Origin of the sequence: Bacillus sp. 3255 (genome assembly GCF_031456485.1) — a bacterium.
Lineage (GTDB): Bacteria > Bacillota > Bacilli > Paenibacillales > NBRC-103111 > Paenibacillus_E.
Window position 1 is genome coordinate 56,561 of sequence record NZ_JAVDUS010000025.1, and the last position, 57,671, is coordinate 114,231.

A 57,671-nucleotide genomic window follows, 5' to 3' on the forward strand; every position below is an offset into this window, starting at 1 on the left:
CGTAACGTTATCATCTATTTCACTGAAGAAGCCAAGCACGTTCTATATCAGAAGTTCGCCAAAGCACTGAAGCCGGGCGGATTGCTGTTCGTGGGCTCGACAGAGCAAATTTTCTCTCCGGGTCAATACGACCTGGAGCCGGCGGATACTTTCTTTTATCGGAAGAAAGGGGTATAAGTTCTTCCATATTTTCCAATACTAAGATGTAGCATAACTCAGTGACGATGATGCAAATACGGCTGATGCAAACACTTAGGGGGCTCTTATGGACAAACGCAAAGTGATTACCGCTTATCGCAGGGGAATGATCTCCATTCAGGAATGTGCGCAAATTTTGGGCGTGGATTCGTCGCAAATCATGGGTTTGATGAACGATCCGCAGATGGCCGAACTGCCGAGAGTTGTCCAAAAGCAGCATATGCACGGGTAATCTTCGCTCCTGATTACATGAGGACACGCTTTTGCTAAAGGGAATCTCCCTTGCATGCAAAGCGTGTTTTTGCGTTTAAATCTGTTGCCAAACCGGAGTACCTATACTATAATGACTAAAAGATAATCGCGCGTCAAAGCGCTAAAGCGTTTGGGAAGACAATCGAAGATGAAACGGGGTAACGGATTGTGAGATATTTAACGGCAGGCGAAACACACGGACCGCAGCTCACTGCGATAATTGAAGGGTTTCCAAGTAATGTGACATTGAACTTTGACGAATTGAATTTTCAATTACATAGACGTCAGAAGGGGTATGGCCGCGGCCGCCGCATGCAAATCGAGAAAGATACGGCTACGATCGCCGGCGGCGTACGCCACGGCAAAACGACGGGAGCGCCTATCGCATTGGTCGTTGTTAACAACGACTGGAAGCATTGGACATCGGTTATGGGCATCGAGCCTGTAGAAGAGGATAACGAAGGCAAGCGCCGCGTGAATCGTCCCCGTCCGGGACATGCGGATTTGAACGGCGGACTCAAGTATAATCAGAAAGATTTGCGTAACATTCTGGAGCGTTCCAGCGCGCGTGAAACGACGATGCGCGTGGCTACCGGAGCGGTGGCACGTCAATTGCTGGCGGAGTTCGGCATCAAGGTGGCGGGACAAGTTATCCGGATCGGCGATGTGGAAGCACAGCGCCAGGATCTGCCTATCGACGAGTTGATTCGGCTTACGGAAGATTCGCCGGTGCGCGTCGTGGACAAAGACGCCGAAGCGAGAATGATCGCGGCGATCGATGCGGCCAAAGAAGACGGAGATACGCTGGGCGGTATCGTCGAGGTTATTATTGAAGGCGTACCTGTCGGACTCGGCAGCCATGTGCAATGGGACCGCAAGCTGGACGGCAAAATTGCCCAAGCGGTGCTTTCGATCCAAGCGTTCAAAGGCGTTGAATTCGGTATCGGCTTTGAGGCTGCCGAGCGCAGAGGGTCCAATGTACACGATGAGATTTTGTATACGGAAGAGGAAGGCTTCAGACGGAGAACGAACCGTGCCGGCGGCTTCGAAGGCGGGATGACCACAGGCGAGCAAATTGTCGTGCGCGGCGTGATGAAACCGATCTCGACGCTGTACAAGCCGCTGCAGAGCGTAGATATCGACACGAAGGAAGTGTTCACCGCGCAGGTTGAACGTTCCGACACTTGTGCGGTTCCGGCTGCGGGAGTCATCATGGAGAACGTGATCGCCTGGGAAGTTGCGAATGCGTTCCTGGATAAATTCGGCGGCGATTCCTTGGAGGAAATTCGCGCGAACTTGAACAACTACTTGAAACAAGTGGAGAGCTACTAAAATGAGAGAACTGACGGTAGAGCTAGGGGAACGGTCTTATCCTATATATATCGGGCAAGGTGTCCTGAACCAAATCGCGGCGCTGTTCGACCGCGCCAAGCTCAGCCGCAAGTCGCCGCTGCTCGTCGTCACCGACGACGAGGTGGCTCCGCTGCACCTGGAGCGCGTCATGACGCTGCTTCGCGAAGGCGGCTTCGCCGCGACAGCCTGCGTCGTACCCGCAGGCGAACCATCCAAATCCCTCGCGCAGCTCGAGGGAATCGTCTCCGACGCCCTCCGGGCAGGCCTTGATCGCAGCTCTGCGATCGTGGCCCTTGGCGGCGGCGTCGTCGGCGATCTCGCCGGCTTCGCGGCGGCGAGCTTCATGCGCGGGATCCGCTTCGTGCAGATCCCGACGACGATCCTTGCCCACGACAGCTCGGTCGGAGGCAAGGTGGCGGTCAATCACCCGATGGCGAAGAACATCATCGGGGCATTCCATCAGCCCGAGCTCGTGCTCTTCGACATCGATACGCTGATGACACTGCCGCCGCGGCAAGTGAAGGCGGGGCTGTCCGAAGTGATCAAGCACGGCTTGATTTGGGATGCCGCATTCACGCAGTGGTGCGACGATAATGCCGATAAGCTGTTGGCCTTAGATCCCGAAGCGCTCGGCTATGCGCTGTACGTCGGCTGTAAAGTGAAGTCCATCGTCGTATCCCAGGATGAGCGCGAGAACGATTTGCGCGCCATCTTGAACCTTGGCCACACGATTGGCCATGCGCTGGAGGCTGTCGCCGGTTACGGCGAGCTGCTGCACGGCGAAGCCATATCGATCGGCATGGTGGGAGCGGCTAAGCTGGCCCAGCAATTCGGTTATTCGGAAGACATTTATCACGTTACCAAAGGGCTGTTCCTGAAATTCGGATTGCCTGTCGCGATACCGGCACATCTGGATACGGACAGCATTATGAGTGCGATGATGCACGATAAGAAATTCAAAGAAGGCACAATGGTCTACATCGTACCTGTGGAAATCGGCAAAGTTGAGATTCGCAAGGATGTAACGGTGGAGCAGGTCAGACAAATTGTCGAGCTTCTTAAAGGAGAGAGCTAACCGATGTTCTTGAGGGGAATTCGCGGTGCGACGACGGTTCAACAGAATGAAGCGGAAGAAATTTTGGAAGCGACAGGCGAGCTTCTGCATGCGATTGTAGAGGCGAACGATTTCCGTCCGGAAGACATCTGTTCCGTATTCATCACAGTGACGCAGGACATTACGGCCACATTTCCGGCGAGAGCCATTCGCACCATGGCAGGATGGGAGCTCGTTCCGCTGATGTGCTCGCTGGAAGTTCCGGTGGAGAATTCGCTGCCGAAGTGCATTCGTCTGATGGTTCAGGTGAATACAACGAAGAGCCAAGCGGAGATCAACCATATTTATTTGAAGGAAGCCAAAGCGCTTCGTCCTGATATTGTTAAATTGACAAATGAAGCGGCTAAGTAGTATAGTGGAGACAGATGAGTTTAGGTAAGTAGAGCAGAGTTTAGTTAAGTAGAGATGAGACCAGTTGAGATGAGGAAAGATGAGTAAGGATGTATGCGTGTATACACGACTCTTAATGAGCCGTTGTTTCATCATACCTGCCGCAGAATCTTTTTTCAGCTTACTCTTTAAATTCTACATAAAACTAAAAGCCAGCCTCTACTTCGGTAGAGGTTTTTTGTTATTTCAATAGAGTTTGGAGCGCCTCGGTGAAGGAGGAAGCCCAAGCTGAGAGGGGATGTAACCATGTATACACCTGAAATTCAAGAAGTGATTCGACTATCCAAACAATATAATCTCATTCCTGTCGTGCGTCATCTGTTAGCAGATACAGAAACGCCGATCCGCGTCTTTCAGCATTTGTACCAAGAAAAGCGTGCGTTCCTGTTAGAAAGTGTGGAGGGCGGCGTCAAATGGGCCCGATACTCCTTCATCGGAAGCGATCCCTTCTTGATGATCAAGGCCAAACATGGGAAGACGGTCGTAGAGACAGCGACGGAGAATAAAGTGACAGACGAGAAACCGATCGATGTGCTCAAGGCTTACTTAAGATCCTACTCCAGTCCTCAGCTTGCGGACTTGCCGCGCTTTACCGGCGGCGCTGTCGGATTCTTCGGCTACGATCTTCTGCAATACTATGAGAAATTGCCTGCTCATCGTATCGACGATTTGCAAATGAATGACATTCAATTCATGTTTTGCGATCAGGTTGTCGTATTCGACCACTTCAAACAGCAGATTAAAGTAATCGCCAATGTGCATGTCCCGCCGTTCGCTACCGATAGCGATATCGTGAGCGCGTACCATGCCACTTGCGCCAAGATCGATGCGACAATCGAGAAGATCAAACGTCCGCTAGGCACGGAAACGATGACACATAATCCGATCGTATCGGAGCCTGAGCTTGGCGATATTCGCTCCAATATCACGAAGGAAAAGTACATCGCCAACGTGAACAAGGCCAAGGAGTATATTCGTGCCGGCGATATTTTCCAGGTTGTGCTGTCGCAGCGATTCGAAATGGAAACAACGGTTTCTCCGCTTCAAGTGTACCGTGTGCTGCGCACGATGAATCCTTCTCCGTATATGTATGTGCTCAAAATGGATGACGAAGTCGTCGTGGGCACCTCCCCCGAGCTGCTGGTCCGGGTCGAAGAGGAGAAGGTGGAGACGCGGCCGATCGCCGGAACGAGACCTCGCGGCAAAACGCCCGAGGAGGATTTGGCGCTGGAGAAAGAATTGCTGGCGGACGAGAAAGAACGCGCCGAGCACTTGATGCTGGTCGACCTGGGCCGCAACGACATCGGACGCGTATCGGAGTTCGGTACTGTGAAGTGCGATACGTTCATGGATATTGAGCGCTACTCGCACGTGATGCATATCGTTTCGAATGTATCCGGTAAAATTGCGAAAGACAAAGATTTTTTCGATGCATTTCTTTCCTGTATGCCGGCAGGGACGGTGTCTGGAGCACCTAAACTGCGCGCAATGGAGATTATTGCCGAACTGGAGCCGGAGGCTCGCGGCACGTACGCAGGAGCGATTGGTTACTTAGGCTTCTCCGGCAACTTGGACACATGTATCACGATTCGTACGATCGTCTTCAAACACGGCAAAGCCTATGTGCAAGCCGGTGCAGGGATCGTATGGGATTCCGTTCCGGAGAACGAGTACCAGGAAACGGTGAATAAAGCGACGGCGCTGCTCAAATCGATCCGGATGGCGGAAGCGATGTTCAGCCCCGAGCCTAGACCGGTCAGCGATATTAACAAAGATTATTTTGTTAACTCTTAAGGGAAAGATGTAGAGGAGGAATCGAGTCATGAGTGGACAGATCCATATCCAGCAAGCGCTTGGCAAGGTGATCGGCGGAAGTCATCTATCCCGTGAAGAGGCGCGCAATGTAATGTCGGAGATTATGGAAGGGGAGGCGTCCCCGGCTCAAATCGGCAGCTTGCTCACGGCGCTGCGCATCAAAGGCGAGACGTTGGAAGAGCTTACGGGCTTCGCGGAGACGATGCGCACGAAAGCTATGCAGGTGAACGTCCTGCAGAACAATCTTCTCGATACGTGCGGTACCGGCGGAGACGGTGCGGAAACGTTCAACATCTCGACGACGGCTGCCATCGTAGCTTCGGCCGGAGGCATTCGCGTAGCGAAGCATGGGAACCGGGCGATGTCGAGTAAAAGCGGCAGCGCAGACGTGCTGGAGGCGCTTGGCGTGAAGATTACGCTGACCGGCGAGCAAGCCGCCAAGTGCTTGGATAAGACCGGAATTTGCTTCATGTTCGCGCAAGCGTATCATCAATCGATGAAGCATGTAGCTGCACCGCGGCGGGAGCTTGGCTTCCGCACCGTGTTCAACCTGCTGGGGCCGCTGACGAATCCTGCCGGCGCAGACCGCCAGGTGTTGGGTGTATTTGACCGGACCAAAACGGAGCTTATTGCAGGAGCGCTCCAGGAGCTCGGTCTGAAACGCGCCTTGGTCGTTGCGAGCGAGGATGGTCTGGATGAATTCAGCATCTCCGCGCCGACCAAAGTCACGGAGCTTAAAGACGATTGCATCCAGACGTATTCCATTACGCCGGACGATCTTGGCCTGCGGGCGCACAGTATCAAAGATGTCGGCGGCGGCGATGCGATGCTCAATGCCGAAATCATTCGTCATATATTCGCCGGAGAGAAAGGTCCTCACCGCGATATCGTCCTTGCGAATGCGGCTGCATGCTTCTATGTGACAGGACATGTAGGAAGTCTTCAGCAAGGGGTTAAATTTGCGGCAGATGTGATCGACTCGGGCCGTGCTGAGCAGAAATTGAACGATCTAATCCAATACACAGGAGAACTTTGCCATGTTTCTTGATAAAATTGTAGCGACCAAACGTGCGGAAGTGGAGGCGATGAGCGACTTCTCGATCCAGGAAGCGGAGAGAGCGATCTCTGCGCTTCCGCCATGCTTGGGCTTCGAGCAGGCGTTAACCGTGCGCAGCAACCGTTCGATGGGGCTGATCGCCGAAGTGAAGAAAGCATCCCCTTCCAAAGGGTTGATCCGGGAGGATTTCCATCCGGTCGGGCTGGCTCAGGCTTACGAGCGGGCAGGCGCAGACTGCATCTCGGTGCTGACGGATGTGCAATATTTTCAGGGAAGCAACGAATATTTGAAGGCTGTGCGGCAAGCGGTGAACGTGCCTCTATTGCGCAAAGATTTCACGATTGATCCGAAGCAAATCTACGAAGCCCGCTTGATCGGTGCTGACGCGATTCTGCTCATCGCTGCAATTCTAACGACGGATCAAATGAAACAATATTTGGCACTAGCGAAGGATTTGGGCTTGGATGCGCTTGTCGAGGTGCATGACCGTGAAGAGCTGGACCGCTCTCTGGAGCTTGGCACGCAGCTGATCGGCATCAATAACCGGAACTTGAAGACGTTCGTTACGGATCTCGCAACGACGGAAGAACTTATTCAGCATGTTCCGGCCGGCATTACGGTCGTTAGTGAGAGCGGTATTTCTTCAGTTGCGGATATGGACTATCTGCAGCGAATCGGCTCGAAAGCCGTATTGATCGGCGAGCACTTCATGCGTCAGCCGGTTGTCGAGCAGGCCGTCTACGACCTGATGGGACCGCGCGGGAAAACAACGAATTCTATGGCTTAGAAAGAGGCGAAACCAATGGTTACTGGGGTTGCTCCGACAGTAAAAATCTGTGGACTTCAAAGCGTTGAAGTGTTAAAATCAGTCATACATTTGCCGATCGACCATATCGGATTCGTGTTTGCGCCAAGCAAGCGTCAAGTAACTGCGGGCAAGGCCGGGGAGCTGATCCGTTACTTGAAAGGCGAAGCGGAACAAGGCAGGGCGGTGCCGCTTACGGTCGGCGTGTTCGTGAACCCGACCAAGGAGGAGCTTGCGGACATTATGAAGGCTGCTCCCCTCGACGTCGTCCAGCTGCACAGCAAGGAAACGCCTGAATTTTGCCGATGGGTGCGGGAGCAATTCCAGGTTCAGGTATTCAAATCCGTATCCATCTCCAAATCGGAGAACAGAATCCCTACTTTGGAAGAAGTGGCGGACCAGCTGGACCCTTATGCAGGGGCGGTTGACGCCGTGCTGCTGGATACGTTCGATCCCGTATATGGCGGGGGATCCGGCACGACTTTCGCCTGGGACTGCATTCCCGTATATCAGGAGTGGGCTCGTGGAGCAGGCGTCAAGCTGCTGGTTGCCGGCGGGCTTCAGCCTGACAATGTCGACCAATTAGTCGAAGCCTATCGTCCCGACGGCGTGGATGTATCCAGCGGCGTGGAGACGAACGGTGTGAAAGATATTGCGAAAATTACTGCATTTGTGGAAAGGGTGACCGGAAAGTGACGCAAGTTCCTGATCAGCACGGCAGATTCGGCAAGTTCGGCGGCCGTTACGTACCAGAAACACTGATGAATGCATTGACAGAGCTGGAAGAAGCTTATAACCGATATAAAGATGATCCCGAGTTTATTGCGGAGGTTCGGTACTTGCAGAAGCAATACTCCGGCAGACCGACGCCGCTCTATTATGCGGAGAGACTCTCCGAGAAGCTTGGCGGAGCCAAAATTTATTTGAAGCGCGAAGATTTGAACCATACCGGCGCCCACAAGATTAACAATACGATCGGGCAAGCGGTGCTGGCGAAGAGGATGGGCAAGAAGAAAATTATCGCCGAAACGGGCGCCGGTCAGCATGGTGTGGCCTCCGCAACGGTAGCGGCATTAATGGGCTTCGAGTGCAAAGTGTTCATGGGTGAAGAGGACACGAAGAGACAGCAATTGAACGTCTTCCGGATGAAATTGCTCGGCTCCGAAGTCATTCCCGTCACTTCCGGCACACGCACGCTGAAGGACGCCTGCAACGAAACGCTTCGCTACTGGGTCAGTAACGTACAGGATACGTACTATATTCTAGGCTCCGTGACGGGTCCGCATCCATATCCGATGATGGTGCGCGACTTTCAGCGCGTTATCGGCGACGAGTCGCGCGAACAAATTCTCGAAACGGAAGGCAGACTGCCGGATGCCGTTGTAGCCTGCGTAGGCGGAGGCAGCAACGCGATGGGCATTTTCTATCCGTTCGTCGGTGACGAGACCGTGAAATTGATCGGTGTGGAAGCGGCGGGCCGGGGCGTTCATACGGATGAACATGCGGCAACGATGACCAAAGGTTCTCCAGGTGTATTCCAAGGCTCGATGAGTTACCTGCTGCAGGATGAATACGGACAAGTGCTGCCGGCGCATTCCATCTCGGCTGGCTTGGATTATCCGGGCATCGGTCCTGAGCATTCTTACTTGAAGGACATCGAGCGCGCTTCGTATTATCCGATTACGGACCAAGAAGCTCTTGATGCGCTGCAGCTGCTGAGCCGTACGGAAGGCATCATTCCGGCTCTGGAGAGTGCGCATGCGATCGCCCAGACGATTAAGCTGGCACCGACGATGGCCAAAGACCAAATCATCGTTGTCAGTCTATCCGGACGCGGCGACAAAGACGTGGAATCGATTATGAGCTATCTAGGCGAAGGAGGGGTGTAGGCGATGAATCGGATTGACCAGCGATTTGCCGAACTGAAAGAGCGCGGAGAAACGGCGATGATACCGTTTCTGACTATCGGGGATCCGTCGCTTCAGGCTTCCCTGGAGCTGATCCTGGAGATGGAGCGGTCCGGAGCCGATTTGATCGAGCTCGGCGTTCCTTATTCGGATCCGCTTGCTGACGGACCTGTCATTCAGCGCTCCTCCGAGCGTGCGCTGCAGAGCAGAATCACCATTTTCGATGTGATCGATGTTGCACGGCAAGCAAGAAGCAGAGGTTCCAAGCTGCCATTTATTCTTTTTACGTACTATAACCCCGTACTGCAAATCGGTCTTGAGCGCATCTTCAGAACGATGCAGGAGAACGAGATCAGCGGTATCATCATACCGGACCTGCCGCTTGAGGAGGACAGCGAAACAAGAGCGATCGCCGAATCCTTCGGGATTCATCTCATCCCGCTCGTGGCTCCGACTTCCAATGAACGGGTCCAGCGCATTGCCTCCGAAGCACGCGGATTCGTTTACTGCGTATCTTCGCTGGGCGTGACCGGAGAGCGTTCGGAGTTTTTCGGCGGCATCGAGAATTTCTTATCCACCGTTCGCGAAGCGGCCCATGTGCCGATTGTCGTCGGCTTCGGCATTTCGAACCGGGAGCAAGTGCAGCGCTTTGAGAAGCTTTGCGACGGCGTCGTCGTCGGAAGTGCGATCGTTCGCTCGATCGAAAGCGCACTGCATCATTTCGAAGAAGATGCCGCTCACCCCGCGGGTCTTCAACAAATCGGAAGCTTCGTCGGCCAGTTAAAGGGCAAATAAGACCGTCCCTCTAGACACTATGTCTAGGGGGATTTTATTTTAAATTACCTATTTACTGTTAAGCGTTAAAGCAGTACACTATTAGGTGTTGATTGCCTATTAACCGTACTTTTTGCAACGTTCATAATTTTGTGGGACAATATTCGGACAACTAATTGATGAGGTGGCTACCAATGAAACCGAAACAAACGATTGTACACTTACCAGTCTATCAACCGGGTAAACCTATTGAAGAAGTCAAACGCGAGCTTGGTTTGACCGAAGTGATCAAGCTGGCTTCCAATGAGAATCCATTCGGTTCTTCGCCGAAAGCGCGAGAAGCGATTGAGAAGGAAATAGCCAATATCAGTCTATATCCGGACGGCGGCGCGGTCCAATTGACGGAAGCGGTCGCCGAGTATCTTGGCGTGGCGACGAATCAACTTATTTTCGGCGCAGGCTCCGATGAGGTTATTCTCATGCTGGCGCGCGCGTTCCTCGTTCAAGGCGACGAAACGGTTATGGCTTCCCATACGTTCCCGCAATACAAGCACAATTGTGAGATCGAAGGCGCCGTTTCCATCGAGGTTCCGCTCAAAGACGGCACGCACGATTTGGATGCTATGCTGGCTGCGATTAACGAGCGCACGAAGATCGTCTGGATCTGCAATCCGAACAATCCGACCGGCACGATGAATACCGATCGCGAGATCAAAGATTTCTTGGCCAAAGTGCCTTCGCATGTGCTCGTCGTTCTCGACGAAGCTTACTGCGAATACAATACGACCGGCGAATTCCCGGACAGCATCGAATTGATCGGCCAATACAAGAACGTTATTGCCCTGCGCACATTCTCCAAAATCTATGGTCTGGCTTCCCTGCGGATCGGGTATGGGATCGGTCACCCGGATGTGATCAGATCCATTAATCAAGTGCGCGAGCCTTTCAATACGACGCGTTTTGCACAAGCTGCGGCACTTGCGGCGATCAAGGATCAAGCGTTCATTGCGAGCTGCCGTGAAGCGAATACAGCGGGCTTGGCTTACTTGACGCAGCAGTTCAACGAGATGGGGCTGGAAGCATTCCCGGCACACGGCAACTTCATCATGGTGAATGTCGGCCGTCCTGCAGCGGACGTATTCAACGGCTTGCTCCGCAGAGGCATTATCGTCCGTGGCGGGCATATGCTCGGCTTCCCGACGTCCATTCGCGTTACAATCGGCTCAAGCGAACAAAATGAGAAATTCATTGCAGCTTTGCAGCAAGTGCTGGCTGAAGTTGCCGTTCAGGCCTAATTCAAATTGAAGGTTGATTATATGACGAAAATTGCGATATTCGGCGTAGGGCTCATTGGCGGGTCCTTAGCCTTATGCTACAAAGGAAAACCCGAATTTACGGTTGTGGGCCATTCCCCGAACCCGAATTCGGTGGAGAAGCTGCTGAAGAGAAACGTAGTGGACATCGCTACTACGAGCATGGCGGAGGCTGTGGACGGCGCGGATTTCATATTTTTGTGCGTCCCGGTCGGCATGCTGGAACAGTACGTTCAGGAACTGATGAAGCTGCCTCTCAAGGCGGGGTGCATCATTACGGATGTCGGCAGCACCAAAGCGACCATAACCGAGAGCGCGCAATCCATGGTGAAAGAAGGCGTCTACTTCATCGGCGGCCATCCGATGGCCGGCTCCGAGCGGCATGGCGTCGAGGCGGCTTCATCGCATCTATTTGAGAATGCGTTCTATGTGCTCACACCGGCGGAAGGAACGCCGCAAGCGGAGGTTGACCGTTTGAGCGAGCTGCTCAAACCGACCAAAGCGCAGATCGTCCAAGTGGGCGCTCGCGAGCATGACGATATCGTCGGTGCGATCTCCCATCTGCCGCACATTATCGCGGTTGCACTCGTGAACCAGGTGCGTGGTTATAACGAATCGAATCCGTTGTATCAGAATTTGGCCGCAGGCGGCTTCAGAGATATCACACGAATCGCTTCCAGCGAGCCGACGATCTGGCGGGATATTCTCGTGAACAACCGCGACGTTCTGCTCAAGCTGCTGCAAGATTGGAATGTGGAGATTTCCCGTTTCATCGGACTGCTGGAAGAGAGTGACGGCGATGGCATTGTCGAGCAATTCCGCGCAGCCGGTCAATTCCGGGGCCAACTGCCTGAACGGCGTAAAGGGATGATCACATCCTTATTCGATATTTATGTCGATGTACCCGATCATCCCGGTATTATCGCACAAATCACGACATTACTAGGAAATGAAAGAATCAATTTGAGCAATATTCAAATCATAGAGAGCCGCGAAGACGTTCCCGGCGTTCTCCGACTTTCCTTCCGCAACCAGGAAGACGCAGACCGCGCAGCAGAGCTGCTCAACGGCCCGTATGCCGTCCACGTCTAACATCCGAACAGCAGTGGATTATAAGCTGGTTTCTTTCTCTTCAAGAGGAGGAAATCAGCTTTCTTGCATTCTATTGAAACTAATTCTCAAATAAATAGGTTCATGCTATAATGACATCGTTCATATAAATATTACAAATATCGATGTGCGGGGCGAACGAAATGAAGAAGTGGATGATGTGGAAATGTTTGTTAATTTTGGTCATTATGTATGTGAATTTTTTGCCTTCGTTTGTCAGCGCGAACAATGTCATTTATTCCAAAGAAGTCGCTGTGCTCGTGTACCATCACATTGATGATCAAGTGCAGGGCTCCGTGACGATCTCAACCAAGCTGTTCGAGCGTCAATTGGCTGCGATGCAGCGCCAGGGGTACAATTTCATCACGATGGAGCAGTTCAAGAAATTCATGAAAGAAGGAGCCAAGGTCCCCGACAATGCCGTTCTCATCACATTCGATGACGGTTATGAGAGTTTCTACACGAACGCTTATCCGATCCTTCGCAAGATGCGCGTGCCGGCCGTTAATTTCGTCATCACCAAAGATCTGGACAATCCGACCGCGACGCTGCTGCCATCCTTATCCAGAGAGCAAATTCGGACCATGCGGAAAGAGTTTGCCAATATTGATTTCCAATTGCATTCGGATGCCTTGCATATCATGAAGGACGGGAAGCCGATGCTGAACAACAAATTTGCAATCAACGGAACGATGGAAACGGATGACGATCTCAAGCGAAGAGTAATCGCCGATACGAAGACGTGCATGACCAAGCTCAAAGAGGTGAACGCGGCGAAGTCGATCGATGCCTATGCGTATCCATTTGGCAGTTATGACGAACATACGATTTCTTATTTGAACGAAGCCGGTGTCCACTATGCGTTTACAACCAAGGCAGGGCTTGCGACCGTGCAGACGGATCCGATGCAAATTCCGCGAATCAACGCCGGCAGTCCGTATATCCGTCCTCATTCCATCAACAATTTGATTAACCAGGAGAAGCACCGCCAATCCGAGTAACATCCAATTAGCCGCCAAAAAAACACGTAAACGTTTTCAAAAAAGCGTTGACAAAATGTAACCGTATACATATAATAAAAGTACAGTATGGTTTCTCTCCACTCCTATCCGATAATCGCACCATAAGTGCAACCGCCAATGATTGGCGGTTTTTTTTTTTGCCTACATACCATATTTTTGTGAAACTATTATATAATGGATAGGGTGAGCCTTATACATCGGCAGACAAGCTGCAATTATGAATTTTTTTCAACATTTTGTCGAATCTAGCAGGAATATTGCGAAGCAGCGAGAAGATTTTAAGAGGCTCGTATTCTATACATGAACAATTTCACAATTTTTTTACGAATGAACGCAACTTTTCACTCTAACCGCAGTACAACATGTATGAGCAGTTGGAGTGGTAGCCGGGAACCGTTAGGAGGGCCGCCACGTAATGACCGATTCCCAATTGATCCGAGAAATCAAGGATGGAAATGTTCAGCTATATGACGAGCTTATGCGTCGTTACGAGCGTAAAATCCTTGCATTCATTTTTCATATGCTCAAAAGTACACAAATGGAAGCAATCGCTGAAGATTTGTGTAATGAAACATTTTATAAAGCCTATCGCAGTTTGCACTCCTTCCGCGAAATCGAAGCTTCCTTCTCGACTTGGTTGTATACGATTGCCCGGAATACGGTTTTGAGTGAGCTGCGCAAAAATAAAAGTGTTCAAGTTTCGTTGGAACAAAGCGGGATGACGCCGCATGCGTCCTTCGACGCCATGCCGGAGCAAGCCATGCTGCGCAATGAGAAAGTGTCGATGGTTCGGGATGCGATTAATTCTTTGCCGGAGAAGCAGAGATCTGCCCTGATTTTACGGGAGTACGATCAGATGGATTATCAGGAAATCGCAAACATACTAGGCCAAACTGTAAGCTCGGTGAAGTCCTTGTTGTTCCGGGCGAGAGCTTCTGTGAAGTTACAGTTGGATCCTTACTTCAGTGAACCGATATTCGAAGAATCGAAGGGATGAAACAGCGATGAAGTGTAGTGAGATCCAGGAATTATTTGGGGTGTATTGGGATCTGCCGAATGATGACCTGAGACGTACCGCGGTAGATGAGCATATAGCGACTTGTGCCGAATGTGCGGAAGAATTTCAAATATGGGAAGAGAGCACGATTTTAATTCGGACTTCCGCCATAGAGGGCGAGCTTCCCGATTATGAACCTATGGTTTCCAGCAAAGTCATGAACCGTATTTATGAAGACGAGTCTTGGCGTATTCCGGTGACCGAGCGCATGTACACGATCTCTTACAAGCTTCGCCGTAACTTGACAGCGGTTTTTGCTCTATTCTTGGCCTTGTTTGCATTTAGCTTTCTATTTGCTGTTGTATATGATGGAACGCCGGAATCGACGATTGCCGCTGCGGATAATTCCTTGTTTGACCTGCAGGCACCGCAAGCGATGAAATCTACCGGAACCGAATCGATGAATGGCCATAAGATGGTGGATGCAGTAGCCAGTCTGAATCCAAGCTTCATGGAACCGCTGCGGTTTCATGTCGGCCCGATACATTCGTATCCCCACTATTTATTAGTAATCTCGATTCTAGGTTTGATTACGACAATTATTATTATGAATTGGTTATCACGAACGAAAGCTTAGTGCTCCGGAAGGGGCATTTTTCATTATCATAGGACGAAAATTCGGAGGATATCGAGATGACAACGATCGGATTCATCAGGCATGGCAGCACGGAGTGGAACAAGCTTGGCAAGCTGCAGGGACAATTGGACACTGATTTGACCGACGAGGGCAGAGATCAAGCCAGACGGTTAGGTGTCAGGCTCGCCGGCGAGACGTGGGACGGGATCATCAGCAGCGACTTGAAGCGGGCTAAGGAAACGGCGCACATCATCTCGGAGCAGTCGGGAATTCCGTTCATCCGTGAAGATGCACGGCTGCGAGAGCGCAGATACGGACAAGTCGAAGGTACGACCGTCGCGGAGCGGGAAGAACGCTGGGGGGCGGATTGGAAGCAGCAGGCGCTGGGTCAAGAGACGGACGATGAACTATGGCAGCGGTGGATGGCGCTGGAAGCCGAATTGCTGCAAGAGTTTCCGGACCGCAAACTGCTCCTAGTCTCCCACGGCGGCTTTATCGTCCAAATCCTCAGAGTGCTGAAGATGGATAGCGAACAGTTTTTGCAAAATACGTCGTTAACGATTCTGCTGCGTCAAGAAAATGGTTGGGAATTGAAGCTGTACAATTGTTTGGCACATTTGGAAACGATACATGAATAGCTTCAAACAGGAAGCGTGACTCGATCATAGAGTCATGCTTTTTTTGTGAGCTGCGGAATATTTTCGGAAAAAAATCCCATAATGGTTACTAGAAATCAAGGAGCTGAAAGCTTCGCCAAATGGGGGATGCACATGGAAATGAACCTAGCGGACATGCTCAGCTATGCCGATATTCATGAGTTGAGCCGAATTGCTCATACCTACGAGTGCGAGTGCAATGGACATTCAAAAAACGAGCTGATTCAATCGATTTTGAGTACAGCGCTGCGCAGAGAGATTTTCGAGAAGCATATCGAAAGCTTGAACATCGAGGACATCCGATTCTTGAATTCTCTGCTCTTCGATTCTCGAAATAGCTTCAGCATCGAAGAATTGATCGCTAGAGTTCAGCAATCAAGATTTCATAAAGAAGAGTCGGCTGAATGGAATCCCCGGGACATGGTTGTCAAATTCAAGAAGTTGGGGTGGTTGTTCAACGGTCATTCCCAGCAGACGAAGTATTTGTTTCATGTGCCGCACGATTTGAAGCGAAAGTTTAGCGATGTGCTGACCGGGCAATTCAAACAGCGTCTGCATGTGACCGGCGAGCCGGGCGTTTACCGGGACGAGCAGATGCTGCTCATCGATGACATTTCCCATTTCCTGACGTACTTGTCGCAGGCCCAGGAAATTCCGCTTACCGCCGACGGAGCCATGTACAAAAGACAGCTGCAACAAATTCTTGACCGGCTTTCGGTCCAGGAAGAAATGGTGACCAAAGGAGCTTGGCGATTTGGGTATGGGCGAATGTTCAAGGAATACCCGAACCGTTTCTCTTTTCTATATGATTACTGCTATTACCGGCAGCTGATCATTGAACATGGCCAATCGCTTCGAATAACGGAAGAAGGCAAAGCCCGTCTGCAGGAAGGCAAAAAGGAAAGCTTGGCTGATGTCTACAAATTTTGGTTGAGGTTATATAAGAATCCGATACCTAACATCCAGAGTATGGTTGGGTGGGTTGAACGGTTAAGCGGGCAATGGGTGACAGCAGCCTCTCTGAGCGATGTGCTGTGCAAGCTGGTGAAGCCCTTTTACTATGACAGCTCGGAGTCTATCGTCGAGCAGCGAATTTTGCAAATGATGATGCATCTAGGGTTAATTCGGATCGGGGAAGATCAAGTGAACGGTGCCGTCGTGCAGGTTACGAAGCTTGGCGCTAAGGTGATTCAAGGCACGTTCGTGGCGGAAGACGACAAAGTCGTTCTGTTCATGGATCAGGCAAGCGCACGGTTCAAAGGTGAAGGACGGCCGCAGTAGGTAAAGACACATTCCTAGTCATCCGGGCTTTTGAAGGAAGCGCTGATGTGCCGTATGAATAAGATAAAGTAGGAGCACACAGGGGTTGGCAGACACCAAGAAACGGACTTTCATGTTTTTGCGAAAAAGAAGCTCCTGACAAACCGCGTACAACATTTGGAGGTAGGTCTCATGGGAAAAATGAATGTATCTAACAACGCGCTGCTGGCACTTTTCGCGGAAATGGTTTGGGACGACGCCATTCGCAAATATAAAGAACAAAATCTCTATAAAGAAATCGACCTCGCGTTAGCCAAAGGGGATCAACCGACGTTCCTTGCTCTTACGACGGAGCTAAAAACGCTGCAATCTTCCGGATAAATCCAAAGTGGTGGCAGCCACACAAGAAAAAAGACATGTGAGGTCATTCATATGTCTTTTTTTGTTGTTTGCGTGATGAAAAAGAACTAATTTGTCATCCGGTACGTCCATTAAACAGACAATACTGCGTGGCAAAAGGAGATTTAACCCATGAGTAAATTATTGAACAGCATAAAAAAACGTAAACTAATGTCCTTGTTACTGCTTACGGTTCTGCTGGCTGCAGGTACGGCAACGGCTTATGCCGGGTTCCTGTACCACAAATGGAACCGGACGCTCGACCAAATGGCGGCACCGCCCGCCGCGGCAGCCGGTAACACAGTCCCGGGCAAGGTTCCGGTCACGCAGACTTCCCATACGGCTCCGCCGAATGAGGATGAGCGCCAGAAGCCGCTTACCTTCCTGCTCACGGCCATTGATGAACGGGAAGGCAGCGAGGGCTCCAGGAATACGGACGTCATGATGCTTTTCCGCGTCGATCCGCAAACACACCAGGGGACGGTCGTGTCGATTCCGAGAGATCTCGAAGTAACGGCGGAGGAATCGGGTCTGTCGACTTCGCGCAAGGCGAACTATTTCTATGCTTATTATTATAATAAGAACAAAGATACGGCACTCTATGAAACGAAGCAATTGTTCAGCCGCGTGTATGACATCGAGATTGACTATATGGCTGTCGTTAATTTCGATGGCTTCCGTAAGCTGGTGGATGAGCTCGGCGGCATGATGATCGACGTCGATATGGACATGCGGTACCAGGATGAGAGCGACGGAACCGATATTCGTCTGAAAAAAGGCTACCAGCAATTGAACGGCAAACAGGTGCTTGACTTCATTCGCTACCGCAAATCGAATCTCGGCACAGCGGAATCGTCCGATACGGAGCGGAATCAGAGAGAGCAGATCGTACTGAATCAAATGATGGATAAGCTGACGGCACTTGGCGGCATTACCGCCTGGGGGAAAGTGCTGGATATTATGGGCAGCTCCATCAAAACGGACATACCGGCAGATGAGCTGCGGGCACTCACCCTGGCTTACCGTGATTACAAACCGGCGACAGTCCAATACTTTCATCTGAACGGGGAATGGGAGAGCCCGTACCTGGTCGTGAAGCAACAGGATTTGGATGAGGCGCTGCAAGCTTTGCGCGGGGAATCGGGCTATCCGATTGACAGCCGGATGCGAACGGATTAAAGTGTACAAGAAGCTATGGCTTTTGTTACATAGTGAACGCTTTTTTGGCAAATGATAGAGGGGGTAGCAAGGTGAAGTTTAATGAAATATCCGAGCGGGATTGGCTGGACTTGAAGCCGTATTTGGATACGTGTCTGCTGCCTGTAACGGGACTGACCGGTTTGGAGGATCCGGCGAAGGTGACGCAGTCGCTTGAGCGGCTGCGGGATGCGCTGGAAACCATTGAAATCCCGTATAAGGGCAGGGTCGTGACCTATCCGGCGCTTCATTACATAACGGCGGTGAACATGAAGGAACAGCTCGAGGCGGTATCGCTTCATTTGAAAAGGATGGGCTTCCGCTTTGTGATCGTACTCTCCATCGATCCGGAGGCTGCCAAGTGGAAAGCCGATCAGACCGATTTGTTGATTGCTGTCGATATGGAACAGTGGAACAGCCAGTCCGAACAAATCAAACAGAGTATCTCGAAGCAAGTGCAGCACTTATGGACGCACAATGATTAACTTTAGCCTTGAAGCGTATTTTTGGAAAAAAAATTGTGCAGGATAAGGGAAGTAATGGCGTACATTGGCTGTCAAAGAGTTGTGACAATTTCGTTAAAATTTGTTCGAAGGCCGAGATTTCGTGGGTTCAAATGGAGTTCTGGATTCTTGACGACCTAGTAGTCGTAGGCTATTATTAGTAATGTCCTAGTTATATGTAGTGTAATGTCGAACGACACGTGATAGAGGGAACTGACGTCCGAGAGGGTTGGACATCGGCCAATGTAGGAGGGTAGACCTGAGAATGAGTGATCATAACAATCACAAAGAAGAACAGCATGGGAAGAAACCCGGGACTAAACGCGAAATGTCTCGTCGACAATTTCTTTCTTACACCCTTGGTGGCGCTGGAGGATTCATGGGGGCCGGTATTCTGGTACCGATGGTACGGTTTGCGGTAGATCCAGTCCTTCAGAAGAAGAAAGCAGCGGATTGGGTGAAAGTTGTCGAAGAAAGCAAAATTACGAATGCTCCACAGTCCTTTACGTTCCAAATCCATCAGGTGGATGGCTGGTACGAAAGCGACGTTGAATTGGTAGCATGGATTTCCAAAGGCAGCGACGGGAAGCTTTTCGCATTGAATCCGACTTGTAAGCATTTAGGCTGTACGGTGAACTGGAACGACAATCCGGCTTACAAAGATCAATACTTCTGTCCTTGCCATGGTGCGCACTATACACAAGACGGCAAGAACCTTGCGGTAGCGCCTGCGCCTTTGGATGAGTACACAACCAAAGTAGAGAACGGTTTCGTTTATGTGGGACAACTGCATGCTAACACAAGAGTATAAGGAGGCGTCACAATCAGATGTTTAAAAACGTATACAACTGGATTGACGAACGTCTTGATATTACGCCTATGTGGAGGGATGTTGCAGATCACGAGGTTCCAGAACACGTAAACCCTGCTCATCACTTCTCCGCTTTCGTGTATTGCTTCGGCGGCTTGACGTTTTTCATCACAGTTATTCAAATTTTGTCAGGTATGTTCTTAACGATGTACTACACGCCTGATATTATCAATGCGTATGCCAGCGTTGATTACTTACAACACAAAGTAGCTTTCGGTGTTATCGTCAGAGGTATGCACCACTGGGGAGCTAGTTTGGTTATCGTTATGATGTTCCTACATACCCTGCGCGTGTTCTTCACTGGTTCTTACAAAGCTCCGCGTGAAATGAACTGGGTAGTCGGAATGCTCATTTTCTTCGTTATGTTAGGTCTTGGTTTCACGGGTTACCTGCTTCCTTGGGATAACAAAGCTTACTTCGCAACGCAAGTAGGTATGAAAATCGCAGCTGCGGTACCACTTATCGGACCTTACATCGAAACATTATTACAGGGTGGAGAAATCGTAGGAGCACAAACGTTGACACGTTTCTTTGCGATTCACGTATTCTTCCTGCCTGGCGTTCTGCTCGCTTTGCTTGCTGGACACTTCTTTATGATTCGCAAACAAGGTATTTCCGGACCGCTATAATTTAGGGAGGGGCGAATAGCGTGGCTCATGGTCATAAGTCTGACGAAAAAGTCGTTTACGTTGGGGATTCCCGCGTAATTAAGAAAACACCTGAACAAAGATTAATTCCTCGCGATTACTCCGCGTATCCGGGAAAATCGGAAGCTTTCATTCCGAACTTCTTGTTGAAAGAGTGGATGGTAGGGGTTGTCGTGCTGGTCGGTATGCTGGTGCTGGTTATGTCCGATCCGGCTCCGCTCGGATATCCGGCGGATCCTAAGAACACGGCGTTCATTCCGATGCCGGACTGGTACTTCCTGTTCATGTATCAATTGTTGAAATATCCGTATACTTCCGGAAGTTACGTCGTACTCGGAGCGGTAGTCGTACCGGGACTGCTGTTCGGCGGGTTGATGCTGGCTCCTTTCCTGGATACAGGGAAAGAGCGCCGTTTCTACAGAAGACCGATTGCTTCCAGCTTGATGATTATGTCTCTGATCGCATGTACATATCTGACGTACACATCTTGGGATCACTACCAATTTGAGCTGAAAGAGAAAAACATCATTCCTGAGCACATTAAGCGTGAGGAAGAAATGCACGCGAATAAAGGCGCTGCTTCCGGCGGCGGTGCATCCAAGGAAACGAAGAAAGCTCCTGCGATCGTTGCAGCAGACGATCCTGGCGCCGAGATTTACAAGAAAGCTACATGCTTGGCTTGTCACGGCGCAGGTCTGAAAGGGATGCCTGCATCCGGCGTACCGGCATTGCTCGGTGTCGGCGATAAGCATTCCCAGGATGAAATCTTGAACATTATCAAGAACGGTAAGGGCAACATGGGGAAACAGTACCAAGCTAACATAGATAAAGGGTTATCCGATGCGGATATCACGAAGCTTGCGGAATGGTTGTCCAAACAAAAAGCCCAATAAGATTGAAAAACCTGATCGCAAGAGGCGGTCAGGTTTTTTTAAATGACTGAAGGAGGAGCTTTCTTGCAGCAAGGCGTGCCGATCTCCTATTTGTGGAGCAAAGATATTCTATTGAGCAAGAAGATGTTATGGCTGCTGTTCATCACGAACTTGTTGGGAACCGTCTATGGCTATGAATGGTACTGGCTTCAAATAGCCGATACCGTTGCAGAGAAGCCGCTGTGGTATGTGTTGTTCGTGCCGGACAGCCCGACCGCCAGTCTATTCTTTACATTATCCGTCGGCTATCTGATCTTGGACCGTGCCAAGGGAAGAGGGAGCCGGTCGGCGAACGGAATCCTTCGCGGCTTCATTGAGGCCTTCGCACTCATCACCTCATTTAAATACGGCATTTGGGCGGTCACGATGATTTGGGCCGGGGCTTGGCTGGACGTGCCTGTCGGATGGGACGGTTGGATGCTGACATGCTCGCATTTGGCCATGGCTGTGGAAGCGCTCTTGTATGTCAGGTGGTACTCGTATCGTCTGACGGCCATCCTGCTGGTAGCAGGCTGGACCCTCTGGAACGACTTCATGGATTACGAACGCGGCGTGTTCCCGCGGCTGCCGGAAGTGCTTGTGGACAACTATTATGCCAATATTGAAGCGTTTACGATTGGCTTAAGCATAATTGGCATACTCATTGCCTTGATCTGTTACGGAATGCGTCGGAAAAGTCAGCGTTAACCTGTTTCGCAGATGGTCTAAATCAGGACAAACCTCCATAAAATGATGATGAGGGAGGGGATGTCCCATGTTTGCCAATGTGAAGGGATTTAAACGGTTAACTGTCACGATGCTGCTGGCAGCCGTTGTAAGTATAAGCGCTGCCTGTACGGCGACTACGAGCACGAATGGGCAAGCTGCCAAACCGGTTGCTCCGGAGCAGATTCAGCGGGTGGAGTTCTTGAACCAGATTGCCGACGAGCTCTATAAGCAGACGATGAACGGACAGGTGCTCGAGGCGCGCAATAAGCTGATGCAAATGTCCGACCAAATTCCGAAAATCCAGTTCGAGGGAATCACTTCGGTAGAAGGCTTGAACGCGCTTACCGAAACGATCACGCAAGCGAAGCGGGTGTATAATGCCGTCAGCTATTCACCGGAAGAAGCACAGATGGCGGTGGCCAAAATCAGACTGGCTACGGACGCGCTCACGCATAAGAATCAGCCGATGTGGCTGCAATATCATAAGGTACTGCAGAACGATAAGGCGGCGCTTACCGAGTCTGTCCAAGCGGGGAATCAGAAGGAGGCAATTGCGGCCTTCGGGAAGCTTTCGCAGCATGTGGCGATCATACGCCCGTCCTTGCTGATCAGCAGGGAGCCTTCAGCCGTGGAAAAACTGGACTCGCTGCTTACTTTTTTGCGCAAAAGCGTGAACAGTCAGCCGATGGCAAGCAAGCAGCTGGTCTCCGGTCTTCAGCAGCTCGAGCAGCAATTGGATGAGCTTTTCATGAAAAATAAGGACGCCATTGCGTTCGTGCCGATAACCGACCCGAGGCAGCCGATCATTTGGTCCGCAGGGATAGGTCTTATCATTGTCAGCGTGCTGACGTTCGCGGGTTGGCGAATGTATCAGTCGGGGAGACATATCGTGCCTGTCAGGTCTTCAAGGGAGCGAGAGTTGGGTGAATAACAAAAAGGTTGAACGGAGAAAGTTCTCTGTTCAACCTTTTTGTTATTCCGCTTTGAAGCCTTCGCCGATAACGTCGTGCACATCTCCGATAATAATGAACGCTCGGGGATCGATCGAACGGATCAGCTCCCGCAGACGCCTTGTTTCATGGCGGTATACGACGCAATACACGACTTCCTTGTTGTTGCCGGAATAGGCCCCCCTGGCCGGGAATAACGTCACGCCGCGATCCAGCTCACGCGTAATGGATTCGGCCAATTCCGCGGTTTGGTCGCTTATGATGGTGAATGCTTTGGCCGCATAAGCGCCCTCGGATATGTAATCGATAAGCCGCGAAGTGACGAACACGGCAACGAGCGAGTAGAGCACCTTCTCTTTGGGCAAATAGAGCAGCGAGGAGCCGATCACGAGAACATCGATGATCAAGATGACTTGTCCGACGCTCCAACCTCTTTTTTTATGCCCGATTCTTGCTAGAATGTCCGAGCCTCCCGTCGTGCCCCCGAAACGGAACACGAGCCCCAGACCCGTACCTAGCGTAATTCCGGCGTAGAGCGTAGCCAGAAAGTAATCCTGCGTCGTATGAAACGGGACGATCCAATTCAGACGGATCAGCAGCTCCATGACCCATAAGAAGAAAGATAGGGAGACGACACCGAAGATGGTATAAATCATCGGGCCTCTACCAAATATACGCCAGCCTAAATAGAACAAAGGAATATTACATGCCAAGGTAGAGATGGACGGAGGCACATTGAGGACATATTTGAGCAGCAGGGAGATGCCCGTCACACCGCCTTCCATCAGCTCATTGGAAATGACGAAATAATGTAAGCCAAACGCATAGATGGCCGTACCGATCATGATGGCGAGCAAATTGGTAAATTGATCGGCCAGCCGTTCTTTAAAAATCATGCCTGTTCCTCCGCTTTCAGGGGACGCATCCGCCAAAAAAATTTGTCAACTTTTCTCGTTTAGTTTAACATAGTAATGATATCTTGGTGAAGATGAAGGAAAGAAGGGTGAATATGTCGGAACGCACGCTTAAAGATATACAGAAAGAAGTCGATACTTATATTTCCCAGTTCAAGGAAGGATATTTCAGTCCGCTGGCGATGCTGGCCAGAATGTCGGAAGAAGTCGGGGAACTGGCCCGCGAGGTGAACCATACCTATGGAGAGAAGCCTAAGAAAAGTACGGAAGCCGACAACTCCATCGAGCTTGAGCTTGGCGATATTCTATTCATCACGATCTGCTTCGCGAACTCTCTAGGGATCGATTTGACGGAAGCGCACGACAAAATCATGCATAAGTTCAACACCCGGGACGCGAATAGATGGACTAAAATTAACACCGAAACTACATAACCTTCATAAACTATACCATCCCTGAATGCGGGAGATCGCTTTCGATAAGGAGGATGGGCAGATGAATGGCGAAGATCAAATACAGAAAGCTTATGAATCGATACTGGTTCAGGATTTCGACAAAGCCATCGAATGGTTTGAAAAAGCGATAGCTGCAGAACCGAACAATGCTGCCTATCACTACAAACTATCGATTACGTTCGCAAGAAGCAACAAGCTGATGCAAGCGATTGAACACGCAACGAGAGCGGCTCAGCTGGAAGAGGATAACGAGGCGTACCGCTATCATGTGCAAGTGCTGCATGCCAGAGAATTGGTCGAGAAAGCGCAGAAGGCGCTGACTACCGAGACGGAACATGCGGAAAGGGCCATTTTCTTATTGAAGGAAGCCATCGTCCTCGATCCGCTTGCGATTGAGGCTTATCTGATACTGGGGGAAGCTTTCGCCTTTCGCCAAGATTACGGGAGAGCTTACCAGACGGTGTTGGAAGCCCTTCGTTTGGAACCGAATCATGAACAGGCTAAGCAGCAGGCTGCTCGCTACCAGCAGAAGATGAAAAAATAGAGACTGAAACATAGACAAAGGAGAAACGCTGCCATGGAACGTAAAATACGAGTAGCTGTAATTGGGGCAAGTGGAAGAATGGGGAGAGAGGTCGTGAAGACCGTGCTCACGGAGTCCGATATGGAGTTAGTGGCAGGCGTAGGCCGCTCCTCAGGCCCAATCGACTTGGGAAGAATGGTGGGAATGGAAGAATGCGGGGTGTCCTTAAGCACGGATTTGGAGCTTGCGCTAACGGCATCCAAACCGGATGTCTTGGTCGACTTTACGGGTCCGCAAACGGCCTTTTCCCACACAAGTCTGGCCATCCGATTGGGGATTCGCCCTGTCATGGGGACGACCGGATTTACGCCTGAAGATATTGCCGAATTGGACAAGCAGTGCCGGGAGCAAGGCATCGGAGGGCTTATCGCGCCGAACTTCTCAATCGGGGCGATTCTAATGATGCGCTTTGCGGCGCAGGCATCCAAATATTTCCCGCATCTGGAAATCATCGAATACCATGGCGACCAGAAGCTGGACGCGCCTTCCGGAACTTCGGTCAAAACGGCGGAATTGATTTCTGAAGTTCGCGAAGAGATCAGACAGGGGAACCCCAAAGAAGAAGAAGTCATTGAAGGTTCGCGCGGCGGGTATTACAATGGGTTTAGAATACATAGCGTCCGTCTGCCAGGTATTTTTGCCCAACAGGAAGTTATAATGGCGGAACAAGGGCAGGCGCTTAAGATCAGACACGATTCTTACGATCGTGCGGCTTATATGCCGGGCGTCGCGATAGCTGTGCGCAAGGTGCTGACATACAGCGGCATGATTTACGGTTTCGAGCATTTTATAGATTAAAGAAGAAGCTTTAGGGGAGTGGAATTCAGGATGTTAAGCATCGCGTTAATTGCCCACGATCGAAAGAAAGATGAAATGGTGAATTTCGTTACGGCCTATGAACACGTTTTTGCAGGTCATAGATTATACGGTACAGGTACAACAGGCCAGAGAATTATGGACAACACGCAGCTTGAAGTCCATCGCTTCATGTCGGGTCCGCTTGGCGGAGACCAGCAGATCGGCGCATTGGTAGCCCAAAATGAAATGGATTTGATTATTTTCTTGCGCGATCCGTTAATGGCTCAGCCGCATGAGCCGGACATCATTGCCTTGCTCCGGCTATGCGACGTTCAAGGAATTCCGTGCGCCACGAACATTGCAACGGCGGAGATTCTGGTCAAAGCGCTCGATCGCGGAGATTTCGCTTGGCGGGAACTCGTACATAAATACAAACCGGGAATTGAATAAGATGAGCGAATCCCTCGATATTTTAATATTTGGCGCACATGCAGACGATGCCGAGATCGGCATGGCCGGAACGATTGCCAAACATACCGCTGCCGGCTTCAAGGTAGGTATTTGTGATTTGACTTATGCGGAGATGTCATCCAACGGAAGCGTCGAGCTGCGGGTTCAGGAGGCTGATCAAGCCGCCCGAATTCTTGGTTTGACCGCTCGCGCGAACTTGGGTTTACCGGATCGCGGACTCTTCGTCACGCCGAGCCATATCGAATTAATTACGCAAGAAATTCGCAAATTCAAACCTAGAATTGTGTTTGCTCCGTATTGGCAGGACCGTCATCCGGACCATATCGCCTGCTCGGCCTTGGTTCAGGAAGCCGTATTCAACGCGAAGCTGCGCAAATATTTGCCGGAAACAGATCCGGTAAATGTGGAGCAAATGTATTTTTATTTCATTAATGACGTCTATGAAGCTGATTTTATCGTGAATGTGACCGATTACTACGAGACCAAAACGGCCGCACTGAGCGCCTACCGCTCCCAGTTTGTTGCGGGACAGGGCACAGTTGCTACGCCGCTTAATCAGGGCTACGTAGAACGCGTAGAGGCTCGCGACAGGCTCATGGGCCAGAAACGGATGCTTCCTTACGCGGAAGGTTTCGTCTCCAAACTGCCACTGGTAGTGGATCGCTTCAACTGATGGGGAAAAGAGGTGCAAGATGAGCGACAAACTGAAAATTGGCATTACGTGCTACCCGACGCTCGGCGGTTCCGGGGTTGTAGCGACGGAGCTTGGTAAGCTGCTCGCCGAGAAAGGCCACGAGGTCCATTTTATTACGCACAGCATGCCGTTTCGTTTAGGCAAATTTCATAAAAACATTTTCTACCACGAAGTGGAAGTCAGTCAGTATTACGTCTTCCGTTACCCGCCTTACGACCTTTCGCTGGCCAGTAAGCTGGCGCAGGTCGCCAAGATGGAGGAGCTTGATTTGCTGCACGTTCATTACGCGATTCCTCATGCGGTGTGCGCACTGCTGGCGAAGCAAATGGTCGGCAGCAAGTTGAAAGTGGTCACCACGCTGCATGGCACGGATATAACGGTACTGGGTCAGGATCAATCCATCTCGGATCTGATTCGCTATGCCATTAATGAGAGCGATGCGGTAACCGCCGTATCGAAGGATTTAATTAAAGAAACTAGGGAATTACTGGATATTGACCGGAACATTGATTTGACCTACAACTTCGTGGACAAACGCGTGTACTACCCGCGGGACGTTACGAAGTTGAGAGGCGAGTTCGCGAGGCCCGAGGAGAAAATCCTTATTCATATCTCGAACTTCAGACCGGTGAAAAGGGTTCAGGACGTTGTGGACATCTTCGCCAAAGTCAGCAGTCGCATCCCATCCCGCCTCCTCTTCGTAGGAGAAGGTCCGGACCTGTCGAAGATGATTGCCAAGGTCAAGGAGCTCGGCTTGAGCGATAAAGTGACGTTTTGCGGGAAGCAGGATGACGTCTCCCAGGTCATTTCACTTGCGGACGTTATGCTGCTGCCGTCGGAAAAAGAGAGCTTCGGTCTTGTCGCCCTGGAAGCGATGGCTTGCGGCGTGCCGACCATCGGTTCGAATGCGGGCGGCATACCGGAATTGATCACACATGGCGAAACCGGTTATTTGGCCAACGTTGGAGATACCGACGCCATGGCGGACCATGTGGTGAATTTGCTCAGCGATCAAGTGCTGTATGAGCAGGTTGTGCAAAATTGCTTGAATCGCGCCCGTTATACGTTCTGTAACGATATAACGACGGTTCAATACGAAGAAATTTATTATCGCGTACTTGGAAGGGAACTTCCGGAATCTCATCGCATTACAGTCTCATCCTGTCAATAAACGGGGTGCAGGCTGGTTAGGAGTAACATGTCGCATGCCGGAAACCGATGGCCGGCGGATCAAGGCGCATCCCGCGTGCTCGCCAAGCTGACAGAGGCCGGCTATGAAGCTTATCTTGTCGGCGGCTGTGTAAGGGATGCCGTACTTGGCCGGTCCATCAAAGATATTGATATTGCCACATCCGCGCGTCCCGAGCAGGTGATCGCTTGTTTCCCGCGGACAGCCCCGACGGGGCTTCAGCACGGAACCGTCACCGTCATACTTCCTCAAGGGACGTATGAAGTGACGACGTTCCGTATGGAGGCCGAGTATGAAGGGTTTCGCCGACCGGCTTCCGTCGCCTATATTTCGGATTTGACGGAAGACTTGAAGCGGCGGGACTTTACGATGAACGCGATGGCGATGGACGCCGAGGGCCGGGTCATCGATCCCTTCGCCGGGCAAGAGGACCTCGCCGCGGGTGTGCTCCGCTGCGTCGGCAAAGCGGAGGAGCGTTTCGGCGAAGATGCGCTGCGCATGCTTCGCTGCGTTCGCTTCGCCTCGGCTTACGAGCTGGAGGTCGAGGCGAGCACGTGGCAGGCGCTGCTTGCGCAAGCTCCGCTGCTGCGCCACATCGCCATGGAGCGCGTGCGCAGCGAGCTCCAGCGCATGGTAGACGGCCCGGCTCCGGCGCGGGCCGTTCGGCTGCTCTTGGCGAGCCGCTTGGCGGCGCACTTCAAAAAGCAGCTTCCGCTGCCTTTTGAGCGCTGGCTCGCCTGGGACGACGCGCTGGACGGCGTCAGCGCGCTGGAGAACCAGCATGACCGCTGGGCCATGCTGCTGATGCTCCTGGAGGTGCCGGCGGACATCGTCCGCTCGGCGCTCCAGGAGCTGACCTTCTCCCGCGCCGATAGCGACGCGGTGTGGGCCGTGCTGGCCATGCGCGAAGCGCTGGCCGGAGCTGCCGCAGACCCGGCTCAGCTGGAGCGGGTCTGGAAGCTTGGCGCGGTGCAGCGCGGCGAAGCCGCTGCACGCGCGCTGCTGCGGCTGCTGCGCGTGCTGCCGCAGGAGGATGGTCGGCGCGGGGAGCTCGCGCTGTTCCTGCAGCAAGCGGCGCCGGAGCTGCTGCGCCGCGGGGACGCATGGCTGAGCGAGATCGCTTGCTTCAGCCTGAAGGAACTCGCCATATCCGGCAAGGATTTGGCGTCGGAGCTTGGCCTGCAGCCGGGCCCATGGATGGGCGTGCTGCTGCAGCAGCTGTTGGAACGAACCGCGCTCGGGGAAATACCGAACGAGCGAGCAATGCTTTTACTGGCCGCGCGTGCTGCGAAGTAGCAGCGCAGCGCGGTTTTTTACGAGGAGTGAGAGATATTGAATGAACGCATTCTAGAGCTGTTTCAGGAGAAGCCGGCTGCCTACTTGTCCGGGGAGGAAATCAGCCGCAGGCTGGGCGTGAGCCGCACGGCGATATGGAAGCATATTGAGGAGCTGCGGTCTGCCGGCTATGAGTTCGAAGCTGCCCCGCGCAAAGGGTACCGGTTGGTCAGCAAGCCGGACAAGTGGCAGGTTGCCGAGCTGCTGAGCGGGCTGAAGACGAAGGTGCTTGGCCAGAAGGTGCACGTGTACGGCGAGGTCGACTCGACCCAGACGATTGCACACAGGCTCGTGGCCTCAGGTGCCCAGGAAGGCACACTTGTGCTTGCCGAGGCGCAGACGGCCGGCAGAGGCCGAATGGGGCGCGCGTGGCACTCACCGCCGGGCAAAGGCATCTGGATGAGTCTGGTGTTGACGCCGCGGATTCCGGTTCATTTCATGCCGCAGCTCACGCTGCTGTGCGCTGTCGCGCTCTGCAGAGCGATCCGGAGAGTGTGTCCGGTGGAGGTCGGAATCAAATGGCCGAACGATCTGCTGATCCATGGCAAGAAGATTAGCGGTATTCTGCTGGAGAGCAGCGGGGAGGATGAGCGGCTGAAGTATGTCATCGCCGGGATCGGCATTTCGGTGAACCTGAAGGTGAGCGATTATCCGGAAGAACTGCGCACAGTGGCCACCTCACTGGCTATTGAATCCGGAGCGGAATTGAAGCGCGAAACGATCGTACAATCGTTTCTGCTGGAGTTCGAAGAGCTGTACGCTCTTTATCTGGATGAAGGCTTTGCGCCGATCCGGTTGCTCTGGGAAGCGTTCAGCGTAACGCTGCAGCGCCACATCCGCACGCATACGTCGGCAGGCCTTATTGAAGGCTTCGCGGAGTCTCTGGACGATTCCGGTGCGCTAACCGTCGTGAAGGAGAACGGAGAGCGCATGCATTTGTATTCCGGTGATATCGAATTGAGGTAAAAGTTGAGGTATCATTTGACAGTTGCGTTTGGTATAATAGTATGGCGAGGCGGTATCCTTAGAGGAACTGCACTTGCTCCGCAATACAAGCAATCAGGTTTGGCGAAAGTTGAATAAAGTGAAACAAGATGTTGGATTCTGCTCTGAGCCTTACGGGACCGAGACAGAAGGATCATTGGATTCTTTCTGCACGCGCTCCTTTTAGCTCATAGCTAAAAGGTTTTTTATTTTATATGAGGAAGCTGGGATTACACATGGAAAAAAGGAAGCCGCTCACAACTGCCAGAATGAGAAAAATGAAGCAGGACGGGGTACCCATTACGATGGTAACGGCTTATGATTACCCATCGGCCCGATTGTCGGAAGAAGCCGGCGTAGACGTCATCCTCGTCGGAGATTCGCTGGGCAATGTCGTGCTCGGGTACGATTCGACGCTGCCTGTAACGCTGGACGATATGGTTTATCATACGCGTGCCGCTGTGCGCGGAGCCTCCAATACGTTCATCGTGGCGGATATGCCGTTTCTGACGTATCACGGAAGCTTGGATGCAACGCTGAAGGGGGTTGCCCGCTTGATGCAGGAAGGCGGGGCCAAAGCGGTCAAGCTCGAAGGCGGAGCGGAAATTGCCGCAACCGTGAAAGCTATTACCGAGGCCGGGGTACCGGTTGTCGGGCATCTCGGACTTACACCGCAATCGGTGCATCAGCTTGGCGGGTTCCGCGTGCAAGGACGAAATTCGGAACAGGCGGAGAAGCTGCTGAGCGATGCCAAAGCGATTGAAGCTGCAGGGGCTTTCGCCATCGTGCTGGAGCTCGTGACGGATGAATTGGCGGAATGGATCACGAAGCAGCTGTCGATCCCGACGATCGGAATCGGCTCCGGTGTTCATTGTGACGGGCAAGTTCTGGTGTATCACGATTTGCTGCAGTATGGTTCTGACAGTGCGCCCAGAAAGTTTGTTAAAAGTTATGCCAATATCGGGGAAACTATTCGAGCAGGTATAAGCGAATATGTCAAAGAAGTGAAGGCTCGGGCGTTCCCAGGGCCGGATAATACGTTTCATATGGACAATGATGTCGTTCAATACTTGTATGGCGATAAGGAGCAGTGATGGGGATGAAAGCGATCCAAACCATGGAAGTGGTTCATACGATTGCCGATTTGCGTTCGCGCATTAAAGAATACCGGCGGAAGCAAGGCGGGTCCGTTGGTTTTGTGCCTACGATGGGTTATTTGCACGAGGGTCACGCGAGCTTGCTGCGCAAAGCGAGGGCGCAGAGCGGGCTGGTTGTGCTCAGCATCTTCGTCAACCCGCTGCAGTTCGGCCCCGGCGAAGATTTCGAACGGTATCCGCGGAATGCGGAGCGGGATCTGCAGGTTGCGGAGGCAGCCGGTGCAGATCTTGTGTTCATGCCTTCCGTCAGCGAAATGTACCCGTCACCGACGCGCACGACAGTCAGCGTGACAGGGCTTACCTCACGGTTATGCGGGGCTTCGCGCCCCGGACATTTTGACGGCGTCGCCACAGTCGTGAGCAAGCTGTTTCATATCGTCCAGCCCGATCAGGCGTTCTTCGGCTTGAAGGACGCCCAGCAGGTAGCCGTCATCGAGCAGATGGTGCAGGATTTGAATCTCGACGTAGAGATCGTTCCGTGCCCGACCCTGCGCGAGCAGGACGGACTTGCCATGAGCTCGCGCAATGTGTATTTGTCGGAAGAAGAACGGAAACAGGCGTTGGTCTTGTCTCAGGCTTTGGAGAAAGCGAAGGCGTTCGTGCAATCCCGGACAGCTTTCGCGGCGGAAGAGCTTGAGCGGCTTGTCAGCGATCATATTCGTACGGCGCCGTTAGCTGACATCGATTATGCGCAGGTGCTTACGTACCCGACTTTGGAACCATTTGATGCCAGTACTTCGAACTCATCCATTATTATTGCATTAGCCGTCAAATTCGGGAAAACGCGTCTGATCGATAATGCTATTATTCAACTGAGGAAGTGAGATCCATGTTTCGTACGATGATGAAAGCCAAACTTCACCGGGCCACGGTGACGGAAGCCAATCTGAACTATATCGGAAGTATTACGATCGATGAGGATTTATTGGACCTTGTCGACATGCTGCCGAACGAGAAGGTTCAAATTGTAAATAACAACAACGGGGCGCGTCTTGAAACTTACATTATTCCGGGTCCGCGGGGCACGGGCGTGATCTGTTTGAACGGCGCCGCGGCGCGGTTGGTCCAAACTGGAGATACCGTCATTATTATGTCCTATGCCATGATGACCGACGAAGAAGCCAAGAAGCATCAGCCTACGGTAGCCATCTTGGGAGCTGACAATAAAGTCGTCCAACTGCTTAAAGCGGAAGAGCATTCGACTGTCGTTTAAGATCGTGACTTCCATGCATGAAATCGGCTCTGTTTACAAAGAATGAGGGTAAGCTTTCGAAGCAAAGGTGGGATGCCAAATGTTTAAGCATTTATTTTCCACAATGAACGAGGTTTTGGAAGAAATCCAAAAGGAATATCCGAATAGTGATGTGGAGAAAAAAGCGGAGCTTGACGAGCAATTGCAGGTGTTGAAAGCGATGAGCGACGAGTTCATCGAAGCATGGCTGCTTTTTGAGGAGAAACTGGGAAAGTTCTATGGGGCCGTACCGATCAGCACTCAAACCCTTCATAAGGAGCTGATGGATCTCGACCTGTCAGGCAAACAGACGGATGAATTTGTTCGGGGGCAAGGCTACTATAAGCTGTACATGTACGATCAAGCGATCAAGGAATTCGAAACGCTGATTCGCAGGCAGCCTGATTTCTTGCTGGCCAGAGTGTATTTGGCGATGGGGCATTTGCGCAAAGGGGAGTTTGGAGAGGCTTATCAGCATTTCAAATTTCTGCTCCCTTTAACCGACAATTCGAAGATGAAAGCTATTTCCTACAATGCGATGGGCTGCATTCAAGTGCAGAATCAGAACATCGAGAAAGCTTTCGAATATTTCCAGAAAGCGTACCATACCGACCCTTCTTGTATGGAGCCGCTCATCAATTTGGATGAATCTTAATCCCATAGCGGCGAACTAGGTATTCCCTTTTCCTATGCAGATTTGGTATGCTAGGAGAAGTGCAGGACGAAGGGATTGAAGATACACGTCATGAAATTTGCAGTATTGGATTTTGAAACGACAGGAAGTCAGCCTGCGGATGAGATCATCCAGGTTGGACTGGTCATTATAGATCAATTTCAAATTATCGACAGGTATACTTCCCTGGTTAATCCGGGGATCGGTATACCTTCTTCCATTACAACACTTACCGGCATTACGGACGAGATGGTGGCGGATGCCCCTACGCTCGACAAAGTCATGTCGGATATGTTTCCGCTGCTGTTCGATTGCGTCCTCGTTGCGCATCATGCGGCTTTCGACCTTTCATTTTTGCAAAAGGGGCTGACCAAAACCGGCTACCCGCCTTTCACGGGCAGGGTGCTTGATACGATCGACATGCTGCGCATGCTGTTTCCGTCGATTGCCAGCCTGCAGCTGAGCATGGTTGCCGGTCTCTTCGGAATCGATCACGAAAGGCCCCATCAAGCGGACAGCGATGCGGAAGTGACGGCCGACATATGGATCATCTGCTTGGAAAGATTGCTAAGCTTGCCGCTGCTGACCGTTCAGCGCTTGCAGCATATTTTTGAGAACAACGCCAGCGACTTGGGCTGGTTTCTGGAGGAAATCTGTTTATATAAAGAATCGATCACAAGCGTAGATACGGATACTCACCGCTATTTCCGCCAGTTTACATTGAATGTTGGGGATTGGGGAGAAGAAGAGGAGATCCGCGGTGCTGCGCATGAGGATGGTCTGGGTGCGTCGTTTGACGAATTCCATCAAGGATTGAAAACAGCGCTGCAGACGAAATTCGAAATCTTCGAAGAACGCGAATCTCAGGAGCAAATGATTCACGAAGTCGAGAGATCGCTCGAGCACGGCCGGCATTTGATGATTGAGGCGGGAACGGGTACGGGCAAGTCGCTCGGCTACTTGATCCCCTCCTTATACTACGGCATTAAATATGAGAAGAAAGTGGTCGTATCCACGCATACGATCAACTTGCAGGAGCAGCTAAGGGACCGCGATATTCCGCTGTTGAAGGAAATTTTCCCGGTACCGTTCAAAGCGGCCGTCCTGAAAGGCAGAAGCCATTATTTGTGCCTGCGCAAATTCGAAACGAAGCTGACGACGCGCGATTATGAGAATGGCAAAGATGATCCGATTACTGCGGCGCAAATGGTCGTTTGGCTGAGCGAAACGGAGCATGGGGACGAGGAGGAGCTGCACTTCGGCAATAAGGGCGCTCAATTCTGGTATTCCGTTGCCAGCGATACGGACTCCTGTTTGAACCGGATGTGTCCCTGGTACAAAAAATGCTTCTATCACCGCGCCCGCAACGATGCCAATACGGCCGATGTCATTATAACGAACCATTCCCTCCTGTTTACGGATATGAAAGCGGAGAACCGCCTTCTGCCGGCTTACAAGCATCTCGTCATCGATGAGGCACATCACTTTGAAGAGGTGGCCAGCAAGCATCTGGGGATCGAGCTGCATTCCTCGGCGTTGTACCATTCGCTCACTTGGCTCTACAAAGATAATCGCAGCGGCCAACTGCCGATGCTCCGGTTTCGTCTGCAGAAGGCGGATGAGCAGCAGGAACGCGCTCTGTTATGGAGTCAGTCGATCGATAGCCTTTTCCCCAAAATCGTGAAAATGAAAGAGGACTGGGAGCTCCTGAGCGAACGGCTGTATGAGCTGCTCTCTTCGCGCAGCGATCCTTCGCAAACCGACAATTCATCGTATGTGCTGCGGATGAAGCCGGAGACGGTTCCTGATTATTGGGATGAGCTGCTGTCACTCGAAGATAATATGTATCTGAACGCCAACGATCTCCTTCGCACGCTGGATAAGCTGCTTAACGACGTGAAGGAGCACCAGGAAGTGTTTGGCGTGCAGGGGCTTGTTACCGATCTTAACGGGACCGTGAAGGAGCTGTACGAACAACGGGATGCCCTCCATTTCTTCATGAAAATGGCCGATGACGGCTATGTGTACTGGATGGAAGCGGGCACGTACGCTAAGGCGAAGTCCTTGCAGCTCATCTCCGTACCGACCGATGTCAGCCATCTTCTGCAGCAGCATTTCTTCGAGACCAAAGAAAGCATCATTATGACGTCCGCGACCCTGTCGGTGAACAAATCGTTCCAATACTCCGCGGATCAATTAGGACTCGCGATTCCGGAGGACGAAGAAAGCGGCAAGCTCAAAACGGTGCAGCTGCCTTCGCCGTTTAACTATCGCGAGCAGGCTTTGGTCGTGATTCCGCGCGATTTTCCGACGATCAAAGGGGCCGGCGATCCTGTGTTCATCGCTTCACTGATCGAGTCGCTGAGCGAAGTGGCGATCGTGACGAAGGGGAGGATGCTGATCCTATTCACATCCAACCGGATGCTGAAGCAGATCTATGCAGGGATGAAGGACTATTTGAAGGCGTATGGCATTACCGTGCTCGGTCAAGGGGTGGATAGCGGCAATCGAAGCAAGCTGACCCGGATGTTCCAAGACAACAAAATGTGCGTCCTGCTGGGCACCAGCTCGTTCTGGGAGGGCGTTGACATTCCTGGGGATGCTCTAAGCTGCTTAGCCATCATTCGCTTGCCGTTTCAGCCTCCGAACCATCCGCTCGTGGAAGCCAAATGCGAAAATATTAAAAAGCGCAATGAGAATCCGTTCATGAAGTTTTCTGTGCCGCAAGCGGTTATTCGGTTCAAGCAGGGCTTTGGCCGGCTGGTCAGACGCGCATCCGATAAAGGCATTGTCATCATCTACGATACGCGTGTTATTGAAACGTATTATGGCAAGCACTTCCTCTACTCGCTGCCAGGCCCCAAAATCGAGCACATGAGAACGGAGCAAATGTTACCAAGGATTGAGCAGTGGATGGGGGAGGCGTAGAGGATGAAATCACAGAAAATATCCGAAGCGGTTGTACGGCGTTTGCCCATTTATTTGCGGTTTCTCAACGAACTGGCGATGAAAAATGTCGCTACGGTCTCTTCGCAGGATTTGGGTCAGAAGCTTGACTTGAATCCTGCGCAAATTCGAAAGGATCTGGCCTATTTCGGTGAATTCGGCAAAAAGGGTATCGGCTACGATATCGCATATTTGATCGAGAAAATCAGGCAAATTCTGAAGCTTGACCGGCATATTCAAGTTGCGCTCGTCGGAGCGGGCAATCTGGGCCGGGCTTTGTGCAATTATAATACTTATTTGCGGAATGATATGAAAATTGTTGCCGTGTTTGACGCGATGCCCAGCAAGGTTGGGGAGACGATCAATAATTTGACCGTACAGCCGATGCAGGAGATGAAGGCGCTGCTGTCTCAGCTGGGCGTGCGGATCGGCATTATTACAGTGCCGGCGGCGGAGGCGCAAAATGTGGCGAACCAGTTCGTGGAGTGCGGCATTGAGGCGATTCTGAACTTTGCGCCGGTCATTATCAAGGTGCCGCCGGAGGTGCGCGTGCATTACGCGGATTTTACGACGGAGCTGCAAAGTTTGGCTTATTATTTGGATTAAGATTAAGGTGTTGAGCGTGGGGGCTCGGCACCTTTTTTATTAATGGATGTAGGTTAACCCCATCCATCCGGAGTGCGAACGGACTCCGCGGCCGTTATTCGGGGCGAAACAGACGTTTCGTGCTAACGGACACCGGTGACGCTATATAACCGGTTTTAGAGAGTCGGCTGCTTTCCGCAGGCCCCACACGTTCCCCGACCAACGAGCCATCAAATGTAACACTTCTGCACGTTCCCAAACGTTCCCGTACGCAACCGACAATACCCGCCAAACAAATTAATGCTCCGCAGAGTCGAGCCAGCTGCCAGCTTCACTGGCGGCCCGGGCCCCTTGAGCCTGTTGCGAGCTAGTCGACTTGCGACTCGAGTTCTAACGGACACAGGAGCCGTTATTCGGTTCAAAACAGCCGTCTCGGGATTCTAACGGACACCAGTGACGCTATTTAACCGGTTTCCGCCTGATTATGCCCTGAAAGCGGCAAATAAGAGCATCTGTGTCCGTTAGAGATGCAGCGGACCGGAAATCCCTATAATAGCGGCTGTGGTGTCCGTTAGAATGGGAGAGTCGGCTGCTTTCAGCGCTCCACACGTTCCCCGACTAACGAGCCACTCAAATATAACAATTCAGCACGTTCCCACGCGCACCCGCACGCAACCGACAATACCCGCCAAACAAATTAATGCTCCGCAGAGTCGAGCCAGCTGCCAGCTTCACTGGCGGCCCGGGCCCCTTGAGCCTGTTGCGAGCTAGTCGACTTGCGACTCGAATTCTAACGGACACAGCGGCCGTTATTCGGTTCAAAACAGCCGTCTCAGGATTCTAACGGACACCGGTGACGCTATTTAACCGGTTTCCGCCTGATTATGCGCTGAAAGCGGCAAATAAGAGCATCTGTGTCCGTTAGAGATGCAGCGGGCCGGAAATCCCAACAATAACGTCCCTGGTGTCCGTTAGAAAACAAAAAAATGCCCCGAACCATGTACATGGCAACAGGGCATCCCATTTTTAAAAAATAAGTCTGAACAACAAGAAGTAAAGCGAATAAGCAAGCACGATGGAGATCGGAATCGTGATTAACCAAGTGATCAGCATCCGGCTGACCGTTCCCCACTGCACTTCATGGAACCGCATGACACTTCCTGTCCCGATGATGGCGGAGGAAATAACATGCGTAGTGGATAGAGGCTTACCGATATGGGTCGAGAATTGGATGACGAGCGATGACGTCAGGTCGGAGGCAAATCCGTTAATCGGTTCGATTTTGACGATTTTGCCGGAGACGGTCTTGATGATTTTCCAACCGCCGATTGACGTTCCAAGGCCCATTGCAAGTGCCGCTGAAATTTTCACCCAGAGCGGTACGTTCAGATCGGTTTGCATATCGGCCGCGACTAGACCGAAAACGATGATACCCATCGCTTTCTGCGCATCGTTACCACCGTGCGAGTAGGAAAGCAAAGCGGCAGATATGATTTGTAAAGTTCTGAACATACGATTAAGCTTCGATCTGGACGTATTCCCCGACAAAATGATGATTTGTTTAATGAGAAACATGATCACGTAACCGAGGGCAAAGGCGATAATTGGTGACAAAATCAAGATGATGATGATTTGTGTGAATCCGTTCCAGTTCACCGCGCCAAAGCCTGCACCGGCGATTACTGCGCCTGCCAATGAGCCAAGCAGCGTATGGGACGATGAAGACGGGATGGCAAGATACCAGGTAAGCAAGTTCCAGATAATAGCCGCCAGCAGCGCGGCAATAACGACTTGTACACCGTTCTCGATCTGCGCAGGGTTCGCGATGCTTCCGCCGACGGTTTTGGCAACTTTGGAAGAAACCATGGCGCCAACGAAATTCAAGATTGCGGCCATGGCGATGGCCACTTTCGGGCTTAAGGCCCGTGTGGAGATCGATGTCGCGATGGCGTTGGCAGTATCGTGGAAGCCGTTGATGAAATCAAACAACAGGGCAAGTGCAACGATTATGATTAAATAAGTTAACATGTTTTCCTCCTAAGCGTTTTCCATCATGGAAAACGATCTTCGTTCACAAGGGACGCCGTACGTAAATGTCCTATGAATAACGAAGTACGACGCTGTCTAGGATGTTGGCTACGTCTTCGCAAGCGTCCGTCGTTTCTTCCAAGCGTTCATAGATTTCTTTTAATTTGAAATCCTCATAAGGATCGTTGCGTTTGCTGAAAATTTGGCGAATGCCTTCGCGCATCAAGCGGTCTCCTTGGTTTTCGAGGGAGTTGATGGCTACGGTATGCTCGGGGATTTGCATATATTTCTTCTTGGCAAGAAGCTTGAATGCATCCAGCATGTGTTGGCAGGATTCGACGATACAGGCGGAGAAATCTCTCATGTAGGCATCGGTATGCGTAACGTTCAAATAATCGAAGCGCGCGATGGTGGCTTCAATGCCGTCTGTCACATCGTCAACTTTGGAGGCTAGAACCATAATGTCTTCGCGGTCAATCGGAGTGATGAAAACTTTGTTCAACCCTTTGAAAATTTCGTGTGTAATAGAGTCCCCTTGATGCTCAAGATCGTGAATCGATTGCACGTAATCGACAGGCGATTTGTCCCCCATCATGGCTGTGCGGAACAGTTGCGCAGTTTGCAGCGCGTTCTCTGCGGCGCGGATCAGCAGTTGCAGAAAATCGACTTCGTTCTTTTTGGTGAATAACGTTGTCATAAAGACCCTCCTAATTTTTCCTATATGTACAAGTTTTTGATCGAATTTATGAGATAATCAGACCAAATTGTAGAAAAAACTCACAAAGTTAAAAATATCATAACAATTGTGCTCAACGCAACGAAAATTCCGTGACAATTTACAATACCTTCATATGAAGGGCTTCCTTGATTTTACAAGCCCGAAGAGGTAAAGTTTATAAAGCGGTTGTTTACTTAGAATGAGCATAGAGAGGGTTTTTTAGTATGAAAAAAACATTAATAGCGAATGGTTATTTTATTACTTTGGAAGAAGGAAAATCATCGATTCAAGGCTATATGGCGATTGAAGGAGATCTTATTACATATATTGGCGAAGAATTGCCTGCGCCGAAGGAAAGCTATGACGAAGTGATCGACGGCACGAACAAATTGTATATGCCGGGTCTTGTGAATACGCACGGTCATGCCGCAATGTCGCTGCTCAGAGGCTATGGGGATGACTTGGCGCTGCAAATTTGGCTGGAAGAGAAAATGTGGCCGATGGAAGCCAAGTTTACCGCGCAGGATGTAAAGTGGGGAACGAAGCTGTCCATCCTGGAGATGATGAAAGGCGGAACGACCACGTTCGTCGATATGTACGACCATATGCATGAAGTGGCGCTCGCTGTGGAAGAGTCAGGCATGCGCGGTGTTCTCGCCCGCGGCGTGATCGGTCTATGTCCGCCGGATGTGCAAACCGCGAAGCTGCAGGAAGCGACCGAATTTGCCAAACGCTGGCACGGCGGAGCTAACGGACGCATTACGACGATGATGTCCCCGCATGCGCCTTACACTTGTCCGCCGGACTATATCGAACGAATCGTACAAGTAGCCCACGATCTGAATTTGCCGGTACATACGCATATGTCCGAGACGGCCCGTGAAGTGCAGGGCAATGTCGATCAATACGGGCTTCGTCCGGTTGCCCATCTGGAGAAGACCGGCGTGTTCAGCAGACCGACGCTTGTTGCGCACGGCGTTCATCTAACGGATGAAGAAATTAGCGTACTGAAGCAGTACGATGTTAGAATCTCTCATAATCCGGGCAGCAATCTGAAGCTAGCCAGCGGCGTAGCCCGTGTGCCTGAACTCTTGAGAGCAGGCGTCAAGGTGTCGTTAGGAACGGATGGAGCGGCATCCAACAACAATCTGGACATGTTCGAAGAGATGCGGCTTGCGGCATTGATTCACAAAGGCGTTTCCGGCGATCCGCTTGCCGTCCCTGCCAGAGAAGCGCTTCTCATGGGAACGAGAATGGGGGCGGAGTCCGTCTGGTTGGATCAAGTCGGCCTGCTGAAGCCGGGAATGAAAGCCGATTTCATCGCGCTGGACATCGACCAGCCGCATTTCCTGCCGAAGACGGATTTCATCTCGCATGTCGTCTACTCGGCTTGCGCCAAAGATGTTGTCGACGTATGCGTAGACGGCAGTTGGATTGTCCGTAAAGGGGAATGCTTGACGATGGACGAAGAGCAGATCAAGCGCGAGTTTACGCAATCCTTCAACCGGCTCATCGGGTAACAGGTGCCGTATGTTCGACGGGGGAGGTGAGCGGCGCTTATGAATGCGAAGCGAACAAGAATCATAACGTTAAGTATATTTATCGTATTGACGCTCTGCGTAGTGCTCAGCCGCTTCTATTTGAATGTTCAGAGTGAACATTGGAAGAGCAAGAGTGCCGCGGTGGAGACGGCTTATGAGAAAAGCTTGTTGACGAAAGCGACGAAGGTCGATTTCTTCTACGGCGATGAACCGTTCCAGATCGTCTATGGAGAAGACAAACTGGGCCAAGGAGTTATCGTATGGGTATCGGACAAAGAAGTGCATACGGAGATGACGACGGAAGGCTTCACGGAGGCTCAAGCCCGGGAGGCGGTGCTGAAGAAAGATCCGGCATTCGAGATCGAGCGCGCCATGCCGGGGAAGCTAGGCCAAGAATACGTCTGGGAAGTGTTTTATAAGAAGGAAGACGACAGCGGCACCCGCTATTTTTACGATTACTACAAATTTAAAGACGGAACCTATCTCGATACGTACAGACTCAGCCTGCAATAGGCTGAGTTTTGTTGTTTCCACTCATTTCATAAGGTCATTGTATATATCTAATGATATACTATTCGTATGGACTTGGATGCAACAAAATATTTCGAGAAAGGGGGACGTTGACTGATGAAGCTGCGTCTCTTACCTGTCGTATTGAGCGTTATTATTTCCGCCGGCGTTTTATTTGGAGGCTGGTTTGCTTATACAAGTTTTGCAATGGAAAATCCATTATCCGATATCATCAGCAAAGTTCCTGGGGTAACTAGCTCGACAATGAAACTGGACAAAGACCAAGTTGATATAGAAATCACGTTGAAGGCAGATGCGAACTTAAGAACGGTTGTTGAACGGATTCATGAAGAAGGAGCATCGATTATCGGCAAACGGACGGTCAATATTCATGTGAAGGACAATCCCTCCGAAGGGTTGAACCAGTGGTGGTCCAAGGCGTTGTTCGAAGTTGCGCAAGCGATGGAGACGAAGCATTACGCCGATATTCCCGCAACACTGCAGAAATATGCGGCGGATATGCCGAACTTGAAAGTTGAGAGCGAGATGGACCAGACTTACGTATATATTCGATTGACGGACGGTGACGCCACGAAATTCATCATGCTTCCTAGAACATCGCAGATAGGAGTGTGGCCGAATGAGTAAAATATATAAAGAAATCGGGATCGGTGCGATCCCGGTATTGCTTATCTTTCTAGCGTTCCTGGGTGTGAATATCATTCCGATTCTCTTCGTCGGTGTCCTTGGCGTATCGCTGTTCTATATGATCAAAGGGCGCGGCGGTATTGGCATCTCCGGCGGCGGAGGCGGCGGTGAACGGAAGAGCAAGAATCGTACTCCCGCGTTTCTGACGTTTGACCAGATCGGGGGACAAGACCGCGCGAAGAAAGAATTGACGGAAGCTCTGGATTTTCTGATCAAGCACGAAGAAATTAAGAAGCTGGGGATTCGTCCGTTGAAAGGGATTCTGTTGACCGGTCCTCCGGGAACAGGGAAAACGTTGATGGCCAAAGCAGCCGCACATTATACGAATTCCGTATATTTGGCGGCATCCGGCAGTGAGTTCGTCGAGATGTACGTCGGTGTCGGCGCGAGCCGCGTCCGCGATCTGTTCAAGGAAGCGAGAACTCGCGCCTTGAAAGAGGGTAAAGACAATGCGATTATTTTCATCGACGAGATTGACGTGATTGGCGGTAAGCGTGACGGCGGCCAACAGCGTGAGTACGATCAAACGCTGAATCAGCTGCTGACGGAGATGGACGGCATTCATACGAATGATGCGCCGCGCATTCTCATTATGGCAGCGACGAACCGCAAAGAAATGCTGGATAGCGCATTGCTGCGTCCGGGACGTTTCGACCGCCATATTGAGGTGGATTTGCCGGATAAGAAGGGCCGGTTATCGATTCTGGATATTCATGTGAAAAATAAACCGTTGTCTAAGGCAGTGTCTCTGGATGCTGTCGCAGAACAAACGTTCGGTTTCTCCGGCGCGCAGCTGGAAGGTGTGTTGAACGAAGCGGCGATTTATGCGATGCGTGAGGATAAGCCGGAGATCGAGCAGCATCACCTGGCATCCGCGATCGATAAAATTATGATGGGCGAACGTACCGATAAAGAAACGGCCCAGGATGAAAAGGAACGCGTTGCGTATCATGAGCTGGGCCATGCGATCGTCGCTGAACTGGTGCGCCCCGGCTCCGTTTCGCAGGTTACAGTGAGCCCGCGCGGCAAAGCGCTGGGCTATGTGCGGCACAACCCGCCGAAAGATCATTACCTTTACACGAAGGATTACATCGAGCAGCAGATCATGATCGCCTTGGGCGGAGCGGCGGCTGAAGAAATGTTTTATGGCGGCCGCAGCACAGGGTCGCGCAACGACTTTGAACAAGCGTTGTCGATGGTTCGCAATATGATGGATTCCGGTCTCACTTCACTGGGGATCATTGACCGTGAGATGGTGACCAAGGATCAGCTGATGAAAGAGAACAACGCCATTCTGGAGGCGCTGATGATCCGCACGAAAGCACTGCTTGAACAGCAGCGTAGCGTGTTCGATCATTCCTTCGCCATTCTGATGAAGGAAGAAGTCATTTCCGGTGATACGTTCCGGGCCTTGTTCGACGCATCGGTTTCGCAAACCGCATAGGAAGAAGCAAGCAGAAGCAGGCGAGAGCCTGCTTCTTTTTTTCATTCTCAGTACACCTATAAATAAGCTTCTAATTGAGAATAATTCTCGTCCAAATTGTGTCGGAATTCATGAGGATTGGGTAATGTTTTGTGACGGTTAATGAAATTTGACAGTAAAAATTGTATGATAGTTTTGAGTTCCAAGATTGTAATGTCCTAAGGATGAGAATGATAAAGAATGAGTTGTAGCAAAGGGGAAATGGGGCATGGTTTTCAAAACGATTGGTGTCGTCGGCGGCGGCACGATGGGACAAGGAATATCAGAAATGTTGGCGGCCCGCGGCCTGGAAGTGCTCCTCGCAGAGAAAACAACCGAGAAGCTGGACCGGGCGATTGAGCAGATTACCGTCAGCCTGGATAAACAAATCGAGCGTTGGGCCTTAACGGAAGCGGAGAAGAAGCTTATTTTGGCGAAAATTAAAAAAGCAGGCTCTCTTGCCGACATGGCTTCATGCGATATGGTGATAGAAACCGTCACGGAAGACTTGAATACCAAGAAGCACGTCTTCTTTCAATTAAATCAGCTGTGCAACGAGAATATTATACTGGCCACGAACACGTCAACACTCAGTGTAACGGAGATTGCTGCCGTTACCACGAATCCTCAGCGTGTGATCGGGCTTCATTTTCTGCATCCGGTTGCGAAGGTCAATCTCGTGGAAATCATCCGCGCTATGAAAACGTCGGACGAAACGTTTGAGCGAACCAAATATTTCGTAGATGAGCTTATCCAAAAGAAAGGGATTAAAGTCAATGAATCGCCTGGTTTCATTACAACGAGGCTGATTTGCACATTGATCAATGAGGCGCTGCATACGTTATCCGAAGGAGTCGCTTCGGCCGAAGATATCGATAATTCGATGCGGATTGGCTACGATTTCAAATACGGTCCGCTCGAGATGTGCGACCGCTTCGGGTTGGATGCGGTTCATGACGCGCTGGAAGGGATGTTCCGCGATTATGGGGACATTAAGTACCGTCCGTCGTTTCTGTTGAAAAAAATGGTGAGAGCCGGTCATCTGGGCGTCAAAACGGGCGAAGGCTTCTTCCGCTACGATAAGGACGGTGACCGGCTGTGAATGTACTTGTCATCAATGCAGGAAGCTCCTCACTTAAATATCAGCTCTTCCACATGGAGGACGAGTCGGTGCTGGCCAAAGGCCGGGTTGAACGAATCGGCATGGAAACCGCAATTCTAACGCATGAGCCGAAGGGGAAGGCCGAGGTTCACGAGGTCAGTGAAATTCTGGAGCATACGACAGCGATCCGCAAAGTGCTGGCGCTGCTCGTTCATCCCGAACACGGCGTGCTGTCCTCGACGGCCGAGATCCACGCCGTCGGCCACCGCGTCGTCCACGGCGGCGAAAGCTTCAAGAGCTCCGTCCTCGTGACGCACGAGGTGAAGCAGGAGATCAAGCGGCTCTTCGACTTGGCGCCGCTGCACAACCCGGCGCATATGCTGGGCATTACGGCGGTGGAGGCGAACATGCCGGATACACCGCAGGCCGTCGTGTTCGACACGGCCTTCCATCAGTCTATGCCGGCGCAAGCCTACCTGTACCCGGTACCGATGGTCCTGTACCGGAAGCACAAGGTGCGCCGCTACGGTTTCCACGGCACGTCGCACAACTACGTGAGCGAGCGCGCCGCGGCGTTCCTGGGCCGCCCGCTGAAGGAGCTGAAGCTCATTACCTGTCATATCGGGAACGGTGCTTCCTGCGCCGCCATTGCTCACGGCCAATCAATCGATACGAGCATGGGGATGACTCCGCTCGAAGGATTGATGATGGGCACGCGCAGCGGCGATCTGGATCCCGCCATCGTGCCTTATGCGATGGGCAAGGAGGATTTGACGCTCGGCGAGGTCTCCTCCATGCTGAACAAGCACAGCGGCTTGCAAGCGATCTCAGGCATCTCCAGCGATATGCGCGAGATTACGGAAGCGATGGCCGCCGGTGATAAGAATGCCAAGCTGGCCTTCGACATGTACGAGTACCGATTGCGCAAGTACATCGGTGCGTACGCGGCTGCTATGAACGGCGTGGATGCCATTGTGTTTACGGCCGGAGTCGGGGAAAATGCCGAAGTGCTGCGCAAGGCGGTCTGCGAACAGCTGACTTACCTTGGCGTCGAATTCGATGAGGAGGCCAACCGCACGGGCAGAGGGCTGGAACGCCGCATTACGACGGCAAGCTCCAAGGTGCAGGTGCTGGTCATACCGACGAACGAAGAGTGGATGATCGCCCGGGATACGTATGAATTGGTGCTGGCCGGTTCACCCGCAGCGCCATCCTCCGCCAACTGAATCTTGGCGGAAAATAGTGTACAATAGAAGAGCCGAGGGAATGGCGGACAGCGCCTTTCTCCCGGTTACAAGGTTCTCACGTAAAAGCTAAGGAGGCTCTATAGCAGGATGAAATGTACGATAGGTCAAGTCAAACACCACGTCGGCGAGTCTGTTACAATCGGCTGTTGGTTAAACAAGAAACGGTCAAGCGGTAAAATTCAATTTTTACAACTTAGAGACGGTTCAGGATATATACAAGGTGTTGTCGTGAAAAGCGAAGTGGGCGAAGAAGTCTGGGAAGCGGCTTCCAAGCTGACCCAAGAAAGCTCGTTATACATAACCGGCAAAGTGAAAGAAGACACTCGCAGCAAGGGCGGTTACGAGCTGGATGTAATCGGCGTGGAGATCATTCAAGTAACGGAAGAATATCCGATCACCCCGAAGGAGCACGGCGTTGACTTCCTGATGGATAACCGCCATCTCTGGATCCGCAGTCCCCGCCAACGCGCGGTGCTCGTCATTCGCGCGCAAATCATTCAAGCCGTGCAGCAGTTCTTCAACGAACGAGGCTTCCACTTGGTGGATCCGCCGATTCTGACACCGTCTTCCTGCGAAGGAACGACGAATCTGTTCCACACCAAATATTTTGACGAAGATGCATTCCTGACGCAGAGCGGTCAGCTCTATATGGAAGCGGCCGCGATGGCACTCGGCAGAGTGTACTCCTTCGGCCCGACGTTCCGTGCGGAGAAATCGAAAACGAGACGCCATCTCATTGAGTTCTGGATGATCGAGCCGGAGATGGCCTTCGTCGACCATGCCGAGAACCTGGAAGTGCAGGAGCAATTCGTCTCGCACATCGTGCAGTCCGTTCTTGCCAACTGCCAGGCTGAGTTGGAGACGCTGGAGCGCGATACGTCCAAGCTGGAGAAAATTAAAGGCAGCTTCCCGCGCATTACTTACGATCAAGCCGTGGACTTCTTGCAAAAGAACGGCCATGAATTCCAATGGGGCGAAGATTTCGGCGCACCGCACGAAACGGCGATTGCTGCCGAATACGAAACACCGGTCTTCATTACGCACTGGCCGACGGAGATCAAAGCCTTTTACATGAAACCGGACCCTGCCCGTCCTGAGGTCGTACTGTGTGCGGATATGATCGCGCCTGAGGGCTATGGGGAAATCATCGGAGGCAGCCAGCGGATTGACGATCCGGAGCTGATGGAGCAGCGTTTCCAAGAGCATGAACTGCCGAAAGAAGCTTACCAATGGTACCTGGATTTGCGCAAATACGGCACGGTGCCGCATTCCGGGTTCGGGCTTGGACTTGAACGTACGGTAGCCTGGATCTGCGGATTGGATCATGTCCGTGAAACGATTCCGTTCCCTCGTCTGCTATACCGTCTATATCCGTAATGTCTGAATCGACCGAAAGTAGAAAGGGGACAGGATGAGTAAACCGTATGTGATGCAGCAGCAAATAGAAGCGGTACTGTTGGCCAGTTTTCAGGAAGGCAGTGTCGCGGTTCCGCTCCTCCTGTTGAAAAATTACCGAGCGCTCCAGCTAAGCGAAATCGAAGTGATGACGCTCATTCATCTCATTGCTTTCTTGGAAAAGGAGAAGAATGACTTTCCGACTACGGATGAAATTCAAGCGCGCATGTCGGCATCACCGGATCTGGTGATCGCTTCCTTGCAGAAGCTGATTCATGAGCAGTTCATCACGATCGATGAAGTGATGGATGAAATGACCGAAATTCGCAGCGAGCGTTATAATCTGACGCCATTATACCGGCAGCTGGCCAAGCGGCTGGCCGAGCAGGAGATAGCGAAGCTATCCACCGTGCGGCAGCCTGTGCAGGCAGATGAGAGCGCCAGAAATATTTTCACCACGTTCGAGAAAGAATTCGCCCGGCCGTTGACACCGATGGAGCTGGAGACGATCTCCGGCTGGCTGGATAAGGACCAATACAAGGAAGAGCTGATTATGACCGCGCTGAAGGAAGCGGTGTTTGCCGGCAAAGTTCACTTCCGGTATATTGACCGCATCCTGCTGGAATGGAGCCGTAACCGTGTCGGTACGGTGGATCAAGCGAAGGAATATTCGCAGCGGTTCAGACAATCCCGGTGAGACTACAAAACCTGAGGCTAGATGCCTCAGGTTTTTTGCTGTCCGGCCGATGAGAAAAGCCGGCTCTCCTATGGAGAACCGGCTTATCAGCGGTTTTATTTATGCAGCACATGAGAGCGATACACATATTCGAAAAGGAATTCGAACGCTTCCAGATGGCGCTTGGCTTCGAATGCATTGGCGCCCCATGCATAGATGCCGTGCTTGCGCAGGACGATCCCTGGGATGCGCGGCACGATCGCGTCCTCGACGAGTGCGGCGATGCGCGGAATTTCCGCATAGTTCGGCAGAATCGGAATCTCGATCTGAGCTTCCTCATCCCAAATATTGAATGCTTTGATCAGTTCGACGCCGTCCACGGGAATGCTTTTGCGCTCCCAGTACAGCTCGGACACGAGATTGTTGAAGATCGTATGTACATGGAAAATCGCGCCGGCGCCAGTCAAACGGTAAATTTCACTGTGAATCAAAGTTTCGGCCGACGGCTTCAAGGAAGTGGCTTCCGTCGCCACGCCTTTCTCGTTCACAAGCAGGAAGTCTTCCGGCGTCTGTACGGATTTGTCCCGTCCGCTGGAGGTGATGGCGAAAGTGAATTGCTCGGGCTCGAAGCCGCCTACGCGAACGGACAAGTTGCCGCTTGTCGCAGGAAACCAGCCGCGTGCCGCCAAATTGGCTTTAATGTCGCGCAGTTCGGCGAATGCGCGTTGTTTCTCTTCCAGTAAAATGCTCATGCTACAGGTTCAGCCTCCAATTGCTTCATAATATCGAAGAAGTTCTCGAATGGATAATACGCATATCCCAGTTTCTCGCACATCTCAATCAGATGGGAGCGGGCGAAAATCGTATCCACGAGCTTGGCGCCTTCGAAATCGGTGATGCTGTCTCCGATAATAATTCGTTCGTATTTGCTCGAATCATAGGAGCGGATAATGCTTGTTTTGCACATGCCGCAGCCGGTGTGGCAATGCTCATCGCAGCTGTGCGGCCATAAGATTTCGATCGCGCTCCCCTCGAAGGAGGACGCGTTGCAGTAAATGTTCTCATGCGGAATCGGAAAAGGCTTCAACAGCGGATAAATGAAGAAATCGATGCCGCCGCTGGTGATCAGCAGCTTGATGCCTTGCTCTTGGCAATACGCCACGAATTCCTTGAAGCCGTCGCGAATCACGGCATTGCTGATGGCATAATCGACGATTTCATCCTTCCGCGAGGTCGGAAGCAGCGCGAACATAGCGCCTACACCTTGAGAGATGGATATCGTCTTATTCAAAATACGTTCCACGATCGCTTCCCAACCGTCCGGGTTGAAATGCTTCATGATCGCTACAATGTTATCGTTTACGGTAATCGTACCGTCGAAATCGCAAAAAATGATGCGTTCCTTGCTCATTCTCGAATCCCCCAAGTATCAATAGCTGATTGTAATTCTGGATGCGTTTGGGCATAATCGCGAAGCTGCTTGCCTTGCAGCGAGGCATCGATCGCTTGGCGGAATGCGCGTCCGCCGGCAATTGTCCCCAGCGGGTGCCCGTGAATCCCGCCGCCTGCATTGACGATGACGTCATGGCCGAAGTCGCGCAGGATGAGCGGTACCAGGCCTGGATGTATGCCGGCAGACGGAACCGGGAAGGATGCCGCCAGCTTCAGCTTGGCGTCCGTAGGAGCGTTATACGCATAATCCGCATGCAGATCGTTCGTTAAGAGCACGTGCTTGATCGCCAGGTTCTCTTCTCTGGGCATGACCACCGAGCCGTACGGAGAAGGGAACAGCACGAGGTCCGCACCGGCCAGCCGCATCAATTTGCCAAGCAGCACGGAAGGCGCGATTCCATAATGCGGGGAAGGGTAGGTAGCTCCCGCCATTGCCGGATGCGCCATGATCGGGATCGTAATCTCCGGATCGGCGCTAAGCTCGTGAAGCACATCGAAGCCGTAAGCCAATACGTTAAACAGCAAGGCGTTGGCGCCTGCACGGATCGCTTTCTTGGCTTGGGAGGCGAGCTTCGAGGTCGGTCCGGTCAAGTTAACGGCGTATAATAGCTTCTGTCCTGTCTCTCTTGACGCTTGTGCCGCCGCTTCCATACAAACCTCAATGCGTTTCTCCAGCGGAGTCAGCGGATTCTCGAACAATATTTCATCGTCCTTAATGAGATCCACCCCGCCGGCGGCCTGCAAATAAAACTGCTCGCGCAGCGCCGGCAGCTCATAGCCGACAACGGATTTGAAGATGCTCATCAGCAGCGGACGGTCATGCACGCCGAGAAGGTCGCGCACGCCTTGCATGCCGAATTTGGGTCCTGCGAAACCGGCCATGAAATCGGAGGAGAATTTCAAGTCGATCAGCCTAATTCTGCCATCCATGGATAGCTTGCCGAAAACGGTAACGAGCAGCGCAGGGATGTCCCGGCTGAAATTGACATCGGGATACGCGATCGTAATATCCGCGTAGCGGTTCGCGGCCGGCTCGCCCGGTGCCGGTTCGTGTACGTCAACGGAGACGACTTTCCCCAGATGCTTCTCCATCTGGGCTTTCTGCGCTTCAGGCAGCTCCGTCCAGGAACCGACGGTCAATCCGACAGCGATGCCCGTCGCTTTCTTATGGAAATCGGCTTTCTCGTCGAAACTCCGGTATGTGGCTAAACAATATGCACTCATGTTGAAACGTTCACCTGCTTTAATAGGATAAGACCTTGCGATCTAAGATGATTTGGTTACGGGGCTAGGCACCGCAATCTGTTCGCCCATCTCTTTGGCCCGCGCCGCGGAGCGGAATACGGCTCCCGATACGGCTTCCGTGAATTGGTAGCGGTCCAGCTCTTCAATGGAAGCCTGCGTCGCGCCGCCAGGCGATGTCACTTTGCGGCGAAGTTCCGCCGGATCTTTCTGCGTCTTCTGAACCATATGAGCGGCTCCGAGCACGGTCTGCAGCGTCAGCTGGCGCGCATCCTCCTCGGTAAGTCCGCCTTCGATTGCGGCCTTCGTCATAGCTTCCATGAAATAGTAGACATAAGCAGGGCCGCTTCCGGATACGCCGGTCACGATCTCCAGCTTCTCTTCCTCGACGACTGAGACAATGCCCACCGCTTCAAACATCTGGGTGGCGAGCTGCTTGAATGTATCATTCACGTTTGCGGAGAAGCTCATTCCTGTTGCGCCGAGTCCGATCGTCGATGAAGTATTCGGCATCGTGCGCACGATGCCCATGTTCGTTTGCAGCAGCGTCTCCATCTTGGCGATGGAAAGCCCGGCGATAACGGAGACGAGCAGCTGCTTCTCGTTCAACAGCGGCTTCAGCTCGGCAAAAGCGGTCACGACGTCCTTGGGCTTCATGCAGAGCACGACAACGTCGGCCTCGCGCAGAAATTTATCCTTCGTCTGAGGGTCGGACGTAGCTTGAATGCCGTATTCCGAGGTCAGGAACGCCAAGCGGTCCTGGTTGGAGCGGTTCATGACATAGACGTTGTGCGGCTGGGCGACCTCCGTCTGGACCAGTCCGCGAATAATGGCTTCCGACATCGAGCCGGCGCCGACAAAAGCGATTTTGGCTTGGGATAGTGAAGTAGACATCGTTCATTCCTCCTCAAAAGTTTGTTGATCTATTGGCGTATTTGTCCGCTTCCGTAGATGCGGTATTTGGTTGATGTCAACGCAGGCAGACCCATCGGTCCGCGAGCGTGCAGCTTTTGAGTGGAGATGCCGATCTCTGCCCCGAATCCGAATTCAAAGCCGTCGGTAAACCGTGTCGACGCGTTGTGATACACGGCTGCCGCATCGACTTCCTGCAGGAATCTCTCCGCGTTGGCCGCATCTTCCGTGACGATACATTCGGAATGCATCGTTCCGTATTCGCGAATATGCGCGAGCGCTTCATCGAGATCGCGAACGACTTTCACGGAGAGGATGTAGTCCCCGTATTCCGTTCCCCAGTCGTCAGCACCGGCTGCATGCATGCTCGGCACCAAAGCTTGGGCACGCTCGTCACCGCGCAGTTCAACCTTCGCGCCTGTGAACGCTTCGGCAATGGCGCCCAGATGCTTCGCCGCCGCCTTCTCATGGATGAGCAACGTCTCCATGGCGTTGCAGACGGATGGACGCTGAGCCTTGGCGTTGAGGCCGATGGAGATGGCCATATCGAGCTGTGCGCTTTCGTCTATAAAAGTATGACATACACCTGCGCCTGTTTCAATGACAGGGACGGAAGCGTTATTGACAACATTTTGAATAAGCGAGTGCCCGCCTCTTGGGATGAGAACGTCAATCAAGCCGTTCAGCTTCAGCATTTCGTCGACGGAGCTGCGGTCCGAAGAAACGATCAGCTGCAGGGCGTCGGCAGGAAGCGCCGAGCGGTTCAATGCGTCATGGAGCACCTCTACGATTTTCTCATTGGAAAAGAGGGCGGCCGATCCGCCGCGCAGAACAACGGCGTTGCCTGTCTTCAGACAAAGACCCGCCGCATCGACCGTGACGTTCGGTCTGGCTTCGTAGATGATGCCGATAACGCCGAGCGGAACGCGTATCTTACGAATACGCAAGCCGTTCGGACGTTGGAAATCTTCAAGCGTATCGCCGACCGGATCGGGAAGCTCGGCGATTTGCCGCAGACCTTCCGCAATCGCTGCGATGCGGGATTCGTTCAGCGCCAGACGGTCCAGCAGGGAGGCGCTGGTGCCTAACTGCTTGCCGCGCTCCAAATCTTTGGCGTTCGCTTCAATAATGTCCTGCTGACGGGTGACAAGGGCGTCGGCCATGAGCAGCAGAGCGGCGTTTTTTTGCTCCGTTGTCAGATTGCCCATCTGCTGGGCGGCTTGTTTCGCTAATTTGGACTTAAGAACGACTTCACTCATGGGAAGCACGACCTCCTGTTTGTATAATGGTTTGGCAATGTTCGAGAAGCTGTCGGGTTGTGATTTCGTATTGCTCGCCGCTGCGGCGTTCCTTGCATTCTACAAGCAGCTCTGAGGCTTTCTTGCCGACCGTGATACGGAGCGGGAAACCGAGCAAGTCGGCATCATTAAATTTAACGCCCGCCCGTTCATCCCGGTCGTCCCAAAGCACCGCATAACCGGCTTCGGTCAATTGCCGGTACAATTCTTCAGAGACCCGCTGCTGCGTTTCATCTTTCATTTGTACCGTCAGCAAATGGATGTCGAACGGGGCGATAGCGGACGGCCACACGATGCCCCGTTCATCGTGATTCTGCTCGATGACGGCGGCAAGCACGCGCGATACGCCGATCCCGTAACAGCCCATAATGATCGGTTCGTTCGAACCGTTCTCGCCAGCAATCGTTGCGCCCAGCGATGTGCTGTATTTGGTGCCGAGCTTGAAGACGTGGCCGACTTCGATGCCTTTGGCGAATGACAGAGGATTTCCACAGTTGGCACAGTGTTCTCCCTCGGAAACATTGCGGATATCGTGAAAGGGAATTCCGGCGAGATCTCGCTCCACGTTCACATGAAGGAGATGATAATCGGTTTCATTAGCCCCGCAAATGGCGTCCTGCATACCAATAATTGACGTATCCGCAATAAGTTTGACACCCGTCAGTCCGATCGGACCGATGAATCCGGCGACAGAGCCTAGATGAACGATTTCGGATTCGGCAAGCATCGTCACTTCCGCAGCTCCCAGCACGCCTTTGAGTTTGATCTCATTGACTTCACAATCTCCGCGAAGGAAGGCGATGACAGGCTCGCCATTCGCCGAGACGGCGACTGCTTTAATCAATCGGTCGGGCGTGGCGCGAAGATATTCGCTTAACTGCTTGATACTTGTCACCTGCGGCGTATGAACCTTCTGCACAGGTTGTGGCGCTTCTCCGGCCGACGGGGCAGGAGGCATCTTGCCGATCGCCTTCTCCAGGTTAGCCGCATAGAAGCAAGCCGGGCAATGGACGATCGTATCCTCGCCGATGTCCGCCAGCGCCATGAACTCATGCGTATCGGTGCCGCCGATCGCGCCGGAATCCGCTTCGACCGCACGGAACGTTAGGCCGCAGCGCGTGAAAATGCGGTGATACGCGTCATACATGCTGCGGTAGCTTTCGTCAAGGCCGCCGGCCGTAGTGTCGAAGGAGTACGCGTCCTTCATCAGGAATTCCCTGCCGCGCAGCAAGCCGAATCGCGGTCTTCGCTCATCGCGGAATTTGGTTTGTATTTGATACAGCGTAACCGGCAGCTTCTTATAGGACTGAATTTCGTCTTTCACAATCGTGGTAATGACTTCCTCATGGGTGGCGCCCAAGGCGAATTCCCGGCCGTGCCGGTCCTCGAGGCGCATGAGTTCAGGGCCATAGACGTCCCAGCGGCCGGAAGCCTTCCACAATTCGGAAGGGTGCAGCGCCGGCATGAGCATTTCTTGCGCGCCTGCCGCATCCATTTCCTCCCGGATAATGGTTTGAATATGTTGAAGGGCTTTGAGCCCGACTGGCAAATAGGAATAGATGCCGCTGGAGAGCTGCCGGATCAAGCCCGCGCGCAGCATCAGCCGGTGGCTTGCAGCTTCGGCGTCACCCGGGATATCCCGTAGAGTCGGAAGCAATAAACGTTGTTGTTTCATAGCAGGGTGCCTCGCTTTCTTTTAGGCGAATTTAAATTAATTCAACGGAACCCATTCATCACGGTGAATGACTTCGATTCTTGCGACTTCCACGCGCTTCTGCACTTCCTCGGTGGACAGCCCGGCGGCTGCCTGGATCTGCCAAGCGGCATAGTTGACGACGCCGCGTCCGAGCAGCGTGCCCTCGTCGCTTAAGACCTCGACGACGTCGCCGGGGTGGAAGTCGCCCGTTGCCCCGATGATGCCGGCAGGGAGCAAGCTCTTGCCGCCGCTGACCAATGCCGTTCTGGCGCCGGGATCTACGAGGATCTGTCCTTGGGGCACGGAGTGGAAGCCGACCCACTGTTTCTTCACCGGCAGGTTGTTCAGCAGGGTGTCGAAGTACGTGCCCTTGCCGCTGCCGTCGACGGCAAGCGGCAGATCGCCGGGCTCCACGACGCGCCCGATGAACACCGGCACGCCTCCGCGCATGGCGATCCGGGCGGCTTCTACCTTCGAGCGCATCCCGCCGGTGCCGACGGCGCTCCCCGAGCCGCCGGCGAAGCTGAACAGCTCATCGCTGATGGCGGCCACGCGATCGATGCGCTGGGCGTTCGCGTTCTTGCGGGGATCGTCCGTGTACAGGCCGTCCATATCCGTAATAATGATCAATTTGCCGGCTTTCACCAAATTGCCGACGAGGGCGGACAACGTATCGTTGTCGCCGAATTTCAATTCATCCACCGAGACGGTGTCATTCTCGTTAATGATCGGAACCACGCCGCGCTGCAGCAGTTCGTCGATCGTCATCAGCGCGTTCTGGACGCGCTTGCGGTTGGAGAAATCGTACCGGGTCAGCAGGATTTGCGCCACGCTCACGCCATGGGACGCGAAGGCTTCATGGTACGCCTGCATGAGCAGCGCTTGGCCGACAGCGGCCGCCGCCTGCTTCTCGTGGAGTACCTTAGGCCGCGTGCGGTAGCCAAGCGAGGTGAAGCCGGCGGCTACCGCGCCGGAAGTGACGAGCAGCACCTGGTTGCCTTCCTTCTGCAATTGCGCCAGTTCCGATGCGAAAAACCGGATTTTATCTGGATTCAGGCCGCCTGTATCTGAAGTGAGAGAGGAGCTGCCGATTTTTACGACGATGCGCTGTGTCATTAAGATCCCATCCTTATTTTGGTATAAATAAAAAAGACTCCCGTCCTCATGACAATAAGGACGAAAGTCTGCAGCTTCCGCGGTACCACCTTAGATTGGCGCATGTACAGACTGCGCCCAACTCTTCGATTCCCTGATAACAGCAGGGGACTGTTCAACTCATCGTTGACGGTTCAGGGGCGGGTTCGGATCGGTTCACGGCAAGCTCTCTCAGTCGGTGGAGCTTACTCTCTGGTTACGTGCGGCACGTTCCTACTATTCCCATCATAACGTTGCTATTATAGAAGTTATGGAAGACTTCCTTTTTTGGTTCTATATAGAATAGCACGGTGTACAAATGTTTGTAAAGATGAAAAGGACTATCCGAACAAATTAAGCTTGCCGATTCGCTGCACCGCTTCTTCCAATCTGGCTTCCGGGGACAGCAGGCCGAGGCGGACGTAACCTTCGCCATGCGTGCCGAAGCCGATGCCCGGGGCGACGACCACTTTGGCTTCTTCGAGCAGCAGGTCGGCCAGGCTCTGGGACGTATGCCCTTTCGGCACGGGCAGCCAGGAGAAGAAGGAGCCTTGCGAAGGGCGGGCCTCCCAGCCGATACCGGCCAGCGCCGTGTACAGCGCATTGCGGCGGCTCTCGTAGACGTCGCGGAGCTCGGTTACGCAATCCTGCGAAGCCGTAAGCGCCGTTGCGGCCGCAGCTTGAATGCCGCCGAACAAGGAGCAGTAGTAATGATCCTGCATCAAGTTGATGAGGCGGATCACTTCCCGGTTGCCCAAGGCAAAACCGACGCGCCAGCCGGCCATGTTATACGTTTTGGACAGCGTATAGAACTCGATGCCGACTTCCTTGGCGCCAGGCGTTTGCAGGAAGGATACCGGCTTCTGTCCGTCAAAGCCGATCGCACCATAAGCGAAGTCGCTCGCGACCACAACACCGTGCTTCTGCGCGAAAGCCACCGTTTCCTCATAGAAAGAAGCGGGAGCCGTTGCACCGGTCGGATTGTTCGGGTAATTGATGAACATCAGCTTCGCCCGGTCCAGATCGGATTGCTTCAACGAGGAATAATCCGGCAGGAAGTTGTTCTGTTCGCGAAGCGGCATGAAGGCCATCTCGGCCCCTGCGAGCGCAACGCCTGACCAGTAGTCGGGATAGCCCGGGTCGGGCACAAGGCATACGTCGCCTGGGTTCAGCAAGCATTGGGCGATTTCGATGAGGCCTGTTTTGCCGCCGAACAGAATCGCCACTTCCGTATCGGGATCGAGCTGCACGCCATGATCCTCTTGATAGCGCTGGGCGATCGCCTGCTTCAGGAACGGGAAACCGCTGAAAGGCGGATATTTGTGATACAACGGGTTCGCCGCTGCTTCTTGCATCGAGGCGACGATATGCGGCGGCGTCGGTCGGTCGGGATTGCCCTGGCCCAGATTGATGACATCGTGGCCATGAGCGATCTGGGCGTTCGCTTTCGCGACGAGCGAGGCGAAGAATTGGGTCGGAAGGCCTTTCATCCGTTCAGCAGGCTGTATGGAAAAAGCGCTTGATTGCGTAGATGAGATAGTCACGGTTTTAATTCACACTCCGAAGGTCGGGATTTTAGACAATAACCTAAATGTATCATGATTAGACATTTTTTCATAGTGATGAAAAAAATCAATTTTACATCCGGGCAGCCTTGTTTTACAGTAA

At 52.3% G+C, this 57,671-nt stretch carries 59 protein-coding genes (1 of these 59 cut by a window edge); 48 read left to right on the forward strand and 11 right to left on the reverse strand.

Going from position 1 to position 57,671, the window contains the following annotated elements:
- The 26 genes from J2X61_RS30765 to J2X61_RS30890 all read left to right on the forward strand — a co-directional run.
- Nucleotides 1-177: the end of a CheR family methyltransferase gene (locus tag J2X61_RS30765; protein ID WP_274468087.1), read on the forward strand. The gene continues 609 nt to the left of window position 1, outside the view; 177 of the gene's 786 nt are visible here — the last part of the coding sequence; its start codon lies beyond the left edge, outside the window; it ends in the stop codon at nt 175-177.
- Nucleotides 178-265: 88 nt separating this feature from the next.
- Nucleotides 266-430 carry a hypothetical protein gene (locus J2X61_RS30770; protein ID WP_274468089.1) on the forward strand — a complete coding sequence of 55 codons (165 nt, stop codon included), beginning with the start codon at nt 266-268 and terminating at the stop codon, nt 428-430.
- Between the two features lie 188 nt (nt 431-618).
- Nucleotides 619-1,782, forward strand: a complete 1,164-nt coding sequence (aroC, locus tag J2X61_RS30775) for a chorismate synthase (RefSeq protein ID WP_310193635.1) — start codon at nt 619-621, stop codon at nt 1,780-1,782.
- A 1-nt stretch (nt 1,783) separates the two neighbouring features.
- Complete coding sequence (aroB, locus tag J2X61_RS30780; protein WP_274468092.1) at nt 1,784-2,878, forward strand: 3-dehydroquinate synthase; 1,095 nt, start codon at nt 1,784-1,786, stop codon at nt 2,876-2,878.
- 3 nt (nt 2,879-2,881) lie between these two features.
- Complete coding sequence (gene aroH, locus J2X61_RS30785; protein WP_274468093.1) at nt 2,882-3,268, forward strand: chorismate mutase; 387 nt, start codon at nt 2,882-2,884, stop codon at nt 3,266-3,268.
- Between the two features lie 285 nt (nt 3,269-3,553).
- The gene (gene trpE, locus J2X61_RS30790; protein ID WP_310193638.1) at nt 3,554-5,101 is read left to right on the forward strand and encodes an anthranilate synthase component I; all 1,548 of its coding nucleotides are present in this window, start codon (nt 3,554-3,556) and stop codon (nt 5,099-5,101) included.
- 28 nt (nt 5,102-5,129) lie between these two features.
- Nucleotides 5,130-6,170: an anthranilate phosphoribosyltransferase gene (trpD, locus tag J2X61_RS30795; protein ID WP_310193641.1), complete on the forward strand. Its 1,041-nt coding sequence runs from the start codon at nt 5,130-5,132 to the stop codon at nt 6,168-6,170.
- Complete coding sequence (gene trpC / locus J2X61_RS30800) at nt 6,160-6,966, forward strand: indole-3-glycerol phosphate synthase TrpC (RefSeq protein WP_274468096.1); 807 nt, start codon at nt 6,160-6,162, stop codon at nt 6,964-6,966. Before trpD ends, trpC begins: the two co-directional genes overlap by 11 nt.
- Before the next feature lie 15 nt (nt 6,967-6,981).
- On the forward strand, nt 6,982-7,680 hold the full coding sequence (locus J2X61_RS30805; RefSeq protein ID WP_310193645.1) for a phosphoribosylanthranilate isomerase: 699 nt from the start codon (nt 6,982-6,984) through the stop codon (nt 7,678-7,680).
- Entirely contained in the window at nt 7,677-8,873 is a 1,197-nt protein-coding gene (gene trpB / locus J2X61_RS30810; protein WP_274468099.1) for a tryptophan synthase subunit beta, read from the forward strand. The genes J2X61_RS30805 and trpB overlap by 4 nt, the downstream gene beginning before the upstream one ends.
- Before the next feature lie 3 nt (nt 8,874-8,876).
- Entirely contained in the window at nt 8,877-9,686 is an 810-nt protein-coding gene (gene trpA, locus J2X61_RS30815; RefSeq protein ID WP_274468101.1) for a tryptophan synthase subunit alpha, read from the forward strand.
- Between the two features lie 173 nt (nt 9,687-9,859).
- Nucleotides 9,860-10,960, forward strand: coding sequence for a histidinol-phosphate transaminase (gene hisC, locus J2X61_RS30820; RefSeq protein ID WP_274468102.1), 1,101 nt, complete (start codon nt 9,860-9,862; stop codon nt 10,958-10,960).
- A gap of 21 nt (nt 10,961-10,981) precedes the next feature.
- Entirely contained in the window at nt 10,982-12,070 is a 1,089-nt protein-coding gene (locus J2X61_RS30825) for a prephenate dehydrogenase (protein WP_274468103.1), read from the forward strand.
- Between the two features lie 206 nt (nt 12,071-12,276).
- Complete coding sequence (locus tag J2X61_RS30830; RefSeq protein WP_310193650.1) at nt 12,277-13,089, forward strand: polysaccharide deacetylase family protein; 813 nt, start codon at nt 12,277-12,279, stop codon at nt 13,087-13,089.
- Between the two features lie 436 nt (nt 13,090-13,525).
- Nucleotides 13,526-14,107, forward strand: a complete 582-nt coding sequence (locus tag J2X61_RS30835) for an RNA polymerase sigma factor (RefSeq protein ID WP_274468105.1) — start codon at nt 13,526-13,528, stop codon at nt 14,105-14,107.
- A 7-nt stretch (nt 14,108-14,114) separates the two neighbouring features.
- Nucleotides 14,115-14,744, forward strand: coding sequence for an anti-sigma factor family protein (locus J2X61_RS30840; RefSeq protein WP_274468106.1), 630 nt, complete (start codon nt 14,115-14,117; stop codon nt 14,742-14,744).
- A gap of 56 nt (nt 14,745-14,800) precedes the next feature.
- Nucleotides 14,801-15,382, forward strand: coding sequence for a histidine phosphatase family protein (locus J2X61_RS30845; protein ID WP_310193653.1), 582 nt, complete (start codon nt 14,801-14,803; stop codon nt 15,380-15,382).
- A gap of 138 nt (nt 15,383-15,520) precedes the next feature.
- Complete coding sequence (locus J2X61_RS30850) at nt 15,521-16,681, forward strand: hypothetical protein (RefSeq protein ID WP_310193733.1); 1,161 nt, start codon at nt 15,521-15,523, stop codon at nt 16,679-16,681.
- Nucleotides 16,682-16,852: 171 nt separating this feature from the next.
- Nucleotides 16,853-17,041 carry an IDEAL domain-containing protein gene (locus J2X61_RS30855; RefSeq protein WP_274468108.1) on the forward strand — a complete coding sequence of 63 codons (189 nt, stop codon included), beginning with the start codon at nt 16,853-16,855 and terminating at the stop codon, nt 17,039-17,041.
- A gap of 150 nt (nt 17,042-17,191) precedes the next feature.
- Nucleotides 17,192-18,238 carry an LCP family protein gene (locus J2X61_RS30860; protein ID WP_310193657.1) on the forward strand — a complete coding sequence of 349 codons (1,047 nt, stop codon included), beginning with the start codon at nt 17,192-17,194 and terminating at the stop codon, nt 18,236-18,238.
- 71 nt (nt 18,239-18,309) lie between these two features.
- Nucleotides 18,310-18,741 (forward strand): DUF2487 family protein, encoded by a 432-nt coding sequence (locus J2X61_RS30865; RefSeq protein ID WP_310193659.1) that lies wholly within the window; start codon nt 18,310-18,312, stop codon nt 18,739-18,741.
- Nucleotides 18,742-19,024: 283 nt separating this feature from the next.
- Complete coding sequence (locus tag J2X61_RS30870) at nt 19,025-19,570, forward strand: QcrA and Rieske domain-containing protein (protein ID WP_274468111.1); 546 nt, start codon at nt 19,025-19,027, stop codon at nt 19,568-19,570.
- A 17-nt stretch (nt 19,571-19,587) separates the two neighbouring features.
- A complete protein-coding gene (gene qcrB / locus J2X61_RS30875) occupies nt 19,588-20,259 on the forward strand; it encodes a menaquinol-cytochrome c reductase cytochrome b subunit (protein WP_274468112.1) in 672 nt (223 codons plus the stop codon).
- Between the two features lie 20 nt (nt 20,260-20,279).
- Complete coding sequence (locus tag J2X61_RS30880) at nt 20,280-21,170, forward strand: menaquinol-cytochrome c reductase cytochrome b/c subunit (protein WP_274468113.1); 891 nt, start codon at nt 20,280-20,282, stop codon at nt 21,168-21,170.
- 63 nt (nt 21,171-21,233) lie between these two features.
- Complete coding sequence (locus J2X61_RS30885) at nt 21,234-21,896, forward strand: DUF1405 domain-containing protein (protein WP_310193663.1); 663 nt, start codon at nt 21,234-21,236, stop codon at nt 21,894-21,896.
- Nucleotides 21,897-21,963: 67 nt separating this feature from the next.
- Nucleotides 21,964-22,848, forward strand: coding sequence for a sporulation protein YpjB (locus J2X61_RS30890; protein ID WP_310193665.1), 885 nt, complete (start codon nt 21,964-21,966; stop codon nt 22,846-22,848).
- Between the two features lie 42 nt (nt 22,849-22,890).
- On the opposite strand, the gene J2X61_RS30895 is transcribed toward J2X61_RS30890, so the two are convergent.
- The gene (locus tag J2X61_RS30895) at nt 22,891-23,763 is read right to left on the reverse strand and encodes a YitT family protein (protein WP_274468117.1); all 873 of its coding nucleotides are present in this window, start codon (nt 23,761-23,763) and stop codon (nt 22,891-22,893) included.
- Nucleotides 23,764-23,876: 113 nt separating this feature from the next.
- On the opposite strand from J2X61_RS30895, the gene J2X61_RS30900 reads away from it, so the two are divergent.
- From J2X61_RS30900 to J2X61_RS30965, 14 genes are all read left to right on the forward strand, one after another.
- Nucleotides 23,877-24,215: a nucleotide pyrophosphohydrolase gene (locus tag J2X61_RS30900; protein ID WP_274468118.1), complete on the forward strand. Its 339-nt coding sequence runs from the start codon at nt 23,877-23,879 to the stop codon at nt 24,213-24,215.
- A gap of 61 nt (nt 24,216-24,276) precedes the next feature.
- Entirely contained in the window at nt 24,277-24,780 is a 504-nt protein-coding gene (locus J2X61_RS30905) for a tetratricopeptide repeat protein (RefSeq protein ID WP_274468119.1), read from the forward strand.
- 33 nt (nt 24,781-24,813) lie between these two features.
- On the forward strand, nt 24,814-25,617 hold the full coding sequence (gene dapB, locus J2X61_RS30910) for a 4-hydroxy-tetrahydrodipicolinate reductase (RefSeq protein WP_310193671.1): 804 nt from the start codon (nt 24,814-24,816) through the stop codon (nt 25,615-25,617).
- A gap of 30 nt (nt 25,618-25,647) precedes the next feature.
- Nucleotides 25,648-26,067, forward strand: a complete 420-nt coding sequence (locus J2X61_RS30915) for a methylglyoxal synthase (protein ID WP_274468121.1) — start codon at nt 25,648-25,650, stop codon at nt 26,065-26,067.
- A 1-nt stretch (nt 26,068) separates the two neighbouring features.
- A complete protein-coding gene (bshB1, locus tag J2X61_RS30920) occupies nt 26,069-26,761 on the forward strand; it encodes a bacillithiol biosynthesis deacetylase BshB1 (RefSeq protein ID WP_274468122.1) in 693 nt (230 codons plus the stop codon).
- Nucleotides 26,762-26,780: 19 nt separating this feature from the next.
- Nucleotides 26,781-27,953, forward strand: a complete 1,173-nt coding sequence (bshA, locus tag J2X61_RS30925; RefSeq protein WP_274468123.1) for an N-acetyl-alpha-D-glucosaminyl L-malate synthase BshA — start codon at nt 26,781-26,783, stop codon at nt 27,951-27,953.
- A 75-nt stretch (nt 27,954-28,028) separates the two neighbouring features.
- The gene (locus tag J2X61_RS30930) at nt 28,029-29,267 is read left to right on the forward strand and encodes a CCA tRNA nucleotidyltransferase (RefSeq protein WP_310193676.1); all 1,239 of its coding nucleotides are present in this window, start codon (nt 28,029-28,031) and stop codon (nt 29,265-29,267) included.
- A 36-nt stretch (nt 29,268-29,303) separates the two neighbouring features.
- The gene (locus J2X61_RS30935) at nt 29,304-30,272 is read left to right on the forward strand and encodes a biotin--[acetyl-CoA-carboxylase] ligase (RefSeq protein WP_310193678.1); all 969 of its coding nucleotides are present in this window, start codon (nt 29,304-29,306) and stop codon (nt 30,270-30,272) included.
- 254 nt (nt 30,273-30,526) lie between these two features.
- Entirely contained in the window at nt 30,527-31,384 is an 858-nt protein-coding gene (gene panB, locus J2X61_RS30940) for a 3-methyl-2-oxobutanoate hydroxymethyltransferase (RefSeq protein WP_274468126.1), read from the forward strand.
- 23 nt (nt 31,385-31,407) lie between these two features.
- Nucleotides 31,408-32,271, forward strand: a complete 864-nt coding sequence (gene panC / locus J2X61_RS30945; protein ID WP_310193736.1) for a pantoate--beta-alanine ligase — start codon at nt 31,408-31,410, stop codon at nt 32,269-32,271.
- Between the two features lie 5 nt (nt 32,272-32,276).
- Nucleotides 32,277-32,660: an aspartate 1-decarboxylase gene (panD, locus tag J2X61_RS30950; RefSeq protein ID WP_274468127.1), complete on the forward strand. Its 384-nt coding sequence runs from the start codon at nt 32,277-32,279 to the stop codon at nt 32,658-32,660.
- Nucleotides 32,661-32,739: 79 nt separating this feature from the next.
- Nucleotides 32,740-33,333, forward strand: a complete 594-nt coding sequence (locus J2X61_RS30955; RefSeq protein WP_274468128.1) for a tetratricopeptide repeat protein — start codon at nt 32,740-32,742, stop codon at nt 33,331-33,333.
- A gap of 90 nt (nt 33,334-33,423) precedes the next feature.
- A complete protein-coding gene (gene dinG / locus J2X61_RS30960; RefSeq protein ID WP_310193681.1) occupies nt 33,424-36,279 on the forward strand; it encodes an ATP-dependent DNA helicase DinG in 2,856 nt (951 codons plus the stop codon).
- 3 nt (nt 36,280-36,282) lie between these two features.
- Nucleotides 36,283-36,903: a redox-sensing transcriptional repressor Rex gene (locus J2X61_RS30965; RefSeq protein WP_274468131.1), complete on the forward strand. Its 621-nt coding sequence runs from the start codon at nt 36,283-36,285 to the stop codon at nt 36,901-36,903.
- A gap of 1,005 nt (nt 36,904-37,908) precedes the next feature.
- Here the strand turns inward: J2X61_RS30965 and J2X61_RS30970 are convergent.
- Nucleotides 37,909-38,910, reverse strand: a complete 1,002-nt coding sequence (locus J2X61_RS30970; protein ID WP_274468132.1) for an inorganic phosphate transporter — start codon at nt 38,908-38,910, stop codon at nt 37,909-37,911.
- Nucleotides 38,911-38,980: 70 nt separating this feature from the next.
- On the reverse strand, nt 38,981-39,607 hold the full coding sequence (locus J2X61_RS30975) for a DUF47 domain-containing protein (RefSeq protein WP_274468133.1): 627 nt from the start codon (nt 39,605-39,607) through the stop codon (nt 38,981-38,983).
- A 245-nt stretch (nt 39,608-39,852) separates the two neighbouring features.
- Between J2X61_RS30975 and J2X61_RS30980 the strand changes: the two genes are divergently transcribed.
- The 8 genes from J2X61_RS30980 (at nt 39,853) to J2X61_RS31015 (ending at nt 48,290) form a co-directional block, all read left to right on the forward strand.
- On the forward strand, nt 39,853-41,148 hold the full coding sequence (locus tag J2X61_RS30980; protein ID WP_310193687.1) for an amidohydrolase: 1,296 nt from the start codon (nt 39,853-39,855) through the stop codon (nt 41,146-41,148).
- Nucleotides 41,149-41,187: 39 nt separating this feature from the next.
- Complete coding sequence (locus J2X61_RS30985) at nt 41,188-41,682, forward strand: cell wall elongation regulator TseB-like domain-containing protein (protein WP_274468135.1); 495 nt, start codon at nt 41,188-41,190, stop codon at nt 41,680-41,682.
- Nucleotides 41,683-41,796: 114 nt separating this feature from the next.
- On the forward strand, nt 41,797-42,327 hold the full coding sequence (locus J2X61_RS30990) for a hypothetical protein (protein ID WP_274468137.1): 531 nt from the start codon (nt 41,797-41,799) through the stop codon (nt 42,325-42,327).
- Nucleotides 42,320-43,831 carry an AAA family ATPase gene (locus J2X61_RS30995; RefSeq protein ID WP_310193690.1) on the forward strand — a complete coding sequence of 504 codons (1,512 nt, stop codon included), beginning with the start codon at nt 42,320-42,322 and terminating at the stop codon, nt 43,829-43,831. The genes J2X61_RS30990 and J2X61_RS30995 overlap by 8 nt, the downstream gene beginning before the upstream one ends.
- Nucleotides 43,832-44,078: 247 nt before the next feature.
- Nucleotides 44,079-44,951, forward strand: a complete 873-nt coding sequence (locus J2X61_RS31000; RefSeq protein ID WP_274468139.1) for a 3-hydroxyacyl-CoA dehydrogenase family protein — start codon at nt 44,079-44,081, stop codon at nt 44,949-44,951.
- On the forward strand, nt 44,948-46,177 hold the full coding sequence (locus J2X61_RS31005) for an acetate kinase (protein WP_274468140.1): 1,230 nt from the start codon (nt 44,948-44,950) through the stop codon (nt 46,175-46,177). The genes J2X61_RS31000 and J2X61_RS31005 overlap by 4 nt, the downstream gene beginning before the upstream one ends.
- Before the next feature lie 108 nt (nt 46,178-46,285).
- Nucleotides 46,286-47,575 carry an asparagine--tRNA ligase gene (asnS, locus tag J2X61_RS31010; protein ID WP_310193694.1) on the forward strand — a complete coding sequence of 430 codons (1,290 nt, stop codon included), beginning with the start codon at nt 46,286-46,288 and terminating at the stop codon, nt 47,573-47,575.
- Nucleotides 47,576-47,609: 34 nt separating this feature from the next.
- Nucleotides 47,610-48,290, forward strand: coding sequence for a DnaD domain-containing protein (locus tag J2X61_RS31015; protein ID WP_274468143.1), 681 nt, complete (start codon nt 47,610-47,612; stop codon nt 48,288-48,290).
- 95 nt (nt 48,291-48,385) lie between these two features.
- Here the strand turns inward: J2X61_RS31015 and mtnB are convergent, their stop codons facing one another.
- The 8 genes from mtnB to J2X61_RS31055 form a co-directional block, all read right to left on the reverse strand.
- The gene (gene mtnB / locus J2X61_RS31020) at nt 48,386-49,021 is read right to left on the reverse strand and encodes a methylthioribulose 1-phosphate dehydratase (RefSeq protein WP_274468145.1); all 636 of its coding nucleotides are present in this window, start codon (nt 49,019-49,021) and stop codon (nt 48,386-48,388) included.
- Nucleotides 49,018-49,680 (reverse strand): 2-hydroxy-3-keto-5-methylthiopentenyl-1-phosphate phosphatase, encoded by a 663-nt coding sequence (locus tag J2X61_RS31025; RefSeq protein ID WP_274468146.1) that lies wholly within the window; start codon nt 49,678-49,680, stop codon nt 49,018-49,020. The genes mtnB and J2X61_RS31025 overlap by 4 nt, the downstream gene beginning before the upstream one ends.
- Entirely contained in the window at nt 49,677-50,945 is a 1,269-nt protein-coding gene (locus tag J2X61_RS31030) for a 2,3-diketo-5-methylthiopentyl-1-phosphate enolase (RefSeq protein ID WP_310193698.1), read from the reverse strand. The genes J2X61_RS31025 and J2X61_RS31030 overlap by 4 nt, the downstream gene beginning before the upstream one ends.
- Before the next feature lie 42 nt (nt 50,946-50,987).
- The gene (gene proC / locus J2X61_RS31035) at nt 50,988-51,857 is read right to left on the reverse strand and encodes a pyrroline-5-carboxylate reductase (protein WP_310193701.1); all 870 of its coding nucleotides are present in this window, start codon (nt 51,855-51,857) and stop codon (nt 50,988-50,990) included.
- Between the two features lie 29 nt (nt 51,858-51,886).
- Complete coding sequence (locus tag J2X61_RS31040; protein WP_274468149.1) at nt 51,887-53,134, reverse strand: glutamate-5-semialdehyde dehydrogenase; 1,248 nt, start codon at nt 53,132-53,134, stop codon at nt 51,887-51,889.
- Nucleotides 53,127-54,848 (reverse strand): proline--tRNA ligase, encoded by a 1,722-nt coding sequence (locus tag J2X61_RS31045; protein WP_274468151.1) that lies wholly within the window; start codon nt 54,846-54,848, stop codon nt 53,127-53,129. Before J2X61_RS31045 ends, J2X61_RS31040 begins: the two co-directional genes overlap by 8 nt.
- 36 nt (nt 54,849-54,884) lie before the next feature.
- The gene (proB, locus tag J2X61_RS31050) at nt 54,885-55,985 is read right to left on the reverse strand and encodes a glutamate 5-kinase (protein WP_274468152.1); all 1,101 of its coding nucleotides are present in this window, start codon (nt 55,983-55,985) and stop codon (nt 54,885-54,887) included.
- Between the two features lie 359 nt (nt 55,986-56,344).
- On the reverse strand, nt 56,345-57,547 hold the full coding sequence (locus tag J2X61_RS31055) for a pyridoxal phosphate-dependent aminotransferase (protein ID WP_310193706.1): 1,203 nt from the start codon (nt 57,545-57,547) through the stop codon (nt 56,345-56,347).
- Nucleotides 57,548-57,671: the final 124 nt, after the last annotated feature.

Bases quoted from the DNA above. Each gene is read 5' to 3' on its own strand.
- J2X61_RS30770 (WP_274468089.1), top strand. From the start codon at position 266: ATGGACAAACGCAAAGTGATTACCGCTTATCGCAGGGGAATGATCTCC.
- aroB (WP_274468092.1), top strand. From the start codon at position 1,784: ATGAGAGAACTGACGGTAGAGCTAGGGGAACGGTCTTATCCTATATAT.
- aroH (WP_274468093.1), top strand. From the start codon at position 2,882: ATGTTCTTGAGGGGAATTCGCGGTGCGACGACGGTTCAACAGAATGAA.
- trpE (WP_310193638.1), top strand. From the start codon at position 3,554: ATGTATACACCTGAAATTCAAGAAGTGATTCGACTATCCAAACAATAT.
- trpD (WP_310193641.1), top strand. From the start codon at position 5,130: ATGAGTGGACAGATCCATATCCAGCAAGCGCTTGGCAAGGTGATCGGC.
- trpC (WP_274468096.1), top strand. From the start codon at position 6,160: ATGTTTCTTGATAAAATTGTAGCGACCAAACGTGCGGAAGTGGAGGCG.
- J2X61_RS30805 (WP_310193645.1), top strand. From the start codon at position 6,982: ATGGTTACTGGGGTTGCTCCGACAGTAAAAATCTGTGGACTTCAAAGC.
- trpA (WP_274468101.1), top strand. From the start codon at position 8,877: ATGAATCGGATTGACCAGCGATTTGCCGAACTGAAAGAGCGCGGAGAA.
- hisC (WP_274468102.1), top strand. From the start codon at position 9,860: ATGAAACCGAAACAAACGATTGTACACTTACCAGTCTATCAACCGGGT.
- J2X61_RS30825 (WP_274468103.1), top strand. From the start codon at position 10,982: ATGACGAAAATTGCGATATTCGGCGTAGGGCTCATTGGCGGGTCCTTA.
- J2X61_RS30830 (WP_310193650.1), top strand. From the start codon at position 12,277: ATGTATGTGAATTTTTTGCCTTCGTTTGTCAGCGCGAACAATGTCATT.
- J2X61_RS30835 (WP_274468105.1), top strand. From the start codon at position 13,526: ATGACCGATTCCCAATTGATCCGAGAAATCAAGGATGGAAATGTTCAG.
- J2X61_RS30840 (WP_274468106.1), top strand. From the start codon at position 14,115: ATGAAGTGTAGTGAGATCCAGGAATTATTTGGGGTGTATTGGGATCTG.
- J2X61_RS30845 (WP_310193653.1), top strand. From the start codon at position 14,801: ATGACAACGATCGGATTCATCAGGCATGGCAGCACGGAGTGGAACAAG.
- J2X61_RS30850 (WP_310193733.1), top strand. From the start codon at position 15,521: ATGAACCTAGCGGACATGCTCAGCTATGCCGATATTCATGAGTTGAGC.
- J2X61_RS30855 (WP_274468108.1), top strand. From the start codon at position 16,853: ATGGGAAAAATGAATGTATCTAACAACGCGCTGCTGGCACTTTTCGCG.
- J2X61_RS30860 (WP_310193657.1), top strand. From the start codon at position 17,192: ATGAGTAAATTATTGAACAGCATAAAAAAACGTAAACTAATGTCCTTG.
- J2X61_RS30870 (WP_274468111.1), top strand. From the start codon at position 19,025: ATGAGTGATCATAACAATCACAAAGAAGAACAGCATGGGAAGAAACCC.
- qcrB (WP_274468112.1), top strand. From the start codon at position 19,588: ATGTTTAAAAACGTATACAACTGGATTGACGAACGTCTTGATATTACG.
- J2X61_RS30890 (WP_310193665.1), top strand. From the start codon at position 21,964: ATGTTTGCCAATGTGAAGGGATTTAAACGGTTAACTGTCACGATGCTG.
- J2X61_RS30895 (WP_274468117.1), bottom strand. From the start codon at position 23,763: ATGATTTTTAAAGAACGGCTGGCCGATCAATTTACCAATTTGCTCGCC.
- J2X61_RS30900 (WP_274468118.1), top strand. From the start codon at position 23,877: ATGTCGGAACGCACGCTTAAAGATATACAGAAAGAAGTCGATACTTAT.
- J2X61_RS30905 (WP_274468119.1), top strand. From the start codon at position 24,277: ATGAATGGCGAAGATCAAATACAGAAAGCTTATGAATCGATACTGGTT.
- dapB (WP_310193671.1), top strand. From the start codon at position 24,814: ATGGAACGTAAAATACGAGTAGCTGTAATTGGGGCAAGTGGAAGAATG.
- J2X61_RS30915 (WP_274468121.1), top strand. From the start codon at position 25,648: ATGTTAAGCATCGCGTTAATTGCCCACGATCGAAAGAAAGATGAAATG.
- bshB1 (WP_274468122.1), top strand. From the start codon at position 26,069: ATGAGCGAATCCCTCGATATTTTAATATTTGGCGCACATGCAGACGAT.
- bshA (WP_274468123.1), top strand. From the start codon at position 26,781: ATGAGCGACAAACTGAAAATTGGCATTACGTGCTACCCGACGCTCGGC.
- panB (WP_274468126.1), top strand. From the start codon at position 30,527: ATGGAAAAAAGGAAGCCGCTCACAACTGCCAGAATGAGAAAAATGAAG.
- panC (WP_310193736.1), top strand. From the start codon at position 31,408: ATGGAAGTGGTTCATACGATTGCCGATTTGCGTTCGCGCATTAAAGAA.
- panD (WP_274468127.1), top strand. From the start codon at position 32,277: ATGTTTCGTACGATGATGAAAGCCAAACTTCACCGGGCCACGGTGACG.
- J2X61_RS30955 (WP_274468128.1), top strand. From the start codon at position 32,740: ATGTTTAAGCATTTATTTTCCACAATGAACGAGGTTTTGGAAGAAATC.
- dinG (WP_310193681.1), top strand. From the start codon at position 33,424: ATGAAATTTGCAGTATTGGATTTTGAAACGACAGGAAGTCAGCCTGCG.
- J2X61_RS30965 (WP_274468131.1), top strand. From the start codon at position 36,283: ATGAAATCACAGAAAATATCCGAAGCGGTTGTACGGCGTTTGCCCATT.
- J2X61_RS30970 (WP_274468132.1), bottom strand. From the start codon at position 38,910: ATGTTAACTTATTTAATCATAATCGTTGCACTTGCCCTGTTGTTTGAT.
- J2X61_RS30975 (WP_274468133.1), bottom strand. From the start codon at position 39,607: ATGACAACGTTATTCACCAAAAAGAACGAAGTCGATTTTCTGCAACTG.
- J2X61_RS30980 (WP_310193687.1), top strand. From the start codon at position 39,853: ATGAAAAAAACATTAATAGCGAATGGTTATTTTATTACTTTGGAAGAA.
- J2X61_RS30985 (WP_274468135.1), top strand. From the start codon at position 41,188: ATGAATGCGAAGCGAACAAGAATCATAACGTTAAGTATATTTATCGTA.
- J2X61_RS30990 (WP_274468137.1), top strand. From the start codon at position 41,797: ATGAAGCTGCGTCTCTTACCTGTCGTATTGAGCGTTATTATTTCCGCC.
- J2X61_RS30995 (WP_310193690.1), top strand. From the start codon at position 42,320: ATGAGTAAAATATATAAAGAAATCGGGATCGGTGCGATCCCGGTATTG.
- J2X61_RS31000 (WP_274468139.1), top strand. From the start codon at position 44,079: ATGGTTTTCAAAACGATTGGTGTCGTCGGCGGCGGCACGATGGGACAA.
- asnS (WP_310193694.1), top strand. From the start codon at position 46,286: ATGAAATGTACGATAGGTCAAGTCAAACACCACGTCGGCGAGTCTGTT.
- J2X61_RS31015 (WP_274468143.1), top strand. From the start codon at position 47,610: ATGAGTAAACCGTATGTGATGCAGCAGCAAATAGAAGCGGTACTGTTG.
- mtnB (WP_274468145.1), bottom strand. From the start codon at position 49,021: ATGAGCATTTTACTGGAAGAGAAACAACGCGCATTCGCCGAACTGCGC.
- J2X61_RS31025 (WP_274468146.1), bottom strand. From the start codon at position 49,680: ATGAGCAAGGAACGCATCATTTTTTGCGATTTCGACGGTACGATTACC.
- J2X61_RS31030 (WP_310193698.1), bottom strand. From the start codon at position 50,945: ATGAGTGCATATTGTTTAGCCACATACCGGAGTTTCGACGAGAAAGCC.
- proC (WP_310193701.1), bottom strand. From the start codon at position 51,857: ATGTCTACTTCACTATCCCAAGCCAAAATCGCTTTTGTCGGCGCCGGC.
- J2X61_RS31040 (WP_274468149.1), bottom strand. From the start codon at position 53,134: ATGAGTGAAGTCGTTCTTAAGTCCAAATTAGCGAAACAAGCCGCCCAG.
- J2X61_RS31045 (WP_274468151.1), bottom strand. From the start codon at position 54,848: ATGAAACAACAACGTTTATTGCTTCCGACTCTACGGGATATCCCGGGT.
- proB (WP_274468152.1), bottom strand. From the start codon at position 55,985: ATGACACAGCGCATCGTCGTAAAAATCGGCAGCTCCTCTCTCACTTCA.